Annotated in this window: 52 protein-coding genes (1 of these 52 only partly in view); 25 read left to right on the top strand and 27 right to left on the bottom strand. The window is 67.7% G+C overall.

All coding sequences use genetic code 11. The features are described from left to right. The 4 genes in view from cas3g to csb2 are tightly spaced (at most 15 nt apart) and all read left to right on the top strand, a layout consistent with a single transcriptional unit that may run on beyond the window. On the top strand, window positions 1–1,287 hold the 3' portion of the coding sequence (gene cas3g / locus BLS85_RS12415; RefSeq protein WP_092786761.1) for a type I-G CRISPR-associated helicase/endonuclease Cas3g. The gene continues 1,365 nt to the left of window position 1, outside the view; the window shows 1,287 of its 2,652 coding nt (coding positions 1,366–2,652); its start codon lies beyond the left edge, outside the window; the stop codon is at window positions 1,285–1,287. Beyond that, window positions 1,287–2,222 carry a type I-G CRISPR-associated protein Cas8g2 gene (gene cas8g2 / locus BLS85_RS12410; protein WP_092786759.1) on the top strand — a complete coding sequence of 312 codons (936 nt, stop codon included), beginning with the start codon at window positions 1,287–1,289 and terminating at the stop codon, window positions 2,220–2,222. The genes cas3g and cas8g2 overlap by 1 nt, the downstream gene beginning before the upstream one ends. Window positions 2,223–2,224: 2 nt before the next feature. Then, window positions 2,225–3,310, top strand: a complete 1,086-nt coding sequence (cas7g, locus tag BLS85_RS12405; protein ID WP_245699217.1) for a type I-G CRISPR-associated RAMP protein Csb1/Cas7g — start codon at window positions 2,225–2,227, stop codon at window positions 3,308–3,310. A 15-nt stretch (window positions 3,311–3,325) separates the two neighbouring features. Further along, window positions 3,326–5,560: a type I-G CRISPR-associated protein Csb2 gene (csb2, locus tag BLS85_RS12400; protein WP_092786757.1), complete on the top strand. Its 2,235-nt coding sequence runs from the start codon at window positions 3,326–3,328 to the stop codon at window positions 5,558–5,560. A 225-nt stretch (window positions 5,561–5,785) separates the two neighbouring features. On the opposite strand, the gene BLS85_RS12395 is transcribed toward csb2, so the two are convergent. After that, a complete protein-coding gene (locus BLS85_RS12395) occupies window positions 5,786–6,157 on the bottom strand; it encodes a Fur family transcriptional regulator (protein WP_218128402.1) in 372 nt (123 codons plus the stop codon). Window positions 6,158–6,331: 174 nt separating this feature from the next. Here BLS85_RS12395 and BLS85_RS12390 point away from each other — a divergent pair, with 174 nt between their 5' ends. Genes BLS85_RS12390 through BLS85_RS12380 form a run of 3 tightly spaced genes read left to right on the top strand, consistent with a single transcriptional unit; the run spans window position 6,332 to window position 9,009 of the window. Beyond that, entirely contained in the window at window positions 6,332–7,336 is a 1,005-nt protein-coding gene (locus BLS85_RS12390) for a metal ABC transporter solute-binding protein, Zn/Mn family (protein ID WP_092786753.1), read from the top strand. A gap of 19 nt (window positions 7,337–7,355) precedes the next feature. Continuing rightward, entirely contained in the window at window positions 7,356–8,165 is an 810-nt protein-coding gene (locus BLS85_RS12385) for a metal ABC transporter ATP-binding protein (RefSeq protein WP_092786751.1), read from the top strand. Beyond that, entirely contained in the window at window positions 8,158–9,009 is an 852-nt protein-coding gene (locus BLS85_RS12380) for a metal ABC transporter permease (protein WP_092786749.1), read from the top strand. The genes BLS85_RS12385 and BLS85_RS12380 overlap by 8 nt, the downstream gene beginning before the upstream one ends. 449 nt (window positions 9,010–9,458) lie before the next feature. On the opposite strand, the gene BLS85_RS12375 is transcribed toward BLS85_RS12380, so the two are convergent. Continuing rightward, window positions 9,459–10,001 (bottom strand): O-acetyl-ADP-ribose deacetylase, encoded by a 543-nt coding sequence (locus BLS85_RS12375; RefSeq protein WP_092786747.1) that lies wholly within the window; start codon window positions 9,999–10,001, stop codon window positions 9,459–9,461. Window positions 10,002–10,117: 116 nt separating this feature from the next. Then, window positions 10,118–11,686: a bifunctional phosphoribosylaminoimidazolecarboxamide formyltransferase/IMP cyclohydrolase gene (purH, locus tag BLS85_RS12370; protein WP_092786745.1), complete on the bottom strand. Its 1,569-nt coding sequence runs from the start codon at window positions 11,684–11,686 to the stop codon at window positions 10,118–10,120. Between the two features lie 395 nt (window positions 11,687–12,081). Between purH and BLS85_RS12365 the strand changes: the two genes are divergently transcribed. Next, entirely contained in the window at window positions 12,082–12,822 is a 741-nt protein-coding gene (locus BLS85_RS12365) for a helix-turn-helix domain-containing protein (RefSeq protein WP_176793687.1), read from the top strand. Between the two features lie 100 nt (window positions 12,823–12,922). Here BLS85_RS12365 and BLS85_RS12360 read toward each other — a convergent pair whose 3' ends face one another. After that, window positions 12,923–13,270, bottom strand: a complete 348-nt coding sequence (locus BLS85_RS12360) for a phasin family protein (protein WP_092786741.1) — start codon at window positions 13,268–13,270, stop codon at window positions 12,923–12,925. 253 nt (window positions 13,271–13,523) lie between these two features. On the opposite strand from BLS85_RS12360, the gene BLS85_RS12355 reads away from it, so the two are divergent. After that, window positions 13,524–14,069: a hypothetical protein gene (locus BLS85_RS12355; protein WP_245699216.1), complete on the top strand. Its 546-nt coding sequence runs from the start codon at window positions 13,524–13,526 to the stop codon at window positions 14,067–14,069. Window positions 14,070–14,781: 712 nt separating this feature from the next. On the opposite strand, the gene BLS85_RS12350 is transcribed toward BLS85_RS12355, so the two are convergent. Continuing rightward, on the bottom strand, window positions 14,782–15,075 hold the full coding sequence (locus BLS85_RS12350) for a hypothetical protein (RefSeq protein ID WP_092786739.1): 294 nt from the start codon (window positions 15,073–15,075) through the stop codon (window positions 14,782–14,784). 476 nt (window positions 15,076–15,551) lie between these two features. On the opposite strand from BLS85_RS12350, the gene BLS85_RS12345 reads away from it, so the two are divergent. The 10 genes from BLS85_RS12345 (at window position 15,552) to BLS85_RS12300 (ending at window position 28,189) form a co-directional block, all read left to right on the top strand. Beyond that, window positions 15,552–16,574 carry an NAD(P)H-quinone oxidoreductase gene (locus BLS85_RS12345; protein ID WP_092786737.1) on the top strand — a complete coding sequence of 341 codons (1,023 nt, stop codon included), beginning with the start codon at window positions 15,552–15,554 and terminating at the stop codon, window positions 16,572–16,574. Between the two features lie 183 nt (window positions 16,575–16,757). Then, window positions 16,758–17,393 (top strand): DUF1013 domain-containing protein, encoded by a 636-nt coding sequence (locus tag BLS85_RS12340; RefSeq protein WP_092786946.1) that lies wholly within the window; start codon window positions 16,758–16,760, stop codon window positions 17,391–17,393. Window positions 17,394–17,449: 56 nt separating this feature from the next. Next, window positions 17,450–18,427 carry an aspartate carbamoyltransferase catalytic subunit gene (locus BLS85_RS12335; protein ID WP_092786735.1) on the top strand — a complete coding sequence of 326 codons (978 nt, stop codon included), beginning with the start codon at window positions 17,450–17,452 and terminating at the stop codon, window positions 18,425–18,427. Next, window positions 18,427–19,734, top strand: coding sequence for a dihydroorotase (pyrC, locus tag BLS85_RS12330; protein ID WP_092786733.1), 1,308 nt, complete (start codon window positions 18,427–18,429; stop codon window positions 19,732–19,734). The genes BLS85_RS12335 and pyrC overlap by 1 nt, the downstream gene beginning before the upstream one ends. Window positions 19,735–19,841: 107 nt before the next feature. Beyond that, window positions 19,842–20,774, top strand: a complete 933-nt coding sequence (locus BLS85_RS12325) for a DMT family transporter (protein WP_092786731.1) — start codon at window positions 19,842–19,844, stop codon at window positions 20,772–20,774. A 150-nt stretch (window positions 20,775–20,924) separates the two neighbouring features. Beyond that, window positions 20,925–22,019 (top strand): TAXI family TRAP transporter solute-binding subunit, encoded by a 1,095-nt coding sequence (locus BLS85_RS12320; RefSeq protein ID WP_092786729.1) that lies wholly within the window; start codon window positions 20,925–20,927, stop codon window positions 22,017–22,019. 38 nt (window positions 22,020–22,057) lie between these two features. Then, window positions 22,058–23,476, top strand: coding sequence for a leucyl aminopeptidase family protein (locus BLS85_RS12315; RefSeq protein ID WP_092786727.1), 1,419 nt, complete (start codon window positions 22,058–22,060; stop codon window positions 23,474–23,476). Between the two features lie 69 nt (window positions 23,477–23,545). Continuing rightward, on the top strand, window positions 23,546–25,117 hold the full coding sequence (locus tag BLS85_RS12310) for a leucyl aminopeptidase (protein ID WP_092786725.1): 1,572 nt from the start codon (window positions 23,546–23,548) through the stop codon (window positions 25,115–25,117). A gap of 64 nt (window positions 25,118–25,181) precedes the next feature. Next, window positions 25,182–27,560: a PAS domain-containing hybrid sensor histidine kinase/response regulator gene (locus BLS85_RS12305; RefSeq protein WP_176793683.1), complete on the top strand. Its 2,379-nt coding sequence runs from the start codon at window positions 25,182–25,184 to the stop codon at window positions 27,558–27,560. Beyond that, window positions 27,557–28,189, top strand: a complete 633-nt coding sequence (locus BLS85_RS12300; protein WP_092786721.1) for a tetratricopeptide repeat protein — start codon at window positions 27,557–27,559, stop codon at window positions 28,187–28,189. Before BLS85_RS12305 ends, BLS85_RS12300 begins: the two co-directional genes overlap by 4 nt. 274 nt (window positions 28,190–28,463) lie before the next feature. Here BLS85_RS12300 and BLS85_RS12295 read toward each other — a convergent pair whose 3' ends face one another. From BLS85_RS12295 to BLS85_RS12265, 7 genes are all read right to left on the bottom strand, one after another. Further along, a complete protein-coding gene (locus tag BLS85_RS12295) occupies window positions 28,464–29,687 on the bottom strand; it encodes a glycerophosphodiester phosphodiesterase family protein (RefSeq protein ID WP_092786719.1) in 1,224 nt (407 codons plus the stop codon). Window positions 29,688–29,807: 120 nt separating this feature from the next. Next, window positions 29,808–30,680, bottom strand: coding sequence for an ATP-binding cassette domain-containing protein (locus BLS85_RS12290; RefSeq protein WP_092786717.1), 873 nt, complete (start codon window positions 30,678–30,680; stop codon window positions 29,808–29,810). Next, window positions 30,677–31,639: an ABC transporter ATP-binding protein gene (locus BLS85_RS12285; protein WP_092786716.1), complete on the bottom strand. Its 963-nt coding sequence runs from the start codon at window positions 31,637–31,639 to the stop codon at window positions 30,677–30,679. The genes BLS85_RS12290 and BLS85_RS12285 overlap by 4 nt, the downstream gene beginning before the upstream one ends. A 3-nt stretch (window positions 31,640–31,642) precedes the next feature. Further along, on the bottom strand, window positions 31,643–32,515 hold the full coding sequence (locus BLS85_RS12280) for an ABC transporter permease (protein WP_245699215.1): 873 nt from the start codon (window positions 32,513–32,515) through the stop codon (window positions 31,643–31,645). Then, window positions 32,508–33,473, bottom strand: coding sequence for an ABC transporter permease (locus tag BLS85_RS12275; RefSeq protein ID WP_092786714.1), 966 nt, complete (start codon window positions 33,471–33,473; stop codon window positions 32,508–32,510). Before BLS85_RS12275 ends, BLS85_RS12280 begins: the two co-directional genes overlap by 8 nt. 190 nt (window positions 33,474–33,663) lie before the next feature. Continuing rightward, a complete protein-coding gene (locus tag BLS85_RS12270; RefSeq protein WP_245699214.1) occupies window positions 33,664–35,184 on the bottom strand; it encodes an ABC transporter substrate-binding protein in 1,521 nt (506 codons plus the stop codon). Between the two features lie 74 nt (window positions 35,185–35,258). After that, window positions 35,259–36,341, bottom strand: a complete 1,083-nt coding sequence (locus tag BLS85_RS12265; protein WP_092786712.1) for a P1 family peptidase — start codon at window positions 36,339–36,341, stop codon at window positions 35,259–35,261. A 793-nt stretch (window positions 36,342–37,134) separates the two neighbouring features. On the opposite strand from BLS85_RS12265, the gene BLS85_RS12260 reads away from it, so the two are divergent. Next, window positions 37,135–37,608, top strand: coding sequence for a helix-turn-helix domain-containing protein (locus BLS85_RS12260; RefSeq protein WP_245699212.1), 474 nt, complete (start codon window positions 37,135–37,137; stop codon window positions 37,606–37,608). 115 nt (window positions 37,609–37,723) lie between these two features. On the opposite strand, the gene BLS85_RS12255 is transcribed toward BLS85_RS12260, so the two are convergent. After that, window positions 37,724–38,245 (bottom strand): TIGR00645 family protein, encoded by a 522-nt coding sequence (locus BLS85_RS12255; RefSeq protein WP_092786710.1) that lies wholly within the window; start codon window positions 38,243–38,245, stop codon window positions 37,724–37,726. Window positions 38,246–38,336: 91 nt separating this feature from the next. On the opposite strand from BLS85_RS12255, the gene BLS85_RS12250 reads away from it, so the two are divergent. After that, complete coding sequence (locus tag BLS85_RS12250) at window positions 38,337–39,209, top strand: nickel-dependent hydrogenase large subunit (protein ID WP_176793680.1); 873 nt, start codon at window positions 38,337–38,339, stop codon at window positions 39,207–39,209. Window positions 39,210–39,291: 82 nt separating this feature from the next. Here the strand turns inward: BLS85_RS12250 and BLS85_RS12245 are convergent, their stop codons facing one another. From BLS85_RS12245 to BLS85_RS12235, 3 genes are all read right to left on the bottom strand, one after another. Then, window positions 39,292–39,777: a GNAT family N-acetyltransferase gene (locus BLS85_RS12245; RefSeq protein ID WP_092786706.1), complete on the bottom strand. Its 486-nt coding sequence runs from the start codon at window positions 39,775–39,777 to the stop codon at window positions 39,292–39,294. 32 nt (window positions 39,778–39,809) lie between these two features. Beyond that, a complete protein-coding gene (locus tag BLS85_RS12240; RefSeq protein WP_092786704.1) occupies window positions 39,810–41,795 on the bottom strand; it encodes an acetyl-CoA carboxylase biotin carboxylase subunit in 1,986 nt (661 codons plus the stop codon). A gap of 71 nt (window positions 41,796–41,866) precedes the next feature. Next, on the bottom strand, window positions 41,867–43,399 hold the full coding sequence (locus tag BLS85_RS12235; RefSeq protein ID WP_092786702.1) for an acyl-CoA carboxylase subunit beta: 1,533 nt from the start codon (window positions 43,397–43,399) through the stop codon (window positions 41,867–41,869). A 580-nt stretch (window positions 43,400–43,979) separates the two neighbouring features. Between BLS85_RS12235 and BLS85_RS12230 the strand changes: the two genes are divergently transcribed. From BLS85_RS12230 to BLS85_RS12220, 3 genes are all read left to right on the top strand, one after another. Beyond that, window positions 43,980–44,726, top strand: a complete 747-nt coding sequence (locus BLS85_RS12230; RefSeq protein ID WP_092786700.1) for a PhoH family protein — start codon at window positions 43,980–43,982, stop codon at window positions 44,724–44,726. Between the two features lie 382 nt (window positions 44,727–45,108). Beyond that, window positions 45,109–45,651 (top strand): bifunctional adenosylcobinamide kinase/adenosylcobinamide-phosphate guanylyltransferase, encoded by a 543-nt coding sequence (gene cobU / locus BLS85_RS12225; protein WP_092786698.1) that lies wholly within the window; start codon window positions 45,109–45,111, stop codon window positions 45,649–45,651. 257 nt (window positions 45,652–45,908) lie between these two features. Beyond that, window positions 45,909–46,379, top strand: a complete 471-nt coding sequence (locus BLS85_RS12220) for a hypothetical protein (protein WP_092786696.1) — start codon at window positions 45,909–45,911, stop codon at window positions 46,377–46,379. A gap of 107 nt (window positions 46,380–46,486) precedes the next feature. Here the strand turns inward: BLS85_RS12220 and BLS85_RS12215 are convergent, their stop codons facing one another. From BLS85_RS12215 to BLS85_RS12195, 5 genes are all read right to left on the bottom strand, one after another. Then, on the bottom strand, window positions 46,487–47,779 hold the full coding sequence (locus BLS85_RS12215) for a hydroxyacid-oxoacid transhydrogenase (RefSeq protein WP_092786694.1): 1,293 nt from the start codon (window positions 47,777–47,779) through the stop codon (window positions 46,487–46,489). Next, entirely contained in the window at window positions 47,754–48,632 is an 879-nt protein-coding gene (locus BLS85_RS12210; RefSeq protein ID WP_092786938.1) for a lysophospholipid acyltransferase family protein, read from the bottom strand. The genes BLS85_RS12215 and BLS85_RS12210 overlap by 26 nt, the downstream gene beginning before the upstream one ends. Window positions 48,633–48,695: 63 nt before the next feature. Next, complete coding sequence (locus tag BLS85_RS12205; protein WP_092786692.1) at window positions 48,696–49,502, bottom strand: GNAT family N-acetyltransferase; 807 nt, start codon at window positions 49,500–49,502, stop codon at window positions 48,696–48,698. Window positions 49,503–49,693: 191 nt separating this feature from the next. Then, window positions 49,694–50,125, bottom strand: a complete 432-nt coding sequence (locus BLS85_RS12200) for a Fur family transcriptional regulator (RefSeq protein ID WP_092786690.1) — start codon at window positions 50,123–50,125, stop codon at window positions 49,694–49,696. Window positions 50,126–50,375: 250 nt separating this feature from the next. After that, window positions 50,376–50,795, bottom strand: a complete 420-nt coding sequence (locus BLS85_RS12195) for a Ros/MucR family transcriptional regulator (RefSeq protein WP_092786688.1) — start codon at window positions 50,793–50,795, stop codon at window positions 50,376–50,378. Window positions 50,796–51,013: 218 nt separating this feature from the next. Here BLS85_RS12195 and BLS85_RS12190 point away from each other — a divergent pair, with 218 nt between their 5' ends. After that, window positions 51,014–51,256, top strand: coding sequence for a sulfurtransferase TusA family protein (locus BLS85_RS12190; RefSeq protein ID WP_092786686.1), 243 nt, complete (start codon window positions 51,014–51,016; stop codon window positions 51,254–51,256). A 64-nt stretch (window positions 51,257–51,320) separates the two neighbouring features. Here the strand turns inward: BLS85_RS12190 and BLS85_RS12185 are convergent, their stop codons facing one another. The 6 genes from BLS85_RS12185 to paaK all read right to left on the bottom strand — a co-directional run bounded on the left by BLS85_RS12185 (window position 51,321) and on the right by paaK (window position 56,314). Beyond that, the gene (locus BLS85_RS12185) at window positions 51,321–51,839 is read right to left on the bottom strand and encodes a GNAT family N-acetyltransferase (RefSeq protein WP_092786684.1); all 519 of its coding nucleotides are present in this window, start codon (window positions 51,837–51,839) and stop codon (window positions 51,321–51,323) included. Further along, the gene (gene tsaB / locus BLS85_RS12180) at window positions 51,836–52,528 is read right to left on the bottom strand and encodes a tRNA (adenosine(37)-N6)-threonylcarbamoyltransferase complex dimerization subunit type 1 TsaB (protein ID WP_092786682.1); all 693 of its coding nucleotides are present in this window, start codon (window positions 52,526–52,528) and stop codon (window positions 51,836–51,838) included. The genes BLS85_RS12185 and tsaB overlap by 4 nt, the downstream gene beginning before the upstream one ends. Beyond that, complete coding sequence (ddpX, locus tag BLS85_RS12175; RefSeq protein WP_092786680.1) at window positions 52,525–53,094, bottom strand: D-alanyl-D-alanine dipeptidase; 570 nt, start codon at window positions 53,092–53,094, stop codon at window positions 52,525–52,527. The genes tsaB and ddpX overlap by 4 nt, the downstream gene beginning before the upstream one ends. A gap of 103 nt (window positions 53,095–53,197) precedes the next feature. Beyond that, window positions 53,198–54,295: a molybdenum ABC transporter ATP-binding protein gene (modC, locus tag BLS85_RS12170; protein ID WP_092786678.1), complete on the bottom strand. Its 1,098-nt coding sequence runs from the start codon at window positions 54,293–54,295 to the stop codon at window positions 53,198–53,200. Next, complete coding sequence (gene modB / locus BLS85_RS12165; RefSeq protein WP_218128401.1) at window positions 54,292–54,972, bottom strand: molybdate ABC transporter permease subunit; 681 nt, start codon at window positions 54,970–54,972, stop codon at window positions 54,292–54,294. Before modB ends, modC begins: the two co-directional genes overlap by 4 nt. Before the next feature lie 28 nt (window positions 54,973–55,000). After that, window positions 55,001–56,314 (bottom strand): phenylacetate--CoA ligase PaaK, encoded by a 1,314-nt coding sequence (paaK, locus tag BLS85_RS12160; protein ID WP_092786676.1) that lies wholly within the window; start codon window positions 56,312–56,314, stop codon window positions 55,001–55,003. Window positions 56,315–56,610: the final 296 nt, after the last annotated feature.

Genomic DNA, 56,610 nt, shown 5'->3' with positions numbered 1-56,610 from the left:
GCCCTGACCCGGGCGCATGTGGACGCCTGGGCCATGACCTCGCTGGAAACGCACCCCGGCCGCGCGCTGGTCCAGCCCTGGTTGCGCGGCTGGGTGAGCGAGGAGCCCCAAACCACGGTGGCGTGGCGGCGGCATCTTCCGTGGCCCAAGGAGGCCGAGGCGCCGTCGAAGGACGATGTGAAGGGCTGGCTGGAGGCCGCGCCCGTCCTGCTCCTGGAAACGCTGGAGGCCCGGACGGACGCCCTCGTGGACATGATGCTCGCGCGTGCCAAGGTGCTGCGTGCGTTGCCGGAAGACCAGCGTTGGGAGTTGAGCGACCCTGTCGGCCTGATCCTGAACCAAGACGGAACCCTGCGGGAGGCCCTGCGCCTGGGACGGTTTGCTGCTGCGGAGTCCGACAGAAGGCAGAAGGACGAGTTGTTCGGACGCCTGATCGGCCGCCGCCTGATCCTGCGCGCCGATTTCGGCGGGCTGGACGAGGAAGGGTCGCTGAAGGCCGAAGCGTCCGAACCGCCCATCGTGGCGGACGACGCGGAGCGGTCGGCGGCTCTGTTCGACGCGCCCTTCCTCGCGGGCACACACCTTCCCAAAGACGTCTCCATGGCCGACTGGCGCGAGGCCTTTTCCCTCCCCCTGTCGTCCCCGGAGGCGGAGGAGCCGGAAACCCTCACGGTCTGGGTCCGTCGCCGCGCCGGTGACGGCCGGCGGACCGGCGATCCGGCGTTCTCCCGCCATGCGCAGGCCTTGGACACGCACCTCGACTGGGCCGCCCAAGACGCCCGCGACCTCGCCGAGCGCCTGGGGCTAGCACACCAGTGGGTCGAGGTTCTGGAGACCGCCGCGCGCCTGCACGACCTGGGCAAACGGCGGGAGCACTGGCAGACCGCCATGGGGGCGCCGCGAGAGGGCCGACCCTATGCCAAGACAACGGGCGGGGGCATGCCCGGGGCGCTCGCTGGTTACCGCCACGAGTTCGGCTCGCTGGTGGATGTGCTCCAGAATCCGGCCGGCCATCCGACCCTGGCCGCTCTGGACGAGGACCGGCGGGACTTGGTGCTGCATCTGGTGGCCGCCCACCACGGCTATGCCCGCCCCGTCATCACATCGTTTGACCCCGAGTGGCCGCCCGAGGAAGCCCGGAAACGCGCCCGCGAGGCCGCCCTGCGCTTCGCCCGCCTGCACCGGCGCTGGGGGCCGTGGGGGCTGGCCTGGTGGGAAACGCTGCTGCGTGCCGCCGACTGGCGCGCGTCGGGCCGGCTGGACGACCCCGGCAGGGAGGACGCCTGATGGCAGACCGAACCATCCCTGTCGACCCGTTCAACCCCGGTCAGGTGTTCGCCTGCCTGGGCCTGATGGAAGCCGCCGAAGCCCTGATCGGCCCCGCCGAGGGCGGGTTCACCTGGAAAACCGGTGCGACGACGGTTGACTTCACCCTCTCCACCCAGGGCGACGCCGACCCCGTGGCCGAGGTGCTGGACTTCCTCGCCGCCGCCGAGGTGGTGGAACTGGCGCCGAACGGTTGGGAGCCGCCGAAGAAAGACGGCAAGGCGGAGAAGAAGAGGGACGCGAAGGACGGCGAGTCGGCGGTGCGGCGCGAGGACTGCCCGACGTTCCCGGGCGCCGTGCCCGAAAAGATGGCCCTGCCCATCCTGCTGCGCCGGGGGAACCATCCCCCCGTGATGCTCTGTCATTGGGCGGAGGACGAGAAAGCGGGCCTGCCGCCGTTCAAGCTGTACTCGGGCAATCGCACCGGCGCGTCGATCGCCCGGGCGATGACAGCTGGCACCTGGACCAAGGGCAAGACACCCAAGATCGTCACCAGGGGCATCGCCCAGCTTCATGAAGCGGACAGGGATGGCCTGTGCCGTGATCCCTTCAACGTCCTGTGCCCCATGAAGGGGTCGTTCAACTTCGATACACGCGGCGCCTGGACTGCCCTGGATGCCGGCTATTCCCCGAATGACCAGGGGGACGCGGTTCTCGCCTCCCCCGTGGTGGAGATGCTCGCGGCATGGGGTGTGGAAGCCTTCAGGCCCGCGGCGGTCGACCAGGGCCACCACGTCTACCGCCTCACCCTGTGGACCGGCTCCTTGCCCACGCCGCTGGCCCGGGCCGCCCTCGGTGGGGCTCTGGGCGACCTGATCGACACCCGCACCTACCGCTTTTCGCTGGCGATGGCCGGCAAGAACAAGGTTGTCACCGCAGCCACGGAGGACCTCTGACCATGAACGCCCCGACCCCCATGCCCCTCGACGAGGCCACCCTGAACGGCTGGACCGACGCCCCCCTGGGGCCTGTCGCCCTGACCCTGCGCCAAGTCATGCAGCCCGTGGAGGGACCGGGCTCTGTCATCTTCCCGCCCACCTACGCCGATCTGGGCTACTGCATCGACCGCCTGTCGGACGGCACCCGGGTGGCCCTGATCGACTCCGTTGGATCGCAGGCCAATCGGATGGAACCCCTGTTCAAGCACAAACCGTATTCGGACCTTGTGCCCAAGGTGACCATTGCCCTGGGCAACGGAAAGGTCGTGGACCTGCTGGACGTGGGGCACCGCCTGGGCGACGCGCTGGTGCGTGCCTCCGGGCTCTCGGAGGCGGTCAGGGACGCCTTCCATGCCTTCACGGAAACCGGCAGCGCCGTGCCCATCGCCAAGCTGGCGCCCACATCCCTGGTCTTCGGCGCCTGGGATTCCCGGGGCGAGGGCAGCAAGCTGCCGCGTCTGGTCAGCAGCACCATCCGGGCCTGGGACGTGGACCCGATCCATCGGGCGGCGCAGTACAATCCGCCTGCCGACTATGCGGCGCTGGATGTGTTCAGCGACGACGAGAAGAAGAAAGCCGAGGGCAACGTCAAATCGCCGCTGGCCCAACGCGGGTTCGTCCACGTTCCGGCGGTCGGTGAAAAGGGCCAGGGAGGAGAACTCGGCGGCGTGCTGGCGCGCGGCGATTTTGTCCGAAGCGTGACGGTCAATCTCGTGGCTTTGCGGGCGCTGCGGGGCGAGAGCGAGGAGACGACGGCGGCTCTGCGGCGCTACATCCTGGGGCTGGCGCTGGTCACGGCCACCGATCCGGGCGACGCCTTCCTGCGGCAGGGCTGCCTGCTGACGCCCGACCCGGAGACACCCGCCGACTGGACGCTGGTGGCGCGCAGCGGCCAGCGGCAGCCGGTCGCTTTGACGCCCGACGCCGCCCTTGCCTTCGCGCAGCAGGCCGCGACCTCCTTTGGCGTGGGACAAAGCCAGGAGAACGTCCCCTTCGACAAGATCAAGGCCAAGGCGGATCTGAAAGCCAAGGACGGCAGGTCCTGACGGAGAGACCGAGAGATGACACGCCCTGAAGAAGCGGCGCCGGACAGCCTTGCCCTGACCATCGCCGTCTATCTGGTAGAGCCGCGCTTCCACGGCACGGGCGATTGGCCGCCCTCTCCATTCCGCCTGTTTCAGGCGCTGATGGCCGGCGCCCTCCTTGGTCAGCCGCGCAGCCATCGGGCGACACTGGCCGAGTCTTTCGCGTGGCTGGAGACGCTGGAGCCGCCGATGATCGCGGCCCCCACAGGGGTCCCCGGAAGACAGGTGACCACCTACGTCCCCAACAACGACCTGGACGCGGTCGGCGGCGACCCCGCCAAGGTGTCCGAGATCCGCGATGCCAAACGCGTTCGCCCCCAGCTCCTGGAAGACGACCGGCCCATCCTATACGCCTGGACCATCCCGCCCGAAGCGGAGACGCAGGCGCAACGGGTCGCCGTGTTGGCAAAGCGCCTGTACCGCCTGGGGACTGGCCTGGACGTGGCCTGGGCCAGCGCGTGGACCGAACCGTTCGCGACCCTTGAAAGCCGGTTGGCGGAGCATGGTGGCGTTCTGTATCGCCCGCTTCCCCTGGCCGAGGACGGTCAGCCCGGACCTTCGATGGACGCGCGCGTGCTCAGGGTTCGCTGCCCCGCGCCCCGGTCGTTCGACTCCCTGGCCGCGCGTCACGATGCCCAAGCCCAACGGTTCCAGGCAGGCGGTTTCCGGCAGGCCCCGCCGGCCCATTACCGGGTTCACCCCTACAACGCGCCGCCCACTCGCCTGCTGTTCGACATCGTGAACCCGGGACCGCAGGTACGGCCGGCGCCGCAGCCCCTGGACGGGGTGGTCGGGCTGACAGAGACGGTCCGTGATGCCCTGGCCGCGCGCCTGCTCAGGGGGCGGATCTGCGAACGGCATGTGCTGGCGTATGTCATCGGGCGCGGCGCCACGGATGCCGACAAGGCCCGCCGCATCCGCCTGATTCCCTTGCCCTCCATCGGCGTCCATCATGCCGACCGGGCCGTGCGCCGCTTGCTGGTGGAGGTGCCGGCCGAATGCCCCATCTCCGCCGAGACGGTCCACTGGGCGCTGACCGGCTGGGACCTGGGCACGGATCCGGACACCGGCGAGCTCCCGGCGGATCCGGGCGCCACTCTTGTTCCCGTAGCCCTGACGTCGTCCATGCTGAAGCACTACGGTGTCGGCACGCCCCACGAGGTGGCTGCGCGGACTTGGCGCACTGTCACCCCCGCCGCGCTGCCCTTGAAACGCGCGCGCGGCCGCGTTTCCGGCGCCGAACGCGCCGCCACCGAGGCCCGTCTGGCCGCCGCTGTCCAGGCGGCGCTACGCCATGCCGGGGTGCCCGAAGCCACCGTGACCCGGGTCCAGCGCGAACCGTTCGAGGCCCGGGGCGAGCGTGCCGAGGCGTTCGCCGCCACGTCGCGGTTCTCGCCGGATGTGCTGCACCATGTGGAGGTTGCCTTTGACACCCCCGTCACCGGGCCGATCCTGATCGGCGACGGCCGTTTTCTTGGGCTCGGCCTGCTGGCACCGGTGCGCGACGCCGATCCGACAGACGCGGACCTGTGCGTTCTCAAGCTGGGCACGCCTGTGCCCGCGACCGATCGGGCGGCCCTGTTGAGGGCGGTTCGCCGCGCTCTCATTGCCCGTGCCGAGGACGACCCGGAGGCCGCGACCGTCAAGCCCCTGATCTCGGGCCATGCCCCTGATGGCGCGCCGTTGCGCTCCGGCGGGCACGATCACATCTTCCTCGCAGCCGCTGGGCCGAAGCCCGACGACGTCCTGACCCATGTCCTGATCGTGCCGCCCTGGCGGTTCCAGCCGGCGCGCCGGACGCGCGATGGCGAACGGCGCGGATTCGACCGCGTGGCCCGTGATCTGCGCACGGTACGCGCCGGCGCTCTGGGGGTGCTCGACCTGGCGCCGGACGAAGAGTCGGCTTTGGGAGCGGTGTTCGGCCCGGCTAGGGTCTGGCACAGCGCCACGCCCTACCGGCCCACCCGCCATCCGCGCGGTGGAGCCCAGGCGGAAGCCGCGCTGATCCGGGACGTCCAGGCCGAATGCCGTCGCCGGGGCCTGCCCCGTCCGGACGTGTCGGTGACAGATCTGTCCGTGGGGCCAAGGGGCGGCAACGTGATGGCGGCGGTTCGGTTGGCCTTTGAAGTGGCGGTGCGGGGGCCGATCCTGCTCGGTCGCGATTGCCATCGCGATGGCGGCGGGCTGTTCCAGGGTGATGCCATGCCGTGACCGCCACCCCCGGCACGTTTCAGGCAACACCATCCGCCACCTGCTTCTCCCATGCCCAAGGGGGGTGTTGAAATCAGATCCGAATGATGGGGTCTCGGTTCGGCACCAATCGCCCAATCGCCGCCGGCCGATGGCAGACACGGTCCCGTGAGCGCCCCGGAATAGGGGGCCTGTGGTCGCCTGAGTGCAGCGCACGTCTTCTCAGCACGTCCGGCCGGGCCGGTCTTATCCCGTCTGTGCTGGAGAGTTCGCGCACGTGGCGCACGTTCCGTGAAGTTCCACCACCGCCTTGTCGAGGGCGAAGCCGCGCTCAAGGGCGCGTTTGGCCAGTTGCTCGCTGACCGTCTCGTCCGTGAACTCGCTGGCGTTGCCGCACGTGTCACAGATCGTAAACACCGCCACGCTGCCGCCGGTATGGGGCTGGGCGCACGCGACGAAAGCGTTTGTGCTTTCGAGCTTGTGAACCAGCCCGTCGGAGATCAGCCGGTTCAAGGCGCGATAGACGGTCGGCGGCGCCGAGATGCCGGCGCCCCGCACGGCGTCGATCAATTGGTACGCGGTGACCGGTCGGCCCGCTTTCTTCAGGGCGTCGAACACAAGGACGTGGTTCGGGGCCAAGCGCCGGTTCCTCATGGGATTTATCCTCCGCGTGCCATTGAAACCAGAAAGCCGTAACGTATATTATACTCTCTTGGCTTCATCAGAATCCACACCGCACACTGCGGCCGCAACCGCAGGCGTGCGCCGTTCTGGCAAAAGGACACATTCGCCATGACTCTCCGCTCTGTCCACCGCGGTCTCCTCCCCGCGATGCTGGCCCTGGGTCTCATCTCACCGGCGTTCGCGGATGATGCCGGACTTACCGAGAGCACGCAGACGGGACCGATCCCGGTGACCGTCTCGATCATCCCTCAGCAGTGGCTGGTCGATGCCATCGGCGGGGACCATGTGAGCACGACCGTGATGGTCGAGCCCGGCGCCTCGCCGGCGACGTACGAGCCGAAACCGAGCCAGATGCGGGCGGTGAGCGAGACCGAGGTCTATTTCACCATCGGTGTGCCCTTCGAAAACGCCTGGCTGCCGCGCATTCGCGACGCGGCCCCGGGCATGCGGGTGATCGACATGGCCGAACGGGTCAAGCGGAGGGCCATGGACGGTGGCTACGGGTCCCCGGATGAGCATGAACATGAGCACGACGCTCATGCGGATGAAGAGCATCATGACGAACATCATGACGACGAACATCATGACGAGGCCGCCGGGCACGACGGTCACGACCATGCGGCGGGCGCGCCGGATCCCCATGTTTGGGTCTCGCCCCTCACGATGCGGACCATGGCGTCGACCGTGTTCGAGGAACTGAGCGAGCGTCGCCCCGATTTCGCGGAGGACTTCCGCCGCAACTATGCAACCACCGTCGCGACCATCAATGCGGTCGACGCGGACGTGGCGAAGGATTTGGCGTCCGTTCCGGAGCGGACGTTCATGGTGTATCATCCGGCTTGGGGATACTTCGCCGATGCCTATGGTCTTCACCAGATTGCCATCGAAATCGGCGGCAATGAGCCCAGCCCGCAGGACATGCATAAGATCATTGATGCCGCGCGGGCGCACGATATCAAGGTGATCTTTGTCCAGTCTCAGTTCTCGCAGCGGTCAGCGCAGGCCATCGCCGAGGACCTGGGGGGCGAGGTCCTGGCGCTGAACCCACTGGCTTATGACTGGCCGGAAAACACGCGTGCTATTGGCGCCGCGTTCGCCGAAACCCTGCGCTGATCCGGGGAGACCACGCGGTATGCCGCCTGTGATTGCGTTCGAGGACGTCAGCTTTCGATATGACGGCACATGGGCTGTCGAGGATGTCTCGTTCGAGGTGGCCGAGGGCGCGTTCGTCGCCGTCCTTGGCCCCAACGGCGGCGGCAAGACGACGCTGGCCAAGCTGATCACCGGACTGCTGCGGCCGACGACGGGCCGGGTTCGGGTGTTCGGGGACGATCCGGCCCGGAGCGCGCGGCGCATCGGCTATGTTCCGCAGGCGGCGACCATTTCCCCCGCGTTTCCCATTTCGGCCGGAGACCTAGTGGCCCTGGGTTTGGTCGGTGACGAGAGAGCCGGCTCGTGGATCGGGCCGTGGCGTGGGCGAAACACCCGCAAGGCGGTGCTGGAGGCCCTGACGGCGGTTGAGATGGATGCCTTCATCGATCGCCCGATCGGCGCGCTGTCCGGCGGCCAGCGGCAGCGGGTGCTGATCGCCCGTGCCCTTGTCGGCGCTCCCGACGTCTTGGTTCTGGACGAACCGACCGCCAGCATCGACCCGGTCGGGAAATCTTGCATCGTCGAACTCCTGGACCGGCTGGCGGCCGACCGCACGGTGATCCTCATCTCGCACGATCTGGCGACGGCCGTACCACAGGCAACGGCGGTGACCTGCGTCAACCGCCAGGTCGTCTACAACCCGGAACCGATGTTGACCGAGCCGATGCTGCAACTGATCTATGGCGTCCATCGCGCCAATTGCCCGATGGGCACGTTCATCCATGACATGGCGCATGTCCTGCCGATGAGCGGGATGCGCACACCCCACCCGGAGCCCGCGGATGCTTGAGGCCCTGGCCTATCCCTTCATGCAGAAGGCGCTCCTGTCCGTCGTTCTGGTCAGCATCGCCTGCGGGGTCGTCGGGGCACTGGTCGTGGTCAACCGCATGACCTTTTTGGCCGGCGGTGTCGCCCATGCCGGGTACGGGGGGGTCGGGCTGGCGTTCTTCGCCGGTTGGCCGGTGATGATCACGGCGACGCTGTTCGCTGTCGGTGCCGCTGTTCTGGCCGCCATGATCACCCTTCGGGACCGCGAGCGCCTGGATGTCGCCGTCGGCCTGTTATGGGCCGGGGGCATGGCGTTCGGCGTTTTGTTGATCGACCTTACGCCCGGCTACAACGTCGATCTGATGAGTTATCTGTTCGGTTCGATCCTGGCGGTCGGCAACGACGTTCTGTGGACGATGGCGGTCAGTGTCGGCGCTTTGGTCGCGATCGTCATCGTGTTCTATCGACCGCTGCTGGCGATATCGGTCGACCGTGAGTTCGCGCGGGTACGCGGGCTGCCTGTCGCGGCGGTGCACATTCTGCTGGTGGCCACCGTCGCGTTGGCGGTGATGACGGCGGTGCCCGCCATCGGGCTGATTCTGGTGATCGCCCTGCTGACGATCCCGGCCTATCTGGCCGAAATGACCGCACGCTCCCTGGCGATGCTCATGATGACCGCCGTCCTTTGGGCGCTGGTGTTCTCCCTTGCCGGTCTGGCGTTGGCCTATGCCTTCGACCTGACGTCGGGGGCCGTCATTGTCGCGTCGGCCGTGGTCACCCTCGCCCTGGCCGAGGGGGTGCGGTTCGGCGTTCGCCGCCTTCGGAAAGGCACCATGGATCGCGTGCCTGCCTCCGCCGGCCCCTGAGCGTGGGGAGCCACCTATCCCTCAGCCTGGAAACGGATCGGAAGCCGCTCCCTCCGCAGGGGCATCCGGGCGATCACGGACGAAGCGCTTCAACCTGATTCGAACGGCCAACAATAGGATTGAGCCCAAGCGACAGAAATCGTGATTCCTTGTCCGCCCCTTCGGCACACCGTCTTTGGGGATCTCTTGCATTCTGATGGATGCTTCGGGATGACGGAACAGTGTTCAAAAAAACAAAACAGACGTCATCCCGGGCAAACCATAGGGTCGGTCGGCCCGGCGGCGCGTCGAGGGGTCTCCAACGCGAACGCGCCTGACCTCCGGTTGGCTGTCTTCGGAGGCGGATGGGGAGCCAATCAGACGGAACCCGTTTCGCTCAACACGCCCTCACCATTTCTTGGTTGAGCACACCTGCGCGGCGATGCGTTTCGGATCGCTCGGACCGGGCTTTACCGCGACAGCTTGCGCAGGGCGTCCATGGCGGCGCGGTGCAGGGCCGCCTGATCCTCGGAGAAGCAGACGAACCGCACGGTGTCGATGCGGTCTTCTTTCTCCAGCGCCCGGGCCACGGACAGGATGGCCACCCGCGCCGCTTGGTCCTGGGGGAAGCCATAGGCCCCGGTGGATATGGCCGGAAACGCGACCGAGCGCGCGCCGGCCTCGGCCGCCGCCAGCAGCGCGTTCACATACGCGGCGCCAAGCAACCGGTCGGCATCGTCGGGCGGCAGGCCGTCGTAGACCGGCCCCACCGTATGCACCACCCAGCGCGCCGGCAGATCGAAGGCCCCGGTGACCTTGGCGTGGCCTGGCAGGCAACCTCCCAGCTTGGCGCATTCGTCCCGCAGCCCCGGGCCGGCGGCGCGATGAATGGCGCCGTCCACGCCACCACCGCCCAGCAGGGTCTCGTTGGCCGCGTTGACGATGGCATCCACCGCTTCCGTGGTGATGTCGCCCTCGACGACCTCCATGCGATCCAGTACCGCCGCGTCCATGGTCCCTCCCTGGTCCGATCCGACGTCGAACCTGTTGTTTGGTTTCTCTTCCGTGCCGAAAGACCATAACGGTCATGGCCGCCGAAACAAGGGGGCGACGGGGTCAGCGGTCGCGATCAATGCCGGAAATGGCGCATGCCGGTGAACACCATGGCGATCCCGGCCTCGTCAGCGGCGGCGATGACCTCCTCGTCGCGCACCGATCCCCCCGGCTGGATGACCGCCGTCGCCCCGGCCTCCACGGCCGCCGTCAGCCCGTCGGAGAACGGAAAGAAGGCGTCGGAGGCGACCACGGAGCCCTGCGTGGCCGGCTCCTCCTGGCCGGCGGCCTCCGCGGCGTCCAGGGCCTTGCGGGCGGCGATGCGGGCACTGTCCACGCGGCTCATCTGGCCGGCCCCGATCCCGACCGTGGCGCCGTTTCGGGCGTAGACGATGGCGTTGGACTTGACGTGCTTGCAGACGCGGAAAGCCAGCAGCAGGTCGGACAGTTCGGCGTCGGTGGGCGCGCGGCGCGTGACGACCCTCAGGTCGGCCTCGGTCACCCGGCCCGTGTCCCGGGTCTGGGCCAGCAGCCCGCCGGCGACCGAGCGCACGCTCAGGCCCGGCGCTTCAGGGTCCGGCATCACGCCGGTGATGAGCAGGCGCAGGTTCTTCTTGGCGGCGAACACGGCGCGGGCGTGATCGTCGGCGTCGGGGGCGATGACAACTTCGGTGAAGATGCGCGTGATGGATTCGGCGCAGTCGCGATCAAGCGCACGATTGACCGCGACGATGCCGCCGAAGGCGCTGACCGGGTCACAGGCCAGCGCGCGCTGATAGGCGTCGGCGAGGGTTTCCCCCACGGCGACGCCGCAGGGGTTGGCGTGCTTGACGATCACCACGGCCGGTTCGCTGAACTCGCTGACCAGTTCGAAGGCGGCGTCGGTGTCGTTCAGGTTGTTGAACGACAACTCCTTGCCTTGCACTTGGCGGGCGCTGGCGACTCCCGGCCGTGCCAGCCCGTGAACGTAGAACGCGGCTTTCTGATGCGGGTTCTCGCCGTAGCGCAGAATTTGCTTCAGTCGGCCGGCGGCCACCATGTGGCGCGGGAAGGGGTCCCCGGACTGTTCCGAGAACCAGCGGGCAATGGCGGCGTCATAGGCCGCCGTGCGCGCGAAGGCCAGCCCGGCCAGATGGCGGCGCAGACCCAGCGTGACCTGTCCGTCATATTCCTTCAGGTCGGCGATCAGCGCGGAATAGTCCTCCGGGTCGGTGACGACGCTGACGGCGCCGTGGTTCTTGGCCGCCGCGCGAATCAAGGCCGGGCCGCCGATGTCGATGTTCTCGACGCAGGTCGAAGGATCGGCCCCCCGCGCCACCGTGGACTCGAAGGGATAGAGGTTCACCACCACGAGGTCGATGGGCGTGATGCCGTGCTCGTGCATCGCCGCCTCGTGTTCGGGGTGGCCGCGCAATCCCAGAATGCCGCCGTGAATGGTCGGGTGCAGAGTTTTGACCCGGCCGTCCAGCATTTCCGGGAACCCGGTGTGGTCGGACACCTCCGTCACCGGCACGCCGGCGGCCTCGATGGCGCGCGCCGTGCCGCCGGTGGACAGAATCGTGACGTCATGGCCGTGCAGCGCCCGCGCCAGTGTTTCGATTTCGCTCTTGTCGGACACCGAGATCAGTGCCCTGCGAATCGGCATCAGGTCAGCGGGGGGCGGAACGGAAGGGGACGCGGACACGGGCAGGCTCTCCAGTTTGGGGGATCTCTAGAATGGCATAGATGCTCCGGCCCGCAGGCACGGGGCATATGACGGGATCTCTTCCTTACCATGGGCCGATGCATTGCGGAACCGCCGCAACAAAATGGCAGGCGGGCAGGCTCCGGAGTCACATGCGACATGGTTGCCGCGAAGCGCGATCAATACGGAGTAGAGAGAAGGTCGATATAACTTCCGGACGAGTTGTGCCGCCACGAGGGCTTGGATACAAATTTATTGTGTTTTTGATGCTGTCTCCAGACCAAACGACCCCCGCAGGACAGAATGTGGCCCAGCACGAACGCTTCAACAAAGTTGACCCGAAAGGTCGCCGGAACATGCTCATGACGTTGGAGGCCAGCCTGGATACCTTCCTTGGTCACTTGGCCGAGGCGCCGACGCGAGCGGTCGCTTGGACCGTGACGGCCGAACACTTCCGGTGTTTTGGGATCGACGGGATTGTCTGTCTGACCTGTCTTCCGGGCGCGCTGAAGGGAAGCCCGTCCAAGCGGGACGTGATGGCGTCCGTCGAGGCCCCGGTTCGTCACGCCTGCGAGGGTGCCACGCACGACGACAGCGTTTTTCGCGACATGACGGCGAGCCCCCGGCCGTTCGTGGTTCCGATCGGTGATATGGAAACCGGGTCCCGGGGGTCGAGATTCGCCGACGCCGCCCAGGCCGCCGGGTATGGCGCGCTTCTGGTCGTTCCCGTGCGCTGTTGGGTCGACCGGTGTCCCTCCGGAATGATCCTGCTGTCCCGGGAGAACGGATCGTGGTTGGACCGACATGTGCGCAACACGGGCCTTGCGCTGGCGCACGCCGCAACACAGGCCCTGTTGCGCCTGCGTCAGTTGCACGAGGACGATTCACTGGCCATCCCGGCGCTGACGGGGCGTGAGCGCGAGGTGTTGAGCCTCAGCGCCCGGGGTCTGACCACCCGGGATGTCGGCACGGCCCTGGGGATCTCGGTCTCCGGCGTCAACTTCCACATTGCCAACGCCTGCCGCAAACTGGGCGCCAACAACCGCACCCATGCGACCAGCCTGGCCCTGGCGGCCGGTCTGATTTCGGTGCAGTAGAGCGCGCGCCTCCCATTCGGACTCCAGACAGCGATGAGCCCCGTGCCGGGCGGCGCGGGGCTCTTCACGCATGTCCGAATCAGGGCTTTTCCAGCGCCAATCAGGCGGAGACGAAGGTCTCCAGGACCGTCTTGGTGCGGGCCTGCAACGGGCTCATGGCGCTCTTCAGGACGTCATTGGACAGCTCGGTCATCTTCTTCGATTGGGCGACCATGATCTCCCAATTGTCCTTGACCAGCTTGGTCTGAAGGTTGGTGAAATCAGCCGGGGTCTTGCAGGCGCCGAGTTGTTTGCTGGCGGCCACGGCGCCGTCCATGGACTTGGACGAGAAGCTCACGGCTTCCTTGCTGATATCCTCCAGGCCCTTCGCGAACGCCTTGCCAGCGGCGGTGGCGGCGTCGATGTTGTCCTTGTTGAAGGACATCAGGTCTTCATAGCTGCGAATCATGGCTGCTACCCCTTTTTGCGGAACGGTCTCGTGACGGTCACAGCGGTGCGCGGGGGAGCCGCCTCGGTGACGGCCCGTATGCTGCACTGCAACATATCTCGACTCTAGTCCGTTTCGCCGCCGAGTCAACCCGTTTTTTGTGCACTGCACAATAAGCCGTGCGGCCGGTGGGCTCGACGGATTCCACCGGCCCGGTCAAGGTGGTATACTGAGCCGTTAGGTTGACCGGAAACCGCGCTGGAGGAAGCAGGACATGACGGATTCGGAGGGTGTTGCGACGGCGCGGCACGTCCCGACCGACGCGGCCCGGGAAGAGGACGACGGACCCGAATGCGCAGCCCTGCGGGGGCGAGTCCAGGGCAGCAACATCAATCCCGAGACCCTTCTGGCAACGGACTACCTCAATCATTTCAATGAAATCGTCATGCTTCTCGACATGGTTCCGGACATGCCGGACTTGGTCGAGGAATGCGCCGCGTGGCAGCCGAAATCGTACGCCGACCACTTCGCCGACAGCACCTTCCGCGACAAGGACCTAGCCATTGAGGCCTACGGGTACTGTCCGTCGCGCTATCGCCAGCCGTTCGACGACACCATCACGCGTATGAATGGACTCGCCCTCTACACGATCGGATGCATGGAAACAGCCCTCGCCGAGGGCAGGACAGACGCTGTTGCGGAACAGGCCCGCTCGGCCAGTCGCGCGCTGCAGCGCCTGATGGACATGGCCAGCGCCATCATCCACGGCGCCCAGACGACCCTGGACCAGGGTGAGATCGACGCCATCCTGGGGTATTGAGGGGACGGGCTCTGGCCCCTGCTTTATTCACGAACGTCTAAACGACGACACCCGCCACGGGGGAGCGTGACGGGTGTCGGGTCGTTCAATGTGCGATCATCACGTGGCTGAAGCGCGACTTTCGCGGGGTCTTGCTCTGGATGTTGGAGCGAACCTTGCTGAAGGGTCCGTCCGTGGAGGGGGTTATGGCTGAATTTCGAAGGATCCTCGCTGCCACGAGGTTCAAGGTTGGCCCGGTTGGCCGCTCCTGATGATGTGACTATAGATATCCGACCGTGACAGGGAGTTTTCCGCCACATGACTTTTTTGTCATCGCTCCAATGATCGATCCGGAGGGAGGACCGGGCACGGGGCAGGCCTGTCCGACAACGAAACGCCCGCCGCACAGGGGAGGTGCGACGGGCGCGGTTTCGCGTCAGGGCCGGCGGACGACATGTGGCTGAAGCATGCGCCCGCCGGGTCTTGCTCTGCCTATGCGGGGTTCTTGTTCAAGACCCCGCCTCGTGGAGGGTACAACACTGGATTTCGGAGATATCCTCGCTGCCTCGAGGTTCAGGCTCACCCTCCGGGCAAACCCGATGCTCATTATATGTCTCTCAAGGTATGGCGGATCAATGGCAAGGTCATGTCATTTTCGCAACGCGGATCCTTTCAGAACGCCACGGTGCCGAGGCAATGACCGGGACGCCGCCCGGTCATGGCCTCTTCTGTCTCAGTGCCGCGTCTCCCTTCGGGGCACGCTGTCATCAGACGGCGCACCGACGCGCAGTGTGGCATCGAAGGTCCCCAACGCATCGCGCCAAGAGGCCGCCAGGGCTCCATCGCCCTGTGCATCCGCGTTGTGAACGCACCGTTCCAGCATCTCGTGAACCTTTTCGGCGCCATGCGGCTGTGCCAGCGTCATTTCGGCCCACGCTCCGGCCACGATGGGCGGCATATCCAGGCCACTGGCGAGCACCTTGATGTAGGGGACGTCAGAAGCCACCAGAGTTCGGTCCACCAACATGGTTCACCTCCCGGAGGGATCCGCCCCCTCGGGGGCTCCCTCCCCGTGGTCGCCCTACGCACTAGGGCCTCTACACACTGGCATAATACCGTACAAAAATCAAGGGTTATGCGGTGTGTTTCCAGAGCCGCGCCCAGGGAAGCAAGCGAGTCATCGACGCAAATCAACGCACTCCCAGCCTGCGTTATCGCAGGGCCGAAACGGCCCCGGGCGCCCGGGGCCGGCGCGCCCGGGGCTACTGTCCTGCAGGCAAGGCTTCGCCCTTGTCGCCGCCCCCGCGAGGCGATTAGGGTTCGCAGACCGTTTCCGTTTGATTGTGTTGCGAATGTCAGGCGGGTGGCCTTAGGACCGTCGCCGGGGTCTTGATCGATGGCGGGTGCCCTTTGGCGACCCGCCCCACGTCCGAACACGGCGTCCAGAGACCTGATCATCCTTTGAGTATCAATCTCATGCAAACCCACGGGAGAGCCCGCCCCATGACCGCGACCGAGTCTCCGTCCCTGCCTGACACCATGCCCTGCGTCGAGATCAGCCGTCCCGGTGGCCCGGAGGTTCTGGTGCCGGCCGAACGGCCGGTGCCGCGTCCGGGCGAGGGCGAGGTGCTGATCCGGGTGCATGCCGCCGGCATCAACCGCCCGGACGTGATCCAGCGCCTGGGTCACTATCCGGCGCCCAAGGGCGCGTCTGACCTGCCGGGGCTGGAGGTGGCGGGCGAGATCGTCGCCCTGGGGTCCGGCGACACCGGCGGGTTGGCGGTCGGCGCGCGGGTCTGCGCCCTTCTGGCTGGCGGTGGCTATGCCGGCTATGTGGCCGCGCCCGCGCCCCAGGTGCTGCCCATCCCCGGCGGCTATGACATGGTCAGGGCGGCGGCGCTGCCCGAAACCGTGTTCACCGTCTGGCACAATGTCTTCGAGCGCGCCGCGCTGCGCCCGGGGGAGCGGTTCCTGGTGCATGGTGGCTCCAGCGGTATCGGCACCACCGCCATCCAGCTTGCCAAGGCCTTCGGCGCCACCGTCTCCACCACCGCCGGTAGCGACGAGAAGTGCGCCGCCTGCCGCGCCCTGGGCGCCGATCTGGCCATCAACTACAGGACCGAGGACTACGTCGCGGCGATCAAGACCGCCACCGAGGGCAAGGGTGTCGATGTCATTCTGGACATGGTCGGCGGCGACTATCTGCCGCGCAACGTCTCCATTCTGGCGCCGGACGGCCGCCACGTCTCCATCGCGTTTCTGGCGGGCTCAAAGGTGGAGATGAATTTCATGCCGGTGATGCTGAAGCGGCTGACCCTGACCGGCTCAACCCTGCGGGCGCAGTCGGTGGAGGCGAAGGGGCGCATCGCCCGGGCGGTCCATGAGCACGTCTGGCCGCTGCTGGAAGCCGGCACGGTCGCCCCGGTGATCCATGCCACCCTGCCCCTGGACAAGGCCGCCGAGGCCCATGTCCTGATGGAATCCAGCGCTCACACCGGCAAGATTGTCTTGACCATCGACGCTTGAGCGGCCACATAAATGAGGAATGCTCCGCGCGTTCTGGGCGTTTCGACACCCGATCCGGAGCCTGGACTCTCACGCTCTCCAAGACGCCGAGGACGGAGGTCCACCGGGTCCAACCGGATCCGGCGGGCCGTTGTCGTGTTCGGCGCCGACGCTTTTCTTGAGACCGCCTGGAGGATCGAACCGATGGCTCTGCCGCTGATGCCCAAGGCCACCGCCGTGTGGCTGGTGGAGAACACCGCGCTCACATTTGAACAGATCGCGGATTTTTGCGGCATGCACGAACTGGAGATCCAGGCCATCGCCGACGGCGAGGTCGCCATCGGCATCACCGGGCTGGACCCGTTGACCAACGGCCAGTTGTCCCAGGCGGAGTTGGACCGCTGCCAGGCCGATCCGGACGCGCGCTTGGTGTTGCAGAAGAGTGAGAATCCCCTGCCGCAGGCCCGCCAGAAGGGCGCGCGCTACACGCCGGTGTCAAAGCGCCACGACCGCCCCGACGGGATCGCGTGGCTGCTGAAGAACCATCCGGAATTGACCGACGCGCAGGTCTGCAAGCTGCTGGGCACCACCAAGCCAACCATCCAGGCCATTCGAGACCGCTCGCACTGGAACGCGCCCAACATCAAGGCCCGCAATCCGGTGATCCTGGGCCTGTGCAACGAGGCCGACCTCGAGAAGGCGATCATCATCGCCCGTGGCCGCGCCGGCCATGTCGAGCGCACCGAGCCGCCGACGCCGCCGGTCGCCGATGAGCCCGCGCCCGACCACCACGGCGACGATCCGCTGGCCCCCGCCGTGCCCGACGATCACGCGGATTGAGGGGAGGCCGCCAACCCCTTGCCGCCATCGCCGCCCGGCGCTATGGTCCGCGCACCATGACGGACGCCGCCTTTCCGCATCGCCATCTGCTCGGCATCCAGGGACTCACCCCCCCGGAAATCCAGCATCTTTTGGATCTCGCCGACGGCCACGTCGATCAATGCCGGGGCGCCGACAAGGCCAGCGACGGCATGGCCGGCCGCACCGTCATCAATCTGTTCTTCGAGAACTCGACCCGCACCCGCACCTCGTTCGAACTGGCCGCAAAGCGTCAGGGCGCCGAAGTCATCAACATGCAGGTCTCCACAAGTTCCGTGGCCAAGGGCGAGACCCTGATCGACACGGCGGTGACGCTGAACGCCATGCACCCGGATGTCCTGGTGGTCCGTCATCCGGAATCGGGCGCGGTCAAGCTGCTGGCGGAGAAGGTCAACTGCGCCGTCGTCAACGGCGGTGACGGCAGCCACGAACACCCCACCCAGGCGTTGCTGGACGCGCTCACCATCCGCCGCCGCAAGGGCCGGCTGGACGGCCTGCGGGTGGCCATCTGCGGGGACGTGCTGCATAGCCGGGTGGCGCGCTCCAACATCCACCTGCTGACCACCATGGGTACCCAGGTGCGTCTGATCGGGCCGCGCACGCTGGTCCCCGCGTCGTGCGCCGCCATGGGCGTGGAGGTCTTCACCAACATGCGCGAGGGCCTGACCGACTGCGACATCGTCATGATGCTGCGGCTTCAGACCGAGCGCATGACGGGCAACTTCATCCCGTCGGTGCGCGAGTACTTCCGATTCTATGGCCTGGACCGGGACAAGCTGTCGCGGGCGCGGCCGGACGCGCTGATCATGCACCCCGGGCCGATGAACCGGGGGGTGGAGATCGACTCCGACGTCGCCGACGACTTCGAGCGCAGCGTGATCCGCGAACAGGTGGAAATGGGGGTGGCCGTGCGCATGGCGGTGTTGCGGCTGCTGGCCGGCAACCTCGATCAGACGCGACGCAATCAACCCTTCGTCGGGGCGGGAGGCGCCTGATGGCCATCGACGCCCCCGGCCGCGTGGCCTATGTCAACGCCCGCCTGCTGGACCCGGCCAGCGGCCTGGACGCCATGGGCGGTCTGCTGACCGAGGGCGAGCATATCGTCCATCTCGCCCCCGGGCTGTTCGCCGACGGCGCCCCGGTCGGCGCCCGGGTGGTGGACTGCGGCGGCGCCTGTCTCGCCCCCGGTCTGGTGGATATGCGCACGCAGTTGCGCGAGCCCGGCCAGGAGCACAAGGAAAGCTTCAAGAGTGCCGGGCGCGCCGCCGCCGCCGGCGGTGTGACCTCCATGGTCGGCCTGCCCAACACCAACCCGGTGATCGACGACGAGGCCGCCGTGGAGTTCGTCGCCCGCCGCGCGCGCCTGATCGGGCTGGCCAAGGTGTTTACCACCGCCGCCGCCACCAAGGGCCTGGAGGGTCAGGAACTGGCCGAGATCGGCCTGTTGCGCGAGGCCGGCGCGCTGGCTTTCACCGACGGCATCAAGGCCATCGCCGACGCCCAGGTGATGCGCCGGCTCCTGGACTATGCCGCCAGTCACGACCTGCTGGTGATCCAGCACCCGGAGGAGCCCACGCTGGCCACCGGCGTCATGAACAGCGGTGAGATGGCCACCCGCCTGGGTCTGCGCGGCATTCCGCGCGAGGCGGAAATCATCATGCTGGAACGCGACATGCGGCTGGTCGGCATGACCGGAGCGCGCTATCACGCCGCGCATGTCAGCACCGCCGACGGCGTGGACATCATCCGCAAGGCCAAGGCCGCCGGGCTGCGCGTGACCTGTGACACCGCCCCCTTTTATTTTGCGCTGAACGAACTGGAGGTCGGCGACTACCGCACCTTCGCCAAGCTGTCGCCGCCGCTGCGTGGCGAGGCCGATCGTCAGGCCGTGGTCGAGGGGCTGGCCGACGGTACCATTGACGTCATCGCCTCCGACCACTGTCCCCAGGACGCCGATACGAAACGGCTGCCGTACAATCTCGCGGCGTTCGGTGGCATCGGCCTGGAGACGTTGCTGCCGGTGACGCTGCGGCTGGTGCAGCACGGTCACCTGTCGCTGCTGGGTGCGCTGGATCTGGTCACCCGCGCGCCCGCCGACCTGCTGGGGCTGGAGGCCGGCCGCCTGCGCACCGGGGTGCCGGCCGATCTGGTGATCTTCGATCCCGACGCGCCGTGGAAGGTGGTCGCCGACACCATGCGCTCCAAGTCCAAGAACTCGCCGTTCGACGGCCATCTGGTGCAGGGCAAGGTGATCCGCACCGTTGTGGACGGTCGCGCCGTGTTCCCGGAGGGCACGGCGTAGCGCCGATAGCCCCGCGATCATGATCTGACATGGCCCCGATTGCCAGACCGCGCCGCAGCGGGCACTGTGAGGGGCGTTGATCGCCCCCACCTGAAAGTGACTCCCGCATGCCCTCCCGGCCCGGTTCCCTGTCCGCGCGCGACGCGGCCATCATCGCCATGCCGGCGGTTTTCGTGCTGCTGTGGAGCACGGGGTTCATCGGCGCGCGATTCGTGCTGCCGCACAGTGCACCATTGTCCTTCTTGGCGCTGCGGTTCGTCATCACGGCGGCGCTGTTCGTGCCGCTGGCGTGGTTGACCCGCGCCGCCTGGCCAAAGCGGCCGGGGTTGTACGGTCATGCGGCGGTCACCGGTGTGCTGCTGCATGGATGCTACCTGGGCGGCGTGTTCGCGGCCATCGAGGGCGGCCTGCCGGCCGGCATCGCCGCGCTGATCGCCAGCCTCCAGCCGCTGCTGACGGCCGTTGCCGCCGGGCCGCTGCTGGGCGAGCGGGTCAGCGGTCGGCAGTGGCTGGGACTGGGGCTGGGGCTGGTCGGCGTCGCCATGGTGCTGGCCGAGAAGCTGGACCCCGGAAGTGGTGCCCTGTTTGCTGGCTTCGGTCCCGGCGCGGTGGCGTCCGCCGTGTTCGCGGTCTTCGGCATCACCGCCGGCACCCTGTACCAGAAACGGTTCTGCGGCGGACTCGACCCGCGCAGCGGCGGCGTGGTCCAGTTCGCCGCCGCCACCCCGGTGATGCTGGCTGTGGCCCTGATCACGGGCGAGGACATGACCATCACCTGGACGCCGGGGTTCATCTTCGGTCTGGCGTGGCTGGTGGTGGTGCTGTCGATCGGCGCGGTGACGCTGTTGATGGTGCTGATCCGGCTGGGCGAGGCGGCGCGGGTGGCCAGCCTGTTCTACATGGTGCCGCCGGTGACGGCCCTGCTGGCCTGGGCGCTGTTCGATGAGCGTCTCGGCGTGCTGGCGCTGGCCGGCATGGGGGTGGCTGTCCTGGGCGTGCTGCTGGCCTCGGGCGGATGGCCGCGCCGTCCGCGCGCATGACGTTTCGGTGATGGATCGCGCGGACCTCTGGAATCGGCGGTCAAATTGCCCGAATATCACCCAGATTCCCGTTTAGCCTATCGGCGTGGCGTGATCGTGGGCATGTCAGTCCTGGCCAGCTTGGCGCCAAGATAACGGAGGGCACAATCAATGCGGGCGAGACGACCGGACGCCGACGCCTTGGGGACATCGCCCCCGAGACGCCGTGATGTCCTGGGGTATGCGTGGGCGCTTGGTCTGGGTGCCCTGACCGTGCCCGCTCTCGCCCTGTCGACCGCCGGCATCGTCCGGGCGCAGGATCCGTCCACGGCGGCGGGCCAGCGCTTCATGCGAATCGGCACCGGCTCCGCCGCCGGCCACTACTTCCCCATCGGTGGGATGATCGCCAACGCCATCAGCCGCCCACCCGGCGCCCGCCCGTGCGAGAAGGGCGGCAGTTGCGGCGTGCCCGGCCTGATCGCGGTGGCGCAGTCCACCGGCGGCTCGGTGGATAACATCCGGGGGCTGGCGGCGGGGACGCTCAATCTCGCGCTGTGTCAGGCGGACATCGCCTACTGGGCGCGCTCTGGAAGCGCCGTCTTCGAGGATGTGGGACCGATGCCGGATCTGGTTGCGCTGGCCCGCCTCTATGATGAGAAGATGCATCTGGTGGTGCGCGCGAACAGCGACGTGACCCGCGTGGAGGATCTGCGCGGGCGCCGCGTGGCCCTGGGTGAACTGGGCTCGGGAACGCTGGTGGACGCCCGCCTTGTTCTCGCCGCGCACGGCCTGACGGAAGACGATGTCGAGCCGGTTTACGACCGGCCGGGGCCAGCGGCCGACCAACTGGTGGCCGGAGAGATCGAGGCCTTCTTCTTCGTCGGCGCGGCGCCGGTGACCGTGGTGACCGAACTGGCCGAGGCACTGCCCATCCGTCTGCTGGACCTGAATGGAGAGACCTTTGCCGGGATGTCCGGTCGCCACCCCTACCTGTCCGCCGGCGTCATTCCCGGTGGCGTCTATGCCGGAGTCCCGGAGCCGGTGTCTACGCTGGCCGTCGCGGCGGTCCTGGTGACCACCAAGACCCTGGACACCGAGACTGCCCACGGGATCACCCGGGCCATCTGGCATCCCAACGTGCGCGGTCTGTTCGGGTCCGAGGACGAGCCAGAGATGCTGACCCCGGCGCTGGCGCCCCACGGCACCGGGATTCCCTTGCATGCCGGCGCGCAAAGGTACTACGAGGAGGCGGGCTATCTGCCCTGAGCCCCGTCCCTGTCCGCGCTGCCGGAGTCTCTTCACGCATGGCCGAACCCTTCCTGTTCCGGCCGGATCCGCCCTGCCTTGACGCGCTTGTCGAAGCGCCCGCCGAGGGCGCGCCGGCGGTCCCGCTCATCCCGATCCGAACCGATGCCCTGGAGGCCTGGCTGGCCGAACAACCGCCGGAGCGTGCCGCCTGGGTCCGCGCCGCCGGTTTCACCGGGCGGGCCGGTGCGGTCTGTCCGTTGCCGGGCGACGGCGGAACCCGAGCCGGGGTGCTGGTGGGACTTGGTGACGGCGACGACCCGTGGGCACTGGCCGGCCTGCCGCGCGCCCTTCCCGCGGGCGCCTACGCGCTGGCGGACGGGGACGGCGCCGATCTTGCTGAGACGGCGGCGCTGGCCTGGGCGCTCGGCGCCTATCGCTTCGACCGCTACAAGACCGCGCCGGGCGATCCGCCGGCCCGGCTGGTCTGGCCGGCCGGCGTCGGCCGGGCCGCCGTGCGCCGGCGCGTTGCCGCCGTGGCATGGGTGCGCGATCTGGTCAACACGCCCGCCGCCGACCTGGGGCCGGCCGAACTGGCCGCCGAGACCCGTGCCCTGGCCGAGCACCATGGCGCCCGCTTTCACGAGATCGTCGGCGATGCCCTGCCGGCGGAGAACTGGCCCGCCGTGTACGCCGTCGGCAAGGGCAGCGCCCGGGCGCCGCGCCTTCTCGACCTGCGCTGGGGCGATGCGGCGCGGCCGCGGGTCACCCTGGTGGGCAAGGGCGTGGTGTTCGATTCCGGCGGGCTGGACCTGAAGCCGGCCAGCGCCATGCTGGTGATGAAAAAGGACATGGCCGGCGCCGCGCATGCCCTGGGGCTGGCCCACATGATCATGGACGCCGGCCTGCCGGTGTGCCTGCGGGTTCTGATCCCGGCGGTGGAGAACATGGTCTCCGGCACCAGTTTCCGGCCACGCGACGTCTTGGCCACCCGCAAGGGCCTGACCGTCGAGGTCGGCGATACCGACGCCGAGGGCCGGCTGGTGCTGGCCGACGCCTTGGCCGAGGCGGACGGCGAGCGGCCGGCCCTGCTGTTGGACATGGCGACGCTGACCGGGGGGGTGGCCCTGGGGCCGAACATCTCGGCCTTGTTCACGCGTCATGACGCGCTGGCGGCGGATCTGCTCGACGCGGCGACGGCGGTGGACGAACCGGTCTGGCGCCTGCCCCTGCACGTGCCTTACCGGGCGATGCTGGACAGCACCGTCGCCGACATCTCCAGCACCGGCAGCGGGCGGCTCGGCGGGGCCATCACGGCCGCCCTGTTCCTGGCCGAGTTCGTGTCGCCGGAGACACCGTGGGCGCACCTGGATCTGTACGCCTGGAACCCGAAAACCAAGCCCGGCCGCCCCGAGGGCGGCGCGGTACAGGGTCTGACGGCACTGTACGGACTCATCGAACGGCGGTTCGGTGCTTGAAATGTTCCTGAAACAGCCGCAGGCTTACCGATCATCAGGTGAGCAACCCCTCCGGAAAAGGACCCATCAATGAAAGTCACGTTCGCCAAGCCCGCCATTCCCGACAAGGGCGCTCTGGTCATCGGAGTCCGTGAGGACAACACCCTGGGCTCAACCGGGACAGAGCTTGACGAACTGACCGGCGGCCAGCTTGGGCGCGCGCTCAAGGCCGAGCGGTTCAAGGGCGAGGCCGGTAAGTCCCTGGTGGTGAACGCTCCACACGGCGTCACCCTGGACCGGGTGATCCTGATCGGGCTCGGCAAGTTGGATGCGATCACCGCCGGCACGCTGGAGAGCTTCGGTGGCACCGCCGTTGGCCGGTTGGGCGCGCTGGGCGACGAAACGGCGGCACTGGACCCGGATCTGCCCGAGGACGCCCCGGTTTCGGCCGTCGAGGCGGCCGCGCGCGTCGCCATGGGCGCGACGCTGGGCGGCTTCCGCTTCGACCGTTACCGCACCCGGGAGAAGCCGGAGGAAAAGCCCGCGTTGCGCAAGGTGACGATCCTGACCGATGATCAAGCCGAAGCCAAAAAGGCGTTTGCGCCGATGCAGGCCGTGGCGGAGGGCGTGGACCTGACCCGATCCCTGGTCAGCGAGCCTGCCAACGTGATCTACCCCGAAAGCTTCTGCGAGCGAGTCAAGGATCTCGCGGATCTGGGTGTGACCGTCGAGGTTCTGGACGAGGCCAAAATGCGCAAGCTGGGCATGGGTGCCTTGCTGGGCGTGGCCCAGGGCTCGGCGCGCCCGCCGCGCCTGCTGGTGATGGAGTACAAAGGCGCCAAGGACAAGGACGCGGCGCCCATCGCCTTCATCGGCAAGGGTGTGACCTTCGATTCCGGCGGCATCAGCATCAAGCCGTCCGCCGGCATGGAGGACATGAAGTGGGACATGGGCGGGGCCGGCGTGGTGGCCGGCCTGATGAAGGCCCTGGCCGGGCGCAAGGCCGACGCCAACGTGGTCGGGCTGTGCGGGCTGGTCGAGAACATGCCCTCCGGTACCGCGCAGCGACCCGGCGACGTGGTCACCACCATGTCCGGCCAGACCGTGGAGGTCATCAACACCGACGCCGAGGGTCGCCTCGTTCTGGCCGATGTGCTGTGGTACGCGCAGGACCGTTTCAAGCCCAGCCGGATCATTGATCTGGCGACCTTGACCGGGGCCATCATCATCAGTCTGGGCGGGGAGCACGCCGGCCTGTTCTCGAACGCCGACGATCTGGCGGAGGCCATCACCGAGGCCGGCACCCAGATGGACGAGAAGGTCTGGCGCCTGCCCCTGGGCGAGGCCTACGACAAGATGATCCGCTCCGACATCGCCGACATGAAGAACGCCGGCAACCGCGAGGCCGGATCGATCACCGCTGCGCAGTTCCTTCAGCGCTTCCTGAAGAGCAAGGACACGCCCTGGGCGCACCTGGACATCGCCGGGGTGACGTGGTCGAAGAAGGACAAGGCGACGGTGCCCAAAGGCGCGACCGGCTTCGGCGTGCGCCTGCTCGACCGCGTGGTCGCCGACCTGATCGAGGGCGATGGCGGCAAGGCCGGCAAAGGCAAGACCGCCAAGGACAAGGGCGGGAAATCAGGCAAGACCAAGAAAAAGTGACGCGACTGGCGCGGTCGTCGGGCGGCGGTCGTCCGGATCGCCCCCCAGCGAGGAAGACCACCGCATGGCGGCTGTGACGCTTGATCGGTTGTGGGAGATGTCTCCGCAGGCCGTCTTCCTGCTGGATGACGCGGGGCGCATTCTGGCCGCCAACGCGGCCGCCGCCGACGCCCGGGAGGTGGACGCGCCGGACGCGCTGATCGGCACCGACTATTTCGAGCCCCTTGCCGGGAACATCGCCGCGAGACGGCGCGCGCGCATGGAGGCCCTGCTGCACGCCACGACCGATGTCGGGCCGAGCCGCGTGGCCGAGCGCATCCCGGCCACCGATGGCGGCTCTCGGCTGGTCCGCTGCACCATTGCCGCCGTTGACGGTCCCGACCCGGCGGTCGTGGCCGTGTTCGAGGATGAGGAGGTCTTCCCGGAAGCAGCCCCTGCGGATCGCCGCAGCGAGAACCGGTTCCGGAACGCCTTCGACCGCGCCCCTCAAGGCATGGCGCTGCTGGACACCGAAGGGCGCTGGCGCCGCGTCAACCGCGCCCTGCTGGACATGCTGGGCCATCCCGAGACCGATCTGATCGGTCGCTCGCTGCTGTCCGTCACGCATGTGGACGACTGGGCCCGCGACATTGCGTGGCTCGACGCCGCGCTGGCCGGCGACACCACCCCGTTCGACGCCGAAAAGCGCTTTCTCAGGGCGGACGGAACCGTTATCTGGGCCCACGTGACGCGGGTCATGACGCGCGATCCCGACGGCACCCCGCGCGAGATCATCGGCCAGTTCATCGACACGTCGCGGCGTCACGAGGTCGAGGCCGCCCTGCGGGCCAGCGAAAGCCGCTTCCGCGAGGCGTTCGAGGCCGCACCCCACGGCATGGCCATGTGCGGGCTCGACGGACGGTTCATCGAGGTCAACACCGCCCTGTGTCGCATCCTGAATCGGGACGAGGCCACCCTGACGTCGCTCGATGTGACGGCGGTGTCCCATCCCGAGGACCACAATGTTTACCTGGAGGCGGCCCGCCGGCTGCTGACCGACGATGTGCGGGTGTTCGCCGGAGAAATGCGGTTCGTTCGGCCCGACGGCACCGACCTGCGCGGCCATGTCAGCGTGGCGCTGGCGCGTGACGGGCACGGCCGGCCCCATCACCTGATCATGCATCTGCAGGACATCACCCGTCAGGTCGAGGCGGAAGTCGGCCTGCACGAGGCCGTCGCCACCGCCGAGCAGGCCCTGTTGGCCAAGACCCGGTTCCTAGCGGCGGCCAGTCACGACCTGCGCCAGCCGTTGCAGGCGCTCAACCTGTTCGTCTCCGTGCTGTCCGGGCGCGAGACCGATCCCGCCAAGAAGGACATCCTGGCCAAGGTCGAACGCTCGCTTGAGGGTCTGGCCGATCTCATGAACACGCTGCTGGACATCTCCAAGCTGGAAGGCGGCGCCATCCTGCCCGATCAGCGGGCCTTCGACATCCACCCCATGATCCGGCGGCTGGCCGAGGAATTCACGCCGATGGCGGCCGACATCGGATTGACTCTGCGGGTCGTGCCGCCCACGGCGACGGTGTTCAGCGATCCGGCCCTGCTGGAGATCATCCTGCGCAACCTGATCGGCAACGCGCTGAAGTACACGCATCACGGCGGCCGGGTGTTACTGGGCGCGCGGCGCCTGGAGGGCGGACAGCGGCTGCGCCTCGACATCATCGATACCGGCGAGGGCATTCCGGTCGATCAGCGCCAGCTCATCTTCGAGGATTTCCACCGCGTCATGCCTGAACCCGGGGTCGAGGGACGCAGCGGTCTCGGCCTCGGATTGGGCATTGTCAATCGTGTGGCGCGCCTGCTGGGCGCCGCCGTTGCCGTGGACTCGACCGTGGGGCGCGGCTCCCGGTTTTCCGTCACCGTTCCCTGTCAGGTGCCCGGAGCGGTCCCCGAATCGGGCAAGCGCGCCCCGGCTCGCCGCGCCCAGGGTGCTTCCCAAGAGGTCGGCTCCGATGCGGCGCCGGTTGATCGCGCCGGGCGGGGTCTGCTGCATCTGGTTGTGGTGGATGACGAGGCTGCGGTGCGCGAGAGTCTGACGTTGCTGCTGGAAGGCTGGGGACACCGGGTCTCCGCCTTTGCCGGCCTGTCGGACCTGACGGAGGCGCTGTTGACCGATGCTCTGACCTGTCCGGATGTCATGCTGGCCGACTTCCGCCTGCCCAGCGGACGCACGGGGGTGGAGGCGGTCGCCCTGGCCCGGGGGCATTTCCGCCGCGCGGTGCCGGCGCTGCTCCTGACCGGTGACACCGAAAGCCAGCGTCTGCGCGATGCCAGCCGGGGCGGGCTGCCGGTGCTGCGCAAACCGGTGCGTCCCGATCAGTTGCGGCTGAAGCTGGCGGAGATGATCGGCGCCCTGCACCGGAGCGACGGATCCGTCACCCCAGAGAGTGGGCCGCGATCATGACGTCCGAGTCCGACGCCAGTCCCGGTTCCCTGGCTCCGGCCATCACCGCGTGGCGGGACGGTGATCTTGAAACGGCCGCCAGACTGTGCCGGGCGCGCACCGACGCCGACCCGCTGGACGCGGACGCCTGGGCGCTGATGGCGCGGGTCGCGCTGTCGTGGCGTCGGCCCAAGCACGCCCTGGAGCTATGCGGTCGCGCCTTGGTCGCCGATCCGGCGCACCCGGAGGCCCTGGTCGCCCTGGGCGCGGTGCTGGGCGCGCTGGCCGCCTTTGCCGAGGCGGAAACCGCCTGCCGTCGGGCCGTTCATGTGCGCCCCCAGACGGTGGACGGCTGGCGCCAGTGGGCCGACGTGGCGCGTCTCGCCGGGCGTCACCGAACCGCGCTTGCGGCGGCCCGCCGGGTGGTGGCGCTGCGCCCCGAGGCCCCGGCGGCATGGTCCGGCCTGGGAACCGCGCTGGCGGCCGCCGGCGATACCCTGGGCGCGGGCCGGGCGCTGGCGAGGGCCTGCCGTCTCGACCCCCGGGACAGGGAGACCCGCGAGCGTTTGCGCCACCTCATGGCCCTGCACCGCGCCGTCCGGGACGCCGCCGACGCGCTGGCGGCGGAGGACTCGGACCCGGAGGGGTGAGACGCGATCCCTCCCCCGGACACGGTCGGGGCGTTGCGCACCACATGACCGCCCGACAATGCATCCGACCGCCGCGCCCGTTCGGGACGCGGCGGTCGGATGCACCAGACGGCCCTCATAAGGCGTCCGGACGGTCCGTTCATACGCACGTAGGTTGGGGTGAGCACAGCGAACCCCAACACCGGGCTGCAACGTTGGGGTTCGGCGCGCAGCACCTCACCCCAACCTACGGATCGCCGTCCATCACCAGGGAAACGATCAAGCGGCTTCCGTCTTACTTCAGGCCCATGCAGTTGGCGTAGTAGCTGACCGTGGCCGGCCAGTCGGAGAACACGCCGACCACGCCGACGTCCTGGGCCAGCACGTCCAGCAGTTCCAGCATGACGCCGTCGTTGTCGGTGACCTCCTCGATGGACTGGTAGTACCAGCCGCCGCCGGTCATCAGCGGGCCGGAGCGTTCCAGCGTCCAGGTGATGATCTTCAGGCCGGCGGCCTTCGCTTCCTCGGCGTAGCGCGAGGGCACGATCTCGCCGTTCTCGACGGTGACCAGCATCCACATCGCGGGGGCGATGTACTGGACGCCCTGTGCCTTCAGGTCGGCCATGGCGTGCGCCCAGGTCGACGGATCCATGTTGCTCCAGCTCTCCTCGCCGGTGCCCTCATCCAGGAACACGGCCTGCTTGCCGAACTCGGGCTCGTGCTCGATCCAGTACAGCACGTCGTCGAGATTGAACGACTGCGGCCAGACGTCTTCCGGCGCGATGTCGGCGGCCTTGTACTCGTCGATCATCTTCTGGGCGTAGTCTTCCTGGGTGAAGCCGTCAAACGGCATCTCCACCGCCGGGCTCTTCAGCTCCGGCGTGAACTTGGCGCCCAGGCCGGCGATCAGCTCGATCGACTGCGCATGGGTCATCAGGGTGCCGCCGGGGGCCGCGTACAGGTCGGTGCGCCAGCCGGCGGTGGCGTCCATGTAGCCCTCGACCGTGGTCGCGTCGGCGTCGGCGGCGTCCATCTTGCCTTCGAGGGACAGGAACTCCTCCAGGGTCAGGTCGGAGGTGCGGCACTCGGCCTGGGCCTTGTCGTCCCCGCTGGCCGGCACGAACGGCTGCGTGCACTTTTCGGCCAGGTCGGTGGCCAGGATGTTGGTGGTGGTGTGCAGGTCGTTCTGAGCGTGGCGGCAGACCAGTTCCTTGTCGGCGGTGAAGGTCACGTCGCACTCGATGATGCCCGCGCCCATGCGCGCGGCGGCGACGTAGGACTCCTTCGTGTGCTCGGGGAACTGCATGGCGGCGCCCCGGTGACCGATGGAGAACAGGGTCGGCTTGAACGGACCGGCGGCGCAGGACAGCAGCTTTTCCTTCAGCGCGCTGTCTTCCATGCTGTCGACCAGGAAGTACGGGCGCGGCCCCAGTTCGACGACATCGGCGGCGGAGGCGGCGGCACCGGTCGCCAGAGCGGCGCCGGCCACCACGGAGGCAAGCGTGGTCTTCTTGAGCATCGGGGTCTCCCGAACGGTGGTGAGAAGGGGGCACGCGAGGCCCAGGCCCAACGGGAGCCCAACGGGGAGCCATCGGCGGCCCAGCGCGGATCCCGTCAGGCTTTAGCGGAATTGCGTTTCTCACCGATGACGGGACGGTGAATGTTCCGTGACGGCGCCGGGCGCCGCCCGTCTCTCACGCCCCGTCCACGCCGCGTCCAGGCGCGGCACCGCCGCCAGCAGGGCCGCCGTGTGCGGATGCGCCGGGCGGGCCAGCACCTCGGCGGTCGGTCCCGCCTCCACAACGCGGCCCCGGTCCATGACCATGATCCTTTCGGTCACATGGCGCACCACGTCGAGGTCGTGGCTGATGAACAGCAGCGCCAGCCCGCGCCGCCGCCGCAGTTCCAGGAACAGGTTGAGCACCTGCGCCTGCACCGAGACATCCAGCGCCGAGACCGGCTCGTCGGCCACCACGATGTCCGGATCGGTCACCAGCGCGCGGGCAATGGCGATGCGCTGGCGCTGCCCGCCCGAAAACTGGTGCGGGTAGCGGGTCAGGGTCTCCTCGCCCAGCCCCACGGCCGCCAACGCCTCCACGACCCGGGCGCGACGGTCGGCGCGTGCCACCTCCGGGGCGAGGCCTACCAGCGGTTCGGCGACGATGCGCCAGACCGGCCAACGCGGATCCAGCGAGCCCATGGGGTCCTGAAACACCATCTGCACCGAGCGGCGGAGCCGGCGCAACGCCGCCTTGTCGAGCGCGTTGGGGTCCCGCCCGGCGATCAGCACGGTTCCCGCGTCGGGCGGCTCCAGGGCAGTGAGCAATCGGGCCAGGGTGGACTTGCCGCAACCGCTTTCGCCGACGATGCCCAGGCTCTCGCCGCGCGCCAGGGTCAGCGAGATGTCCGCAACGGCGTGACGCACCGGGCGCGGTGCCAGCGGGTGCGGCCGGGGCAGGGGATAGGCGCGGGACACGCCGCGCGCCTCTAGAACGGGCCGAGAATCGGTCATGACCTTTCCCCCGCACCGAACGGACGGTGGCAGGCCACGGCATGTCCGTCCGCGTCCGCCACCAGCGGTGGACGAATGGCGCACGCGGCATCCGCGCGCGGGCAGCGGTCGCGGAAGGCACAGCCCGCCGGCCACGCCCCCGGCGGCGGCACGGTGCCGGGAATGGCGGCCAACGGCTCGCCGGGACGCCCACTTCCGCGCGGCATGGCATCCATCAGGCCGCGCGTGTAGGGGTGCCGGGGGTCTCCCAGAACCCGCCGGCAGGTCCCGGCCTCGACGACGTGGCCGGCGTACATCACCGCCATGTCGGTGACCGTCTCGGCGATCACGGCCATGTCGTGGGAGATCATCAACAGCGCCATGCCCTCGTCCGCGACCAGATCGAGGATCAGGTCGAGGATGCGGGCCTGGGTCGAGACGTCCAGCGCCGTGGTAGGTTCATCGGCGATCAGCAGCGCCGGGCCGCAGGCCACGGCGATGGCGATCACCACCCGCTGACACTGCCCGCCAGACAGTTCATGCGGATACTGGTCCGGCGAGACCCGGCTCGGGTCCAGCCCCACCCGGTGCAGCACCGCGCGGGCGTGCTCGCGGGCGGCGCGGCGCGACAGGCCGAGATGGCGGCGCGGCCCCTCGGCCACCTGGGCGCCGATGGTCTTCACTGGGTTCAGAGCGGTCATGGGTTCCTGGAACACCATGGCCACGCGTCGGCCCCGCACGGCGCACAGCGCGTGGTCGTCGGCGTCCAGCAGATCGGCGCCGTCCAGGCGCACCGATCCGCGTGGCCGCAGGCCCGGCGGCAGCAGGCCCATGATCGACAGCGCGGTCAAGGATTTGCCGCACCCGCTTTCCCCCACCACCCCGAGCGAGCCGCCCCGGTCGAGGCGCAGGGAAATGCCGTCCAAAAGGGTTAGCCCGGCAACATCGACGCCGAGTCCGCTCACCTCCAGCAGTGCCACCGCTCACCTCCCGCCGTCGGCGCGCCGGGTGTCCAGGCGCGGATCCAGGCGGTCGCGCAGGCCGTCGCCCAGCAGGTTCAACCCCAGCACCGTGACCACGATGGCCAGCCCCGGCAGGATCGCCAACCGGGGGTCCAGGAACAGGAAGGTCTGGGCTTCGTTGAGCATGCGGCCCCAACTGACCTCCGGCGGCTGGCTGCCCAGACCCAGATAGCTCAAGCCGGCCTCGGCGAGAATGGCGAGCGCGAACTGGATGGTGCCCTGAACGATCAGCGCCCCGGCGATGTTGGGCAGGATGTGCTCGACCGAAATGCGCGTGCGTCCTCGCCCTGCCAGTCGCGCCGCCTGGATGAAGGGGCGGGTCCATAACGACAGCGCCGCGCCGCGCGCCACGCGGGCGAACACCGGAATATTGAAGATGCCGATGGCCAGGATGGCGTTGACCGCGCCCGGCCCCAGCACGGCGGTGATGAGCACGGCCGTCAGCAGCGCCGGGAAGGCGAAGGCCAGATCGTTGAAGCGCATGACCGCCTCGTCGATCCAGCCGTGCCGAGCCGATGCCAGCAGTCCCAGCGGGACGCCGATGCCCGCGCCCAGGCCCACCGCCACTAGCGAAACCGCGATGGACACCCGCGCCCCGACCATCAACCGCGACAGGACATCACGGCCGAAGTGATCGGTGCCCAGGGGATGCGCCCCGGTCGGGTCGCTCAGTTTGTTGGCCACGTCCATCGCCGCCGGATCGTGCGGGGTCCAGACCAGCGAGACGAGAGCGGTCAGGAGCACCAGGGCGGCCACGGCGCCGCCGGCCCAGGCGGTCGCCGCCAGCCGTCGCCCGCCCATGGTCTGAGCCGTCGGCGTCGGTGTTTCAACCATGGGCGCCTCTGAGGTGCCCGCGACGCAGGCGCGGATCAAGGACGGCATAGGACAGGTCCACCAGGACATTGACCACGCCGACCATGGCCGCCAGCAGCACCACCAGATCCCGCACCACCACGATGTCGCGTTGACCGATGGCCTGGAAGATCAGCCGCCCGATGCCTGGCAGGTTGAACACGTTCTCGATAATGATGGTTCCGGCCAGCAGGAAGGAGAACTGGAGGCCCATGATCGTCACCACCGGGATCAGGGCATTGCGTAGACCGTGGTGCCACAGCGCTTCGCCCTGGCTCAGTCCTTTGGCACGGGCGGTGCGCATGTAGTCTTCGCCCAGCACCTCCAGCACCGACGAGCGCGTGACCCGTGCCAGGATCGCCGCCTGAGGCAGCGCCAGGGCCACCGCCGGCATGATCAGCGCCGCCAGCGCCGGGCCGACGCCGGCCTCCCATCCGGGAAAGCCGCCGGACGGCAGCCACCGCAGCGTGACCGCGAACAGCAGGATCAGCAGAATGCCGAGCCAGAAGTTGGGCACCGCGATCCCCAACTGACTGGCCCCCATGATGGCGCCGTCGGCCGCCCGCCCGCGCCGCGCCGCCGCCAGCACGCCCAGCGGCAGCGCCAGCGCCACCGTCAACGTCAGCGCCATCAACGCCAGCGGCAGACTCACCGCGATGCGCGGGACCAGCAATTCGGTCACGGGTACGTCATACGTCAGGCTGTCCGCCAACTGGCCGGTCAGCAACCCTCCGATCCATGCGAGATAGCGCCAGTGCGCGGGCTGATCGAGCCCCATGCTCTCGCGCAGGGCCGCCAGCGTGTCCTCGCGGGCATTTACGCCCAGGATCAGAAGCGCCGGATCCCCGGGCAGCACCTCCAGCACACCGAACACCACCAGCGACGCTGCCACGAGGGTCAGCGCCAGGGCGACCGCGCGTTTGGCGATGAACCAGGCCATGGCCGCCCTGTTCTCCCGATTTTGCTCGCTTCAGAACCGTGGGGCGGGTTCCGACCGGAGGCGAAGCGACCATACCGTCAAGCGTCGAACCGTAGGGCGGCTGGCCGCAGGGCAGCCGCCGTTGCCTTGACCGTCGGCGGGTGCCCTTCGGTCACCCGCCCTACACCCCACACCCTACGGCACCGCAGGGTTATTCGCTCCAGGATGCCCCGGTCAGGTCGTTGGCCTGGATCGGGCTGTTTTCCCACAGGCCGCGCAGGCGGGCATCCCACACCCCGTGCTTAGCCAATTGGAACAGGAAGCCGTTGACCGCGTCCTCGGCCAGAATGGTCTGGGCCTTGCGGTACAGATCGGCGCGGGTCTCGGCGTCGGTGGTCTGTTCCAACGCCTCAATCACGGCGTCGAAGTCCGGATTGTCATAGCCGAAATAGTAGTCATCGCGGGCGTAGATATCGATGTCCAGCGGTTCGGTGTGGGAGACGATGGTCATGTCGAAGTCATGGCCCCGGAACACCTGCTCCAGCCACTGCGCCCACTCGACCGGAATGATCTCCGTCTTGATGCCCACGGCGGCCAGTTGCGCCGCCACGATCTCGCCGCCGCGCCGGGCATAGGACGGCGGCGGCAGGTGCAGGGTGAAGGACAACTCACCGGGCGCGATGCCGGCCTCTTCCAGCAGCGCCTTCGCCTTCTCCGGATCGTGGGGGTACATCCCGGTCAGATCAACATAGGCGGGGTGGTGCGGCGCGAAGTGGCTGCCGATGGGCGTGCCGTAGCCGAACATGGCGCCGTCGATGATCGCCCGGCGGTCAATGGCGTGGCTGATGGCGCGACGGACGCGCACATCATCCAGGGGCGGGCGACGGTGGTTCAGGGCCAGGATGGTCTCGCCTTCCGTCGATCCGATGACCACGGCGAAGCGGTCGTCGGCCTTGAACGCCTCCAGCGATTCGGGCGCCGGCATGTTGGCGAAGGCGTCGCTATCGCCGGCCATCAATGCCGCCATGGATGCCGCCGGGTCGGGGATGAACCGGAACGTGGCGCGCTGAAGCGCGGGCTTCGTTCCCCAATAATCAGGATAGGCCTCCAGTTCCACGCGGTCGCCCTGGACCCAGCGGACAAACCGGAACGGCCCGGTGCCGACCGGGTTGGTCTTGTTGTCGTCGGCCGTCTCCGGCGCCACCATCACCGCGTCACCCCAGCCCAGGTTGAACAGGAAGCGGCCGTCCGGGCGCTTCAACTCGACGATCAGGGTGTAGCCGTCCAGGGTCACCACGTTCTCGATGACCTCATACAGGCCCTTCTGGGCGTTCACACTGTCCTCGTCGCTGATGCGCTGCAGACTGAAGGAGGCGTCGTCCGCCGTGAACGCGCTGCCGTCGTGAAAGGTGACGGAGCGCTGCAGATGAAAGGTATAGACGAGGCCATCCTCGCTGACCTCCCAGGACTCGGCCAGGGCGGGCAACACCGAGCCATCCGGGCCGATGCGGGTCAGGCCCTCGAACACATTGGCATAAACCACTTCGTCGATGGCGCCGGCGGCTCCGGCGGTGGGATCCAGGTGGGGCGGCTCCAGCACCATGCCCATGACAAGGCTGTCGGGCGGCGCGGCTCGCGCGGGTGTCGTCGACGGCGCGATGGCGACCATCGCCAAGGCGGCGAATACGGTGAAGACGGCACGCGCGCGTCGGCGCGGGGACGGCAGCATCATGGAACCCCCCATGGTATGGTGATCTTGGTTCGGTGTCGGGATGACCGGGCCGGGACTTTAGGGAGACCCGGCCCCTAGGGCAAGGCATACCGGTTCCGATACCCTGTTATTGTCCCCAGGGTGTCGGCCTCGAACACACCCCGGGCAACCGCTCGCGCCAGACAGTCCGCCGCCGCCATGCCGCAGCGGGCCAGCGTTCTCACCGGGTCGGCCCCGAGCGGAACATGCCCGGTGGCCAGCGCGAACACCGTATCGCCGTCCAGCGGCGAATGGACCGGACGCAACGCGCGCGCCAGACCGTCCTGGGCCATGATGGCCACGCGGCCCGCCTGCGCCTTGGTCAGGGCAAGGTCGGTGGCGACGACGGCCAGTGTCGTGTTGGCCCGGGCCGGGACCTCGAACGCGAAGTCGGTGGGGCCGGGCGCCGGTGCCTCCGGGCCGGGGCGGGCGAGGGGCCCCAGTTCCTCCCCCACCGCCCACGGCCACGCCCAGAACGCGGGCGTCTCGCCCATGGTGGCGCTGCCCAGGCTGTTGACCGCCGCCAGCGCGCCCACGGTGAAAGGCGCTCCATCCGCCGTCGTTCCCGGTAACATCAGGGACGCCGTGCCCTGCCCACCCTTCAGATGGCCGGACGTGGCGCCATATCCCGCCCCGGCGTTGCCCAGGGCCACCGTCCGCCCGCCGGCCGCCGCCGCGTCCAGGGCCGCGCGGGCCAGCGCCGGATAAGGCGGCGCCGCGCCCCATGCCTTGTCGCCACCGTTCAGCAGGTCAAACAGAATCGCCGACGGCACGATGGGCACCCGCGCGTCGCCGACCGGAAAGCCGATGCCCCGCTCCGCCAGCCACGCGGTGGCGCCGGATGCCGCCTCCAGTCCGAAGGCGGACCCCCCGGACAACACCAGGGCATGCACCTGCTCGACGGTGTTCACGGGATCCAGAAGGTCGGTTTCGCGCGTGCCCGGTCCACCGCCACGCGGATCGACGGCGGCGACGGCCGGCGCGTCCGGCAGGATCACGGTCACCCCGGTGCGGATACGGGCATCGTGGGCCTGCCCGACGCGCAACCCCCGGACATCCGTCAGAGCATTTCCAGGCCCGGGCGTCAGAGGGCGGTTCCTGATCGTGGCGGAAGAAGGCGCGGCGGAGGGAGATGACATGGCTGAGTCCTTCCGGGGCCGAAAAAAACGGCTTCGGTAGGCCGGTGGCGGCGGTGCCGCGCGGGCATTCTCGGAACATTCCCGCCGCGCCGCAAGACCCGGGCCGCCACAGCCCTTTCGGCACCCGTCTCGGCCCGTCGGTGCGGATTGATCGTCGAAATGACACGCCAAATGCGGAGTCGGCCCCTAATCGTGAACCTTCGGTCCAACAATTGCGAAGGTCGTCCATGGCACCGCCGCTGCGATGTCTGAGCGCGTGAGGGAGAAACAGGCCACCAATCGCGCAGAACGGGCCATTCCCGGGTCCTCGCCATGCGGACGGGCCAGCGGACGACAATAGGTTGGCACGGCATGTGCTATTACGGCTATCAGGTGACGCTCGACCGAATGGACATTGCGAGAGCGGTTCGCCCGGAACAGTGGCGCGCGCGTCGACCCCAGAACGCACGCCACATGACGTCTGGATGCCCCAAACGCCTTGCTCCTGAATGCCCGCCACGCGTCAGTCAGAGGCGCTGGATACCCCTAAGGTTCTGTTAATAAAGGGAAAAGCAAAAGAAAGGAGATTGCCCCACGCAGCATTCCAGAGTCAGGGACGGGAATTCGGCGCACCAGTTCAAGACGGTGCTGGCGAAACTCTCAAATGGTGTGATATCACTCTTCGTGACATCACAGCGAAGATAACCCTTGCGGCAAACCGCCGCGTTCGGCATTAATTGTTGGTGGGCAAGCGACCCGTGGTTGGAGCGGTGCGGCGCGCCACCAGAACCCAAGACAAAGGGACATACCAATCATGATGGCTTCCGAAGAACTGCGTGAAGGACGTCGCCGTCGCGCGGCTTCCATTGACGGCCCGGATCCGATTGACATCCATGTCGGCCAGCGGATGCGGCTGCGCAGAACCATGCTTGGCAAGAGCCAGGACCAAATGGCCCGTGCTCTTGGCGTGAGTTTCCAGCAGGTCCAGAAATACGAACGTGGAACCAACCGCATCAGCGCCAGCCGGCTGTTCGATGTCTCGCGGTTCCTCAACGTGCCCGTGAGCTACTTTTTCGAGGATCTCACGAAGGACGCCGTGGCCGCGCGCGACGAGGAAGTGAAGGTTCATTTCACGGACGACGACATCGAGATGGAAGACGGCGCCGATCCGATGAAGCGGACGGAGTCCCTGGAGTTGATCCAGACCTACTGGCGGCTGCCCACCGAAGTGGTGCGCTCCCGCGTCCTGGAGATGCTGAAGAGTCTCGTGCGCAGCTCGCCCGAGTAATCGGCCGCGCCGATGGCTCAGACGAACCGGACCCGGCGGTCGGACCGTCCGGGTCCGGCTGTGTTTCCGTGATCGGCATCCGACGCGATGGTGATGATGGACGGGGCGTGCCGTTTCACGCGCCGCCTGCCTTCTTGGAGTTGTCGCCGCCGCCGATCATGTAGCGTTCGATGGCCGCCATGAACAGCGCGGACAGAACGAACGTCATGTGAATGACAACCAACCAGAACAGCTTGCCGTTTTCGATTTCGTCGACGTTCATGAACGCCTTGAGCAGATGAACCGACGAAATCGCGACGATGGATGAGGCGACCTTCAGTTTCAGGGTGCCTGCGTCCAGCTTTCCCACCCAGGCCAGATTGTCGTCCTTCTCCGCGATTTCGATGCGCGAGACGAAGTTCTCGTAGCCGCTGATGATGACCATGACCACCAGGCTTCCGACCAGAGTCAGGTCGATCAGCGACAGTGTGGCGAGGATGACGTCCTTTTCCGACAGAGACAGCGCCAGGGGAACCAGTTGGGTCAACTCGACCAGAAAGGTGATGGTGAGGATCATCAGCAGCCCCGCCAGACCGACATACATCGGAACGAGCAGCCAGCGGCTGTAGTACAGAAGCTTCTCAATCGCGTTTTCCATCGGATGGCCCCTTGTTGCCGGCGCGTCTCGGTACCGGCCTTGCCGCAGCATTATGGTGCGGTTGATCGCCGATGGCCAGAACCCGCGCGCCGTGTCGCCTCCGGTTTCGGCCGCGCCGCAGTACATCTCCCTGCGTCACTCGGACGAATACCCGATGAACGAGGGCCGCGTCGTCACCAGCAAGGGCCTCGACATCGACGTGTCCGCGTTCGAGGATCATGTCGAGGAACAACATGTGGCGCGCTCCAACGCCCTGCATTGCGTCACCAAGGCGGACGGCCGCAGCTATCACGTCGGGCCGATGGCGCGGCACGCCAACAACGTCGATCTTCTGCCGATAGAGGTCCAGGCGGCGGCGGCGGCGGCCGGGCTCGGTCCCGTCTGCGTCAATCCGTTCCGCAGCATCACCGTACGCGCGGTGGAGACGCTGTACGCCGTGATTGAGGCGCTGCGCCTCATCGACGGTTATGCGCCACCGGAGTGGTCGGCGGCGGAGGTCACCCCCAGGGCGGGCACCGGCCACGCCGCGACCGAGGCGCCGCGCGGGCTGCTCTATCACCGCTACGGGATCGACGGCGCCGGCCTCATCACGGCGGCGAACATCGTGCCGCCAACCGCGCAGAACCAACCGATGATCGAGGACGATCTGCGCCGGCTGGTGCCGGACTGGATCGACAAGCCGGACGACGAGATCCAGCACATCTGCGAACAGGCCATCCGCACCTACGACCCGTGCATCTCCTGCGCCACGCACTTCCTGAAGCTGGACATCGGCCCGCGTTCGACCCACGTGCTTGGGTTGGCGCAGGCCGTGGAACTGGCCCGCGTGCTCGGCACGCTGCCGCCCTGGATCCGGTTCATCGGCGCGGAGGGTACGGCGTTCCAGCCCGGCGCGGACCTGTCCCCGGCGCTGCTGACGGCCCGGGACACCGTGGTCGCGGAGATTGCCGCCCTGTTGCCCTGAAGACCAAGGATCCACGAACCACGGTTCGTTTGTCGTCATTGGCAGAGTCACGGCCCACCCAAAACCCGGGGACCGATGGTGGTCAAAGGTGCCGGTACATTATGTAGGCATCGACGAAGCCGTGCCGTGGATGCTCGAAAGCCCCGGGTAGCGTCCCGACGATCTGGAATTCCAGGCGCTGCCATAGCGCCACGGCGCGCGTGTTGGTGCTGACCACGCAGTTGAACTGGATGGCATGGAACCCGCGCGCCTTCGCGTGGTTCAGGGAGTGCTCGCCCATCGCGCGGGCGATCCCGCGACCGCCGGCATCGGGCCGCGTGACGTAGCCGCAGTTGGCGACGTGCGCCCCGCCGCCTTTCTGGTTGGGCCGCATGTAGTAGGTGCCGACGATCCCGCCGTCGCCGTCCTCGGCCACGAAGGTTTCGTGCGACCGACCACACCAGTAGTCCACGGCCGCCGCGCGCGTCATGTCCCGGGGCAGGGCATAGGTCTCGCCCGCGCGGATCGCGGGTTCGATCACGCGCCAGAGGGCGTCGCCGTCGGTTTCGCGGAAGGGCCTGATGATCATGGCGGTGGATCGCTGCCGTTGCTCGTGCCGTTTCAGGAAAATTCCAGGATGATCTGATCGACGGACAGGCTGTCGCCGGGCGCGGCGTGGACCTTGGCGACGGTGCCATCGCGTTCGGCGCGCAGGATATTCTCCATCTTCATCGCTTCAACCACGGCCAGAGTCTCACCGCTCTTGATCTCCTGGCCTTCCTCCACGGCGACCGACACCAGCAGGCCGGGCATGGGCGACAACAGGTACTTGGAGAGATCCGGCGGCTGCTTCTTGGGCATCAGCGCGGCATAGTGGGCGGCCTCGGCGGTCATCACCACCGCCCGGTCCGTGGACCCCGCGTGGAACAGGCGGTAGCCCACCCCGGCCTTGTCGATCTGCACCGATTCCGGATGGCCGTTGATCTCGGCCTTGAACAGGGGCTGGCCCAGCCGCCAGTCCGTACGCACGACCACGGGCTCCTCATCCACGATCACACGGAAGCCATCGTCCAGCACGGAAACGGTGACCGGGTGATTGGTGTCGCCCAGGCGCACCACCCACTCGTCGCGCACGCCTTTCTCATGGCCCGGCATCTGGCCGCTGATCAGGGCGTCCCGTTCCACGCGTCTGCGATGCACGCAGGCGGCGACGGCAACCAGGATGGTGGGATCCTCGGGCGGCAGGTCGGCGAGATGGAAGCCGTCGGGGTATTCCTCGGCGAGGAAGTTGGTGGTCAGCGCCCCCTTGACGAAGCGGTCCTTGCCCATGACGGAGGCCAGGAAGGGAATGTTGCTGGCCACGCCCCGGATATAGAAGGCATCCAACGCCCGACGCATATGACGGATCGCCAGATCGCGGGTCCCGCCGTAGGCGATCAGCTTGGCGATCATGGGATCGTAGAACATGCTGATCTCGCCGCCTTCCATCACGCCGGTATCGACGCGGATCAGCCCGCCGCCGTCGCTGGGCGGAGCGAAGCGGGTCAGGCGGCCGATGGAGGGCAGGAAGTTGCGGAACGGGTCCTCGGCATAGATGCGGCACTCGATGGCCCAGCCCTTGAACCGGACATCGTCCTGCGTGAGCGTCAGCGGCTCTCCGGCGGCAATGCGGATCATCCATTCCACCAGATCAAGGCCGGTGGTCATCTCGGTGACCGGGTGCTCAACCTGGAGGCGGGTGTTCATCTCCAGGAAGTAGAAGTTGCGGTCCGCGTCCACGATGAACTCGACCGTCCCGGCACTCTTGTAGCCGACGGACTGGGCCAGCGCGACGGCCTGGGCGCCCATCTCGGCGCGCACGGCCTCGGTCAGGAAGGGCGAGGGGGCTTCCTCGATCACCTTCTGGTGACGCCGCTGGATGGAGCACTCGCGCTCGCCGATGTACAGGGTGTTGGTGCCGTCGGACAGCACCTGGATTTCGATGTGGCGCGGCTGCTGAACGAACTTTTCGATGAACACCCGGTCGTCGCCGAAGCTGGAGCGGGCCTCGTTGGCGGCCGAGACGAAGCCTTCCCGGGCGCTGGCCGCATCATGGGCGATCCGCATGCCCTTGCCACCACCGCCGGCGGAGGCCTTGATCATCACCGGGAAGCCGATCTCCTCGGCGATGCGCACGGCTTCGTCCGGATCCTGGATGATGCCCATGAAGCCGGGGACGGTGCTGACACCGGCCTCCTGCGCCAGTTTCTTGGAGGTGATCTTGTCTCCCATCGCCTCAATGGCGTGGGCGTCGGGGCCGATGAAGGCGATTCCAGCCTCCGTCAGGGCCTGCTGGAACGCCTTGTTCTCGGACAGGAAGCCATAGCCGGGATGCACGGCCTCGGCGCCGGTGTCCTTGCAGGCCTGCACGATGCGGTCGATGACCAGATAGCTCTCGGCCGACGGCGAAGGGCCGATATGGACCCGTTCGTCGGCAAGCTGGGTGTGCAGCGCGTCGGCGTCCGCGTCGGAGTGGACGGCAACCGTCTGGATGCCCATGCGCCGCGCCGTCTTGATGACACGGCAGGCGATTTCCCCGCGGTTGGCGATCAGGATCTTCTTGAACATGGTGGTCCCCTGGAACTGGACGTCTCTGGCGATGGCGAAATGGTCCGCGTGACGAGGATCTGACCGGGGGGTCAGAGCGGAATATTGCCGTGTTTGCGCCAGGGGTTTTTCAGATCCTTGCTGCGCAGCATCGCCAGTCCCTTGCACAGGCGGCGCCGGGTGCCGTGCGGCATGATGACGTCGTCGATGTAACCCCGCGCCCCTGCCACGAACGGGTTGGCGAAGGTGCTGCGGTATTCCTCGGTCCGTTCGGCGATCTTGATCGGATCGTCCAGGTCCTTGCGGAAGATGATCTCCACCGCGCCCTTCGGACCCATGACCGCGATCTCGGCCGACGGCCAGGCGTAGTTCAGGTCACCGCGCAGATGCTTGGACGCCATCACCACATAGGCCCCGCCGTAAGCCTTGCGGGTAATCACGGTGATCTTCGGCACCGTCGCCTCGGCATAGGCGTACAGCAGCTTGGCGCCATGCTTGATGATGCCGCCGTATTCCTGCGCCACACCGGGCATGAAGCCCGGCACGTCCACGAAGGTGACGATGGGGATGTTGAAGGCATCGCAGAAGCGCACGAACCGGGCGCCCTTGCGCGCGCTGTCGATATCCAGGCAGCCCGCCAGCACCATCGGTTGGTTGGCCACGAAGCCCACGGTGCGGCCCTCGATGCGGCCGAAGCCGGTGATCAGGTTGCCGGCGAAACGCGGCGCGATCTCGAAGAAATCGTGCTCGTCCACGACCTTCTCGATCAGCTCCTTCATGTCGTAGGGCTTGTTCGGGTTGTCCGGAATCAGTGTGTCCAGCGAGAACTCCTCGCGGTCGAACGGGTCGGCGGTCGGCCGCACCGGCGGGGCCTCGCGGTTGTTCGCGGGCAGGAAGTTCATGAATCGGCGCAGGCTCAGCAGCGCCTCGACGTCGTTGGGGAACGACCTGTCGGCCACGCCGGAGGTACCGGTGTGGGTCAGGGCACCGCCCAGTTCCTCGGCCGTCACGACCTCGTGCGTGACGGTCTTCACCACCTCGGGGCCGGTCACGAACATGTTCGAGGAATCCTCGACCATGAAGATGAAGTCCGTGATGGCCGGGGAGTAAACCGCACCGCCCGCGCACGGTCCCATGATCATGGAGATCTGCGGCACCACGCCGGAGGCGTTGACGTTGCGCTGGAACACCTCGGCATACCCGGCCAGACTGTCCACGCCCTCCTGGATCCGCGCGCCGCCGGAGTCGTTCAGGCCGATGATGGGCGCCCCCAGCTTCATGGCCTGATCCATGACCTTGCAGATCTTTTCGGCATGGGCCATCGACAGCGACCCACCGAACACCGTGAAATCCTGACTGAACACGAACACCAGCCGGCCGTTGATCGTCCCGTGCCCGGTGACGACGCCGTCGCTGGGAACCCGGTTCTCCTCCATGCCGAAGTGGGTGCAGCGGTGCTCGACGAACATGTCCCACTCCTCGAAGGAGCCGGGATCGAGCAGCAGGTCGATGCGTTCGCGCGCCGTCAGTTTGCCGCGGCCATGCTGCGCTTCGATGCGCGCCTGGCCGCCGCCCAGGCGCGCCTGGGCTCGCTTGGCATCAAGCTCACGAATGATGTCCTGCATGATCCCTGTTCCCAGTGGAGTGATGACCCAACGCGGCCCAAACGGACCGCCGCGACTGTGCGCTGCGGTATGGAGATCATGCGGCGCAGCATGAGTCAACGCAAGACCGTTATCGAGTTCGCCCTCGTTCCGATAGGAAGTTGCGCCATCAGCCCTCTCTGATCAAGAGGTGGAGTCAGCGTTGCCGCGCCGCAGCATCGGCTGCGACGTTGCTGGGCGATCATGCTTTCCCATATCTGGTGTCGTCACAATCGATTCACACAAAACAAGGGTGACACGGACCCGCCGCGCGCGTATCGTTTCGGGGTGGACAGGTTGAGGAGGATCGCTTGATGACGGGATCGGCGGTGCGCATCGGTCACCTGACGCCGTCGGGGCTCTCGTCCCACTCTTCGCCCCTCTCCCTGTTCCCGGCCGTTCCGCCGCGGACCGGCCGTTCCGGTGCCGGTGCCGGACCATGCGCCCCTACTTCCGTGAGACCCCGCGCCTCCGAGACCCTCGGGGGCGCTTTTTTGTGCCGGGCCGGGTTCGGTTCGGCCGGTGTCCCCCTGCCTCTCCCTCATGAAAGGACGTGACCGTCATGGCCAAACGCTCCGCTAAGTCCGCCGCCGCCCGTCCGCCGCAGGAGATGAGCGATAACGCCCCGGTGCCCCTGCACCCGCTGCGCGCCGGCTGGGATCCCATCGACGGACTCCGCGATCAGAGCTACAAGCGCACGGTCAGGCCGCAGAACGAGAACCAGCGCCGCCTGATTGAGGCCATGGAGGACCATCCGCTGACCCTGGCCGTCGGCCCGGCCGGCACCGGCAAGACCTACCTGGCCATCGCCACCGCCGTGCGCCAGCTTGAGGAAGGCCGCATCGACCGCATCGTGCTGTCCCGACCGGCCATCGAGGCTGGCGAGAACCTGGGCTACCTGCCCGGCACGATGGAGGAAAAACTGCTGCCCTATCTGCGGCCGCTCTACGACGCGCTGTCCGACCGCACCGGGGGCAAACGGCTGAAGGCGCTGATCGCCGACGGCACCATCGAGATCGCCCCCATCGCTTACATGCGCGGACGTACGCTGAACAACTGCTTCGTGGTCATCGACGAGGCGCAGAACTGTACCTACGGTCAGATCAAGATGCTGCTGACCCGGTTGGGCTGGCATTCGCGCATGGTCATCACCGGTGATCCGGACCAGAGCGACCTGCTGCCCGGCGTGTCCGGGCTGGCCGACATCGCGAACCGGCTGAGCGCCCTGGATGATATCGCCGTGGTCCAGTTGACCGACCGTGACGTGGTGCGTCACCCGCTGGTGTCGTGCATGCTGGCGGTGCTGTAGGGCCTGCCGACGACAGGGGCGCGGTCCCGGCCCATCCCTTTGGGATTGGACGAAAGGGGTCCGGGATGGCGGTGCTCGTCCTTGAATATGCTCAGCCTGCCCTTCGTCCTCGCTCCTGATTTCGAACTGTTGTCGTCGCAACTGTGGCTGTGCCCCAGATTGTCAACAGGCCCTGGGGCGAGGGCGGTGTGTTTGATGAGCCTGTGGGCGCTGTCTGTTCAATCTGGTTGTGCGAGGACAATGAGAGCCGAACCCACGAGGACCGACGGTGTTTCGGACGAGCCCCGATGCAAACCTTCCCCGATGCAAACCTTCATTGACACCGCCCCGACGGCCCGAGAAAAAAAACACCCCGCTCCGTTGTCGCGAGGCAAGGACCGTGATGCCCCGTTCCCCCCGCACCCTGATCCTGGGCGGTGCCCGCTCCGGCAAGAGCCGCCACGCCGAGGCTCTGGTCCTGGAGGCCGCGCGGGCGACCGACACCAAGCCGGTGTACATCGCCACTTACAGACCCTGGGGCGATGACCCGGAAATGGACGACCGCATCCTTCGCCACCAAATGCGGCGGGGCACGGCCTGGGACTTGGTCGAGGCACCGGTCACGTTACCCGACACCCTGGCCGCGCATGCCGACCGGCCGGTCCTGGTGGACTGTTTGACACTGTGGCTCACCAATCTGTTGCTGGACGAGGCCGGCATTGAGGGGCAGATCGGCCGCCTGCTGGCCGCGCTGGAGACCCGGGGCGTTCCAGCGGTGTTGGTGGCCAACGAGGTCGGACTCGGCCTCGTGCCGGAGACGCCGCTGGGCCGACGCTTCCGCGACGAGGCCGGGCGGCTGAACCAGCGTGTGGCGGCGGCCTGCGAGCGGGTGGTGTTCATCGCTGCCGGCCTGCCCCTGACACTCAAGGACCAGGGCCGGGCGTAGGTCGGGGCCGGTGGGGCGACTCGACGGCTGACCCGCAACGAAACCATTGACGATCTTCAACGACAACCGTGCGGACGCCGGGTATCGTGAATCCTGCCTCCGCGTGTCGTTGAGAAAACGACAGGGTCGGTTGGGCTCGGTGGACCCCTCGGCTCGGTGTCGGGTCCCGCTCTCTCAGCATGCAGTGGGTGTCACTCCTGTCGCCGTAACAGGGCAGGGGGGCTGTCCTGACCAAGGACCCATGGGAGGGCCTCGTCGTGGATGTGTCCGGACCCAGGTCGAAAAGCGTCTCCAGCACCCTGGACCTCCACCATCATCGCATGGTGGGGCGGCTGAAGAACATCATGGACACTTTGCGCCACCGAGCATGTCCGGCCGACACCGTGGCCGACGAGATCGGCTTCCTGGTGCTGGAGGTCGAGGCCTACCGCGCGTTCATTCACCGTCACGCCAATGTTCTTCAGCAGACCTTTCCGACGATGGGCCGGGATGAACTGCAGGACAACGCCGATTCCCTCTATTTCGACGTGCTGAAACTGCATGACCGGATCCAGGACGGGGATGTCAAGGATTCCCAGACGGCGGCTCACATCGCCCGGGTTGGCGGGCGTCTGCTGGATCGGGCGCAGCGCAGTCACACCAGCAAACACCGGCGGCGGGCCGATCAGGTTGCCTTCATCCGCGCTCAGTTGCACGGCGTGGGTGGGCGTTTGCTCGGGTCGGCCTGATCCCGCCCGACCGAAGCGCTCACGCGTCAACGTCTGCCGCGCTTGCCCCTCATCTCAACCCCTGGATCGGCGTTCGACCGGAGCAGACCGATCAAGCGGATTTCGGACTACCAGTACCGCAGCGCATCCCTGAAGATGTCGGCCAGATCGCTCTCGTCTGGGTCGCGTGGGGCCTGCACCAACAGACGCTTCTGCTGGACCGCCCCCTTGACCAAGGCCGGGATGTCCGCCTCGGTGTAGCCCAGGGCGCCGATCCCGTTGGGACAGCCGGTATTGCGCATGATCTCCGCCAGCCGCGCCGCCAGCGCCTCGCCGCCGTGTTCCTGTGTCAGGTTGCGGGTGTCCGCGCCCAGGGCTTGGGCGGCCTGCAGGTGGCGCTCCGGACAGGCCGGCGCGGTGAAGCGGAACGCCGCCGGCGCATTCACCACGACCGACAGGCCATGCGGCACCATGGGCGCCTCGTCCTCGTAGCCGGCGGCGACGTAGCGGTGATTCTGCCCGGCGACGGCGTAGCTCATGGCGTGCGGGATGTGCACGCCGGCGTTGCCGAAGGCCATGCCGGCCAGGGTGGAGGCGAACATGAGATGGTCACGCGCCTCGTGGTCCTTGGGGTCGGCATAGGCGCGTTCCAGATAACGCCCGCCCAACTCGATCGCCTTCAGGGACCCGATGTCGGACCACGGATTCGAGCCCTGGTAGGGCGGACGCAGGGCCGGGTTGGCCGGATAGTCCCGGGTCCGGAAGTCGCGCGCGGTCCAGCTTTCGATGGCGTGGGTCAGCACGTCCAGGCCCGTCGAGCACACCACGCCGACCGGCAGCGTGTAGGTCGTCGTGGGATCGACCACGGCCCGCGTCGGCTTCAGGTGCCGGTGGGCGATGCCGGTCTTCACATTCTCCGACACGAAATCGAAGATGGCCGTGGCCGTCATCTCGCTGCCGGTGCCGCAGGTGGTGGGGCAGGCCAGATGCGGCTTTAGTGGCCCCGGCACCGGCTTTCCGTGGCCCATCGGCGCGTTGACATAGGCCAGGAAGTCGTCCGGATGGGTGGCGTACAGGTTCGCGGCTTTGCAGGTGTCCATGACCGAGCCGCCGCCGATGGACACGAAGCCATCGAAACCGCCGTCGGCGGCGAAGGCGGCGGCCTCGCGGAACGCGGCGTCCGTCGGCTCGACCCGCACCGCGTCATAGACCACGACGTCCAGCCCCTCGCGGGCGATGGCCGCGCGGGCGATGGCCACGGGCTCGCTCGTCGCCAGATGCCGGTCGGTGAAAAGCGCGACCCGCCGCGCATTCAGGGCCTTGATGTCGTGGCCCAGTTCCCGCAAGGCGCCACGGCCGTACTTCAGCGGGACCGCCTCGACGGTGAAAATGTGCTCAGGGCTGTCCGGTGTCTTTGTCATGATCGGTTTCCTCCCGCGATGGAGTGCCGCTGCTGCCCTCCCGCCCCGACAGCAACTCTGAAACGCCGGACGATACGCTTGATTGGCAGTGGCGCGTCAGGGCCTTGCGCGACGCGAACGCACCCGCCTCAATTGGGTCGTGAATGATCACTTCCGCCGTGACCGTGCCCAGGCCGAGCACCGTCCACAGATGCGGGGCGAGGTCCATGTCACCGTACCACGCATAGTATGGCCGCCAGACGCGCCCGATCGGTATCCCGTCAAGGCGGGTGTAGGCCAGCGAGACCGGCTGGACCGTCAGGGCCGCCGTCGCGTCGGCGCTCTCCTGCGATCCGCGCCGGCGTCCGTGTCCGGGCTCGGCCACGGCCAGCAGCGCGCTTTTGAACGGCAACACCCGATTGCCGTCGTTGCTGGTGCCTTCCGGGAACAGAACCAGGGGCTCTCCGGCCGCCAGTCTGTGGGCGATTTCGTCGCGTCCCTTGCCGGTGCTGGCGCGCTTGCGCTGCACAAACACCGTGCGCCCCAGGCGCGCCAGCAGGCCGAACCCGGGCCAAGTGCCGACCTCCGACTTGGCCACGAAGCAGGTATCCACCAGGGCGCCTAAAACGACAATGTCCAGATAGGAGGTATGATTCGACAGGATGAGCAGGGGCCGTGCCCGCGTGAAGACACCGCGCCGCACCTGCACGCGCAGTCCGATGAGGCGGGTGGACACCCGCCAGTAGAACACGGCCATGCTTCGACAGGGCCCGTGCAGGCGCAGCCCCAGCATCAGGGCATAGGGCGGCACCACGGCCACGGTCCACACCAGGAACAGCGTGAGGCGCAACAGCGCGCGGAGGGAAGAGGTCATCCCCGACATCGGCGGTATCAGGATCCCATGGGCGTGGTCACGGGGCTGGCGGACCGGCGCGGCTCACAGCGCGGTGGTCGGCACGGATCGAGCGGTGCGGTCATAATGCCGCTGGTACTTCTCCGCCACGAGATCGGTTTTCACAATCACACAAACGTCGGTGGTGTTGAACTGCTGATCGACGTAGGCGCCGTCGCCGACGTACCCGCCAAGGCGGAGATAGCCCTTGATGAGGGGCGGCAGGCCGGCCAGAACCCTGCGTTGATCCAGCACCGTCGGATCGGTCAGGTTCATGGCCTGATAGAATTCCGGCAGCGCCACCGGTCGGATGTCCTCCGGCGCCAGATGATGGTGGTGCAGATAGCTCAATTCGGGGGCCAGCGCGGCGACATCGGTGCCGTGCAGGCTGGCGCAGCCGAACATCAGGCCAACATCGTGTCGGTGAGAATAGGCGGCGATGCCACGCCACAACTGTTGCATGGTATGGCGGTTGCGGTACCGTGCGTCGACGCACGAGCGGCCCAACTCCATCACCTCATAGGGTTGCGACAGGATGGGCGAGATATCGTATTCGGAGGCGGTGTAGAAGCTGCCGGCCCGTTGGGCGTGCTCGCGCCGCATCAGCCTGTAGGTGCCGACAACGCGTTCCCCACCGGTGCCCAGGGAATGGTCGATGACCAGAAGGTGATCGGCGATGTTGTCGAAGTCGTCGAAGTCCCGCTGACACTCAAGGTTTTCAAGGCTGGGCCGAGCGCCCTTTTCGTTGTAGAAAATGCGAAAACGCAGAGCCTGGGCGGCACGGATCTCGTCCTCCGTGTCGGCCAGAACAACATCCAGGTCGCCCGCGCGCAAGTCCCCGAGAGAGCCCATCTCACTCCTTGTCCGGATTCACGGTTCCGGTTGCCCCATGTTGCGACGAACCGGCGGACGCTGTCGCGCCTGACCGTCCGCCTCGATCCCGCCGGGTGAATCCGACGGTACCAGGACCCGGATGATGCCGGACCATGATCCCTTGTTGCAAGTCCGTGTCGGCGAGAGGGGCCCGTCTGCGGTGAGCCCGGCTAGGATGCGCCATTGCCGGTGTCGTCCTTGAAGGCCCGACCGTACAATTCCAGGCGGTGACCTCGCAACTCATAGCCCAGGTCGCGGGCGATGCGTTCCTGCAGTTTCTCGATCTCGGAATTTTGGAATTCGATCACCCGACCGGTTTCAAGATCGATCAGGTGGTCGTGATGACGTTCCGAGAGTTCCTCATAGCGGGCGCGGCCGTCGCGGAAATCGTGCCGTTCCAGGATTTCATTCTCCTCGAACAGGCGAACCGTACGATACACCGTGGCAATGCTGATGCGCGGATCAATGGCCGTGGCGCGGCGATACACTTCCTCGACATCCGGATGGTCGGTTGCCTCGGACAGGACTTGGGCAATTACGCGTCGCTGGCCGGTCATTTTCATGCCCTTGTCGACGCAGCGTTGCTCTATACGGGATGTCATGGACAGGCGCCGCTTGGTCCTTGTTACCGACACGCGCCCCATATTAGGGGCGGATCGCGAAAAAGAAAAGGCATGCCCGCGCCGCCCTCCGTTCGGGAGGGAAGAGGCCTTCGGAGCCGGGGGGACTCGGGCGAAGCGCTTTCGGGCGGCCCGCGCCAAGGATGCGTGAAGGGAGCCAGCCGGCTCCCCCAAAATGCCGAACCGGGTCGATTCGGCCGGCATCACGCGGCGCGTGGGGCGATCAGTGGGCTCAGCCCTCGTTGGACTGGCGGCGGGCCCGGGTGCCAAGGCCGATTTTCTTGGCCAGGGAACTGCGGTGTTCGGCGTAGTTGGGGGCGACCATCGGATAGTCCGGCGCAAGGCCCCAGCGCTCGCGGTATTCCTCCGGCGTCATGCCGTAGGCGGTCTTGAGGTGGCGCTTGAGCATCTTCAGCTTCTTGCCGTCCTCAAGGCAGACAATGTAGTCGGGCGTCACGGACTTCTTGATCGGCACCGCCGGCTGCGGCCGTTCCTGCGGCTGTTCCGTCTGGCCCACCGTAGCCAGACTGCGGTGAACATCTTGAATCAGCGTGGTAAGGTCGGCAACCGCCACGGAGTTGTTCCCGACATGCGCGGACACGATCTGGGCGGTCAGGCGGAGAAGTTCAGGTTCGTTGGCTGGCGACGACATCAATCGACCTTTCGTACTGTACCGTGGCTTGATTTGGTGTTGGGCAGCAACGGCGTTCACGCCATACCAGGACAACAGGTGCACTGCGGAGTCTTGGCGGCGAACGGCGAATCTCCCATATCCCATTGGAGCTATTATAGTGGAATTAGATAAATCCGGCAAGTGCCGTGAGGTACCAAAACGCCGATTTCACGTGGGCAACGAAAACCAGGACGACCATGAGCCAGAATGAAATCGATATCACGGCGGATGTCTGCCCCTTTACCTTCGTCAAGACGAAGCTTCTTGTGGAGCGGATGGGGGTGGGCGAGACAGCCTTGGTTCGTCTTAAGGGACGGGAACCGCTCAAGAATGTTCCCCGATCATTGATCGAACACGGTCACGCAGTCCTTTCGGTGGATCCGGAGGTGGGAGAAGGGCCGGATGGTGTTCATCGGCTGGTCTTGAAGAAATTGGTCTAGCGGAATCCCTCAGTTATGGCTTCATCGGCGGGCATTGTGCGTCGGTGCACCATGAAAAGCGCCGTTACTCAGGTGGCGAATCGCCCGCGCTCGGCAGAAGCGGCCGGGCCATCACCAGGGCATCGCGTGATGGTCCGCCGGTCGCCGCATAGTAGCCGGGGCGGCGCCCCGCGACGGTGTATCCATGCGCGGAATAAAAGGCAATGGCTGCGCTGTTCTCTTCCGCCACCTCCAGGATCATCCGCGCCACGCCGCCGCCGGAGAGGTCGGCTTCCGCCCGGGCCAGCAGGGCCCGGCCGATGCCGCGCCGCCGCAACGGGCCCGGGCGCGTGGCGATGGTCAGGATGTCGGCGCTGTCGCCGCCGATCTGGACCAGCAGCATGCCGGCCGGATCGGTGTCCGGTCCCGGCGTCTCGACGGTGGCCAGCCAGCCGCGCAGGCCGGGTAGGGCGAGAACCTCGGCCATTTCGGAGTCGCGCCACGGCCGGTGCCAGGGCTGATCCGCGAAGCAGACCCGGTGCAACGCGGCCAGGACCGGGGCGTGCGCAGGCGTCACCACGACGAGTCCGATGGTCTCGCTCACGGTCGCGCCCGCGTGTTGGGCGGCGGAAGGGTGGCGTCCGGCGCGCGGACGTAGAGCGGTCTTGGCGGCCCGGCCTGACCCGGGTGAGTGGCCGCGAACTCCGCCAGCGCGGCCGGATCGGGCGGACGGGCGGCGTCCGGAGCGATCAGGGCGCCGGGCGGCAACGGCATCGGCAGCAGGCCCACCCCGTCCCCGAACAGGCGCACCGGGCCGTTCGGCACCATGGCCAGCGCCCGATCCGGCGGCAGCGAGACGGGATCACCCATCGAAAGGGCACCGGAGTCGAACAGATGCAGGAACACCTCGGCGCGGCGGGCATCCACAATCACGGCAATGGGCGCGTCCCGGGGCTCGGTCGGTGCCGCCATGACCGCCAGCACGGCCGTGGAGGCGAAGCCGAGCACCGGGCATCCGGCGGCCAGTGCCAGCCCACGCGAAAACGCCAGCCCGACCCGGAGGCCGGTGAAGCTGCCCGGCCCCACGGTGACCGCGATGGCCGCGAGGTCCTGAACCGACAGTCCGGCGTCGGCCAGCACCTGTCCGGCCATCGGCGCCAGGGCCTCGGCGTGCCCGTGCTCCATGGCGCGGTCGGCGCGGGCCAGAACGGCGCCATCGTGCCACACACACACGCCGCAGGCCCGGCCGGATGTGTCCAGGGCCAGCAGCGGTCCCGTGATGGAACTCCTCATGCAGGTCGCTCCGGCATCAGGCGAGTGCCGGCGGCGGTGTCGCTCAGGACCGGATAGCGGCCGCGCGGTTTGAAAAGCTGATAGTGCCACCACTCGTTCCGATAGAAATCCCAGTCGGCAGCGGTCATCAGGCCGAGCAGAAGAAGGCGGTTGCGCTGCGCCTCCGCCGACACATCCAGACTGCCGTGATGCGATTCGGGGCGCATGTCGTCGAAGCCCGTGCCCATGTCCAGCGGTGTGCCCGTGACCGCGTCCACCAGGGTCAGATCCACGGCCGCGCCCATGGAATGGGGCGAGCCCCGGCGCGGATCGGCGAGGAACTCCGGATCGGGGTAGGCATCCCACAGTTTCCATTGCGCCTCCGCCGGACGAAAGCCGTCGAATACGCACAGCCGCAGGCCCAGCGGACGGGCCAACGCCACCGCCCGCCCCAGCAGCGCGGCGGCGTCCATGTGCAGGAAGCACGCCGCCCGCCCATAGATGGGCCGGCCGGCGATGTTGTCCACCGTGGCATAGCGCAGGTCGAGGTCGAGGTCGTATCCCTCGGGGGTGATTTCAATCAGCATGATGTCGGGACCGGGCCTCTCGTTCACAGGGTCTCACCCAGCATGACGGGCATGCGGGCTTTGGAAAAGCAGGGGGCTCGTCCCAGGCGGCGGGACACATGATCTACCCCCGGTCCAGCAGCGCGACGCCCTTGATCATGGCATAAACCGGCTGGCTCGGCGCCAAACCCAGCAGGTCCCAGGACTTGCGGGTGATGCGCGCCAGCAGGGGCGCGCCGGTCCCATCGTCGCCCAGGGCGAGGAACACAGTCATCAGGTGATTGCCGGCTGGTTCGGCGCCGGTGATGCGCGCGGGCAGGACGTTCAGAATACTGGACTCGCCCTCGGCCGTCGCCGTGCGGCGCAGGCTGACGTCGGCGGCCAGGATGCGCAACCGGCGCCGGGTTCCAGGGTCTCCAGCCACGCCCGGCACCACCAGCCGCCCGCCCGGCACCGCCACGGTGGACAGCCCGTAGGCGGCGTCCACCGCTACGACCTCGGCCTCCATCACCTCGGCGGCTTCCGGCAGGCGGGCCAGCGGCAGCGTCGGGTCGGCCAGCAAATCGGCCAGCGGCCCGACCGCGCGCACCCGTCCGGCCTCCATCAGCACCAGGGTATCGGCCAGCCGCTCCACCTCGGCGATGTCGTGGCTGACGTACAGAACGGGGATTTCGAGGGTATCGTGCAGCCGCTCCAGATAGGGAAGGATGTCCTCCTTGCTGGCGCGGTCCAGCGCTGACAACGGCTCGTCCATCAACAGTAGGCGCGGCTGCGACAGCAGCGCCCGGCCGATGGCCACCCGTTGACGCTCGCCGCCGGACAGCACCGCCGTCGGCCGGTCGAGCAGACGGGCGAGGCCTAGCAACGCGACCACGTCGTCGAACGCCACCCGGTCCGTCTCGCCGCGCACCCGCTTCTGGCCATAACGCAGGTTGTCGGTCACCGACAGGTGGGGAAACAGGCTGGCTTCCTGGAACACATACCCGACCGGGCGCCGGTGCGGCGGGACGAAGCGCCGCCGGCCGTCCTGCCAGACGTCGCCGTCCACCCGCAGCGCCGCGTCCGAAAGGCGCGTCAAGCCGGCCACGCAGCGCAGCACCGTCGTCTTGCCGCAGCCGGAGGGGCCGAACAGCGCCGTCACGCCGCGCGCCGGAACATCAAAGCGCGCGTCCAGCGAGAAACCGCCCAGGCGGCCCCGGAACAGGGCAGTGATGATGCTCATCCCGGCCCGCGCCTCCAGTCCAGGCGCTTGCCGGCCAGACCCACGGTCAGGATCACCAGGAACGAGAACACCACCATGCCGCCGGCCAGGATGTGCGCCTTGCCCCATTGCAGCGTCTCGACATAGTCGTAGATGGCGATGGACAGCACCTTGGTCTCGCCGGGAATGCTGCCGCCGATCATCAGCACGACGCCGAACTCGCCGACCGTGTGGGCGAAGCTCAGAACCGCGCCGGTCAGGAACCCACCGCGCGCCAGCGGTATGGCGACGGTGACGAAGCGATCCAAGGGCGAGGCGCGCAAGGTGGCCGCGACCTCCAGAGGGCGGTCGCCGATGGCCTCGAAGGCATTGCGGAGGGGCTGAACGGCGAACGGCAGCGAATAGATGACGGAGGCCACCACCAGCCCTTCAAAGGAAAACGGCAGGGCCTGACCGAACACCGCCGTGGCGGCCTGCCCCAGCGGGCTGTTTGGGCCGAAGGCGATCAGCAGGTAAAAGCCGAGCACCGTCGGCGGCAGCACCAGGGGCAGGGTCACCACGGCCCCGAGAATTTCCTTCCACCACGCCTTCGAGCGCGCCAGCCACCAGGCGATGGGCGTGCCGACCAGCATCAGGATCCCGGTGGTCACCAGGGCCAGGGTGACGGTCAACTGGATGGCCTGAGTCATGGCGTCCATGGTCGGTGCCTCCGGTGCCGGCCGCTCGCTACTCCTTCGGGCGCAGGTCCACGACGCGCTTGGCCTTGCCCATCGAGCGTTCGATGCCGCCGCCCTCGACCACCGTCACCGTCGTGCTGACACCGATGTAGGACTTGATGTGGTGTTGCAACTCCTTGGCGGCGGCGGTCTTGGCGCTTTCGTCGTGCAGGTCGGGGCGGACCTCGATCTTGATGGTGAGGTCGTCGAGGTGGCGTTCGCGGCGCACCTCAAGCTGGTAGTGCGGCGCCAGACGATGATCCTTGAGGATCATTTCCTCGATCTGCGACGGGAAGACATTGACCCCGCGGATGATGAGCATGTCGTCGGAACGCCCGGTCACCTTTTCCATGCGCCGCATCGACCGCGCCGTGCCCGGGAACAGCCGGGTCAGGTCGCGGGTGCGGTAGCGGATGATCGGCATGGCCTCCTTGGTCAGGCTGGTGAACACCAGTTCCCCCAACTCGCCGTCCGGCAGCACCGCACCGGTCTCCGGGTCGATGATCTCCGGGTAGAAATGGTCTTCCCAGATGTGCGGACCATCCTTGCTCTCGATGCATTCCTGGGCGACCCCGGGACCGATCACCTCCGACAGGCCGTAGATGTCGACGGCGTCGATGCCCAGGCGGGTTTCCAGTTCGTCGCGCATGCGGTTGGTCCACGGCTCGGCCCCGAACAGGCCGGCCCGCAGCGAGCAATCGCGCGGGTCCATGCCCTGGCGTTCCATCTGGTCGGCGATCACCAGCATGTAGGACGGCGTGACCATGATGAGGTCGGGCTCGAAGTCCTTGATGAGCTGGACCTGCCGCTCGGTCTGACCGCCCGACATGGGGATGACGGTGGCGCCCAGCGTCTCGGCGCCGTAGTGCGCGCCCAGGCCGCCCGTGAACAGGCCGTAGCCGTACGACACCAGCACCCGGTCCTTGTGGCGGCCGCCGGCGGCCCGGATCGACCGCGCCATGACGCTGGCCCACATCTTGATGTCGGCCTGGGTGTAGCCGACCACCGTGGGCTTGCCCGTGGTGCCCGACGAGGCATGGATGCGCACCACCTCACTCATGGGCACGGCGAAGCTGCCGAACGGATAGGTTTCCCGCAGGTCCTGCTTGGTGGTGAACGGGAACCGGGCGAGGTCGGAGAGGTCCTTGAAGTCGTCCGGGGACACGCCGGCCGCGTCGCATTTGGCCCTGTAGTGCGGCACGTTCTCGTAGGCGTGGCGCAGGCTCCAGGCCATGCGGCGGGTCTGCACGGCGGCGATCTGGTCGCGCGTGGCGGTCTCGATCGGGTCCAGTTCGTGTTCCAGCGGTCGCTTCGTCAGGTCCATGTGTCTCCTCCCCCGGGGGCCCCGGGTGGCGCCCGGGATTCGTAAAGTGTGCTTGATTGGCTGCTCGCGGCGCCGGGGTCAAGGGGGAGGTTTACAAGGGCACGGCAACGAGTCCAGGTTAATGAACCGGGTCTGCAATGAGCTGGGCAATGACGGCGGGGTCCCAGCCTGCGACCTTGCGGGTAGTCTTGATGGATCGCTTGCCGCGTCCGGCGCGGATGATATTGAAGGCGAAGCGGCGCACGAGGGCCATGTTCTGGGCGCCGTGCCCCCGTCGCAGTCGCGACTGATCCTCC

Origin of the sequence: Rhodospira trueperi, assembly GCF_900101965.1 — a bacterium.
GTDB lineage: Bacteria > Pseudomonadota > Alphaproteobacteria > Rhodospirillales > Rhodospirillaceae > Rhodospira > Rhodospira trueperi.
Note: the sequence above shows the minus strand (reverse complement) of the source record. Positions and strands in the feature narration are given on the sequence as shown.

Bases quoted from the DNA above. Each gene is read 5' to 3' on its own strand.
- tsaB (WP_092786682.1), bottom strand. From the start codon at position 52,528: ATGAGGAGTTCCATCACGGGACCGCTGCTGGCCCTGGACACATCCGGC.
- BLS85_RS12305 (WP_176793683.1), top strand. From the start codon at position 25,182: ATGGCGGCTGTGACGCTTGATCGGTTGTGGGAGATGTCTCCGCAGGCC.
- BLS85_RS12320 (WP_092786729.1), top strand. From the start codon at position 20,925: ATGCGGGCGAGACGACCGGACGCCGACGCCTTGGGGACATCGCCCCCG.
- BLS85_RS12255 (WP_092786710.1), bottom strand. From the start codon at position 38,245: ATGGAAAACGCGATTGAGAAGCTTCTGTACTACAGCCGCTGGCTGCTC.
- modB (WP_218128401.1), bottom strand. From the start codon at position 54,972: ATGGACGCCATGACTCAGGCCATCCAGTTGACCGTCACCCTGGCCCTG.
- BLS85_RS12335 (WP_092786735.1), top strand. From the start codon at position 17,450: ATGACGGACGCCGCCTTTCCGCATCGCCATCTGCTCGGCATCCAGGGA.
- BLS85_RS12205 (WP_092786692.1), bottom strand. From the start codon at position 49,502: ATGGGCTCTCTCGGGGACTTGCGCGCGGGCGACCTGGATGTTGTTCTG.
- BLS85_RS12365 (WP_176793687.1), top strand. From the start codon at position 12,082: ATGCTCATGACGTTGGAGGCCAGCCTGGATACCTTCCTTGGTCACTTG.
- BLS85_RS12200 (WP_092786690.1), bottom strand. From the start codon at position 50,125: ATGACATCCCGTATAGAGCAACGCTGCGTCGACAAGGGCATGAAAATG.
- BLS85_RS12380 (WP_092786749.1), top strand. From the start codon at position 8,158: ATGCTTGAGGCCCTGGCCTATCCCTTCATGCAGAAGGCGCTCCTGTCC.
- BLS85_RS12300 (WP_092786721.1), top strand. From the start codon at position 27,557: ATGACGTCCGAGTCCGACGCCAGTCCCGGTTCCCTGGCTCCGGCCATC.
- pyrC (WP_092786733.1), top strand. From the start codon at position 18,427: ATGGCCATCGACGCCCCCGGCCGCGTGGCCTATGTCAACGCCCGCCTG.
- BLS85_RS12280 (WP_245699215.1), bottom strand. From the start codon at position 32,515: ATGGTTGAAACACCGACGCCGACGGCTCAGACCATGGGCGGGCGACGG.
- BLS85_RS12350 (WP_092786739.1), bottom strand. From the start codon at position 15,075: ATGTTGGTGGACCGAACTCTGGTGGCTTCTGACGTCCCCTACATCAAG.
- BLS85_RS12245 (WP_092786706.1), bottom strand. From the start codon at position 39,777: ATGATCATCAGGCCCTTCCGCGAAACCGACGGCGACGCCCTCTGGCGC.
- BLS85_RS12360 (WP_092786741.1), bottom strand. From the start codon at position 13,270: ATGATTCGCAGCTATGAAGACCTGATGTCCTTCAACAAGGACAACATC.
- BLS85_RS12290 (WP_092786717.1), bottom strand. From the start codon at position 30,680: ATGACCGATTCTCGGCCCGTTCTAGAGGCGCGCGGCGTGTCCCGCGCC.
- BLS85_RS12345 (WP_092786737.1), top strand. From the start codon at position 15,552: ATGACCGCGACCGAGTCTCCGTCCCTGCCTGACACCATGCCCTGCGTC.
- modC (WP_092786678.1), bottom strand. From the start codon at position 54,295: ATGAGCATCATCACTGCCCTGTTCCGGGGCCGCCTGGGCGGTTTCTCG.
- BLS85_RS12240 (WP_092786704.1), bottom strand. From the start codon at position 41,795: ATGTTCAAGAAGATCCTGATCGCCAACCGCGGGGAAATCGCCTGCCGT.
- BLS85_RS12210 (WP_092786938.1), bottom strand. From the start codon at position 48,632: ATGACCTCTTCCCTCCGCGCGCTGTTGCGCCTCACGCTGTTCCTGGTG.
- BLS85_RS12270 (WP_245699214.1), bottom strand. From the start codon at position 35,184: ATGATGCTGCCGTCCCCGCGCCGACGCGCGCGTGCCGTCTTCACCGTA.
- BLS85_RS12385 (WP_092786751.1), top strand. From the start codon at position 7,356: ATGCCGCCTGTGATTGCGTTCGAGGACGTCAGCTTTCGATATGACGGC.
- ddpX (WP_092786680.1), bottom strand. From the start codon at position 53,094: ATGCTGATTGAAATCACCCCCGAGGGATACGACCTCGACCTCGACCTG.
- BLS85_RS12235 (WP_092786702.1), bottom strand. From the start codon at position 43,399: ATGCAGGACATCATTCGTGAGCTTGATGCCAAGCGAGCCCAGGCGCGC.
- BLS85_RS12340 (WP_092786946.1), top strand. From the start codon at position 16,758: ATGGCTCTGCCGCTGATGCCCAAGGCCACCGCCGTGTGGCTGGTGGAG.
- cobU (WP_092786698.1), top strand. From the start codon at position 45,109: ATGCCCCGTTCCCCCCGCACCCTGATCCTGGGCGGTGCCCGCTCCGGC.
- BLS85_RS12355 (WP_245699216.1), top strand. From the start codon at position 13,524: ATGACGGATTCGGAGGGTGTTGCGACGGCGCGGCACGTCCCGACCGAC.
- BLS85_RS12390 (WP_092786753.1), top strand. From the start codon at position 6,332: ATGACTCTCCGCTCTGTCCACCGCGGTCTCCTCCCCGCGATGCTGGCC.
- BLS85_RS12195 (WP_092786688.1), bottom strand. From the start codon at position 50,795: ATGTCGTCGCCAGCCAACGAACCTGAACTTCTCCGCCTGACCGCCCAG.
- BLS85_RS12275 (WP_092786714.1), bottom strand. From the start codon at position 33,473: ATGGCCTGGTTCATCGCCAAACGCGCGGTCGCCCTGGCGCTGACCCTC.
- cas7g (WP_245699217.1), top strand. From the start codon at position 2,225: ATGAACGCCCCGACCCCCATGCCCCTCGACGAGGCCACCCTGAACGGC.
- BLS85_RS12315 (WP_092786727.1), top strand. From the start codon at position 22,058: ATGGCCGAACCCTTCCTGTTCCGGCCGGATCCGCCCTGCCTTGACGCG.
- purH (WP_092786745.1), bottom strand. From the start codon at position 11,686: ATGCCGATTCGCAGGGCACTGATCTCGGTGTCCGACAAGAGCGAAATC.
- BLS85_RS12215 (WP_092786694.1), bottom strand. From the start codon at position 47,779: ATGACAAAGACACCGGACAGCCCTGAGCACATTTTCACCGTCGAGGCG.
- BLS85_RS12310 (WP_092786725.1), top strand. From the start codon at position 23,546: ATGAAAGTCACGTTCGCCAAGCCCGCCATTCCCGACAAGGGCGCTCTG.
- BLS85_RS12190 (WP_092786686.1), top strand. From the start codon at position 51,014: ATGAGCCAGAATGAAATCGATATCACGGCGGATGTCTGCCCCTTTACC.
- BLS85_RS12295 (WP_092786719.1), bottom strand. From the start codon at position 29,687: ATGCTCAAGAAGACCACGCTTGCCTCCGTGGTGGCCGGCGCCGCTCTG.
- BLS85_RS12265 (WP_092786712.1), bottom strand. From the start codon at position 36,341: ATGTCATCTCCCTCCGCCGCGCCTTCTTCCGCCACGATCAGGAACCGC.
- BLS85_RS12375 (WP_092786747.1), bottom strand. From the start codon at position 10,001: ATGGACGCGGCGGTACTGGATCGCATGGAGGTCGTCGAGGGCGACATC.
- BLS85_RS12325 (WP_092786731.1), top strand. From the start codon at position 19,842: ATGCCCTCCCGGCCCGGTTCCCTGTCCGCGCGCGACGCGGCCATCATC.
- cas8g2 (WP_092786759.1), top strand. From the start codon at position 1,287: ATGGCAGACCGAACCATCCCTGTCGACCCGTTCAACCCCGGTCAGGTG.
- csb2 (WP_092786757.1), top strand. From the start codon at position 3,326: ATGACACGCCCTGAAGAAGCGGCGCCGGACAGCCTTGCCCTGACCATC.
- BLS85_RS12260 (WP_245699212.1), top strand. From the start codon at position 37,135: ATGATGGCTTCCGAAGAACTGCGTGAAGGACGTCGCCGTCGCGCGGCT.
- BLS85_RS12230 (WP_092786700.1), top strand. From the start codon at position 43,980: ATGGCCAAACGCTCCGCTAAGTCCGCCGCCGCCCGTCCGCCGCAGGAG.
- paaK (WP_092786676.1), bottom strand. From the start codon at position 56,314: ATGGACCTGACGAAGCGACCGCTGGAACACGAACTGGACCCGATCGAG.